General features: G+C 30.4%; 56 protein-coding genes and 1 other annotated feature (1 of these 57 running past the window's edge). Of the genes, 4 read left to right on the forward strand and 52 right to left on the reverse strand.

All coding sequences use genetic code 11. The annotated features are described in order from the left end of the window. Positions 1-73 precede the first annotated feature (73 nt). Genes CCE28_RS12045 through CCE28_RS12055 form a run of 3 tightly spaced genes read right to left on the reverse strand, consistent with a single transcriptional unit; the run spans position 74 to position 2615 of the window. Complete coding sequence (locus CCE28_RS12045) at positions 74-778, reverse strand: zinc ribbon domain-containing protein (RefSeq protein WP_095133974.1); 705 nt, start codon at positions 776-778, stop codon at positions 74-76. Between the two features lie 50 nt (positions 779-828). Then, positions 829-1935, reverse strand: coding sequence for a Nif3-like dinuclear metal center hexameric protein (locus CCE28_RS12050; RefSeq protein ID WP_095133975.1), 1107 nt, complete (start codon positions 1933-1935; stop codon positions 829-831). After that, complete coding sequence (locus CCE28_RS12055; protein WP_095133976.1) at positions 1920-2615, reverse strand: tRNA (adenine(22)-N(1))-methyltransferase; 696 nt, start codon at positions 2613-2615, stop codon at positions 1920-1922. The genes CCE28_RS12050 and CCE28_RS12055 overlap by 16 nt, the downstream gene beginning before the upstream one ends. 92 nt (positions 2616-2707) lie before the next feature. Between CCE28_RS12055 and CCE28_RS12060 the strand changes: the two genes are divergently transcribed. Next, a complete protein-coding gene (locus CCE28_RS12060) occupies positions 2708-2890 on the forward strand; it encodes a hypothetical protein (RefSeq protein WP_095133977.1) in 183 nt (60 codons plus the stop codon). 59 nt (positions 2891-2949) lie between these two features. Here CCE28_RS12060 and rpoD read toward each other — a convergent pair whose 3' ends face one another. From rpoD to gpr, 38 genes are all read right to left on the reverse strand, one after another. After that, positions 2950-4035 (reverse strand): RNA polymerase sigma factor RpoD, encoded by a 1086-nt coding sequence (gene rpoD, locus CCE28_RS12065; RefSeq protein ID WP_095133978.1) that lies wholly within the window; start codon positions 4033-4035, stop codon positions 2950-2952. A gap of 27 nt (positions 4036-4062) precedes the next feature. Then, positions 4063-5886, reverse strand: coding sequence for a DNA primase (gene dnaG, locus CCE28_RS12070; RefSeq protein WP_207652900.1), 1824 nt, complete (start codon positions 5884-5886; stop codon positions 4063-4065). Between the two features lie 548 nt (positions 5887-6434). Further along, positions 6435-7436: a deoxyguanosinetriphosphate triphosphohydrolase gene (locus tag CCE28_RS12075; protein ID WP_095134127.1), complete on the reverse strand. Its 1002-nt coding sequence runs from the start codon at positions 7434-7436 to the stop codon at positions 6435-6437. 145 nt (positions 7437-7581) lie between these two features. Further along, the gene (ppdK, locus tag CCE28_RS12080; RefSeq protein WP_095133980.1) at positions 7582-10167 is read right to left on the reverse strand and encodes a pyruvate, phosphate dikinase; all 2586 of its coding nucleotides are present in this window, start codon (positions 10165-10167) and stop codon (positions 7582-7584) included. A gap of 40 nt (positions 10168-10207) precedes the next feature. Further along, positions 10208-11020, reverse strand: coding sequence for a pyruvate, water dikinase regulatory protein (locus CCE28_RS12085; RefSeq protein WP_095133981.1), 813 nt, complete (start codon positions 11018-11020; stop codon positions 10208-10210). A 2-nt stretch (positions 11021-11022) separates the two neighbouring features. Beyond that, positions 11023-11670, reverse strand: coding sequence for a helix-turn-helix transcriptional regulator (locus tag CCE28_RS12090; protein ID WP_095133982.1), 648 nt, complete (start codon positions 11668-11670; stop codon positions 11023-11025). Between the two features lie 307 nt (positions 11671-11977). Further along, positions 11978-13366: a glycine--tRNA ligase gene (locus CCE28_RS12095; RefSeq protein WP_095133983.1), complete on the reverse strand. Its 1389-nt coding sequence runs from the start codon at positions 13364-13366 to the stop codon at positions 11978-11980. 59 nt (positions 13367-13425) lie between these two features. Beyond that, positions 13426-13602: a binding site (T-box leader), on the reverse strand. Between the two features lie 44 nt (positions 13603-13646). Continuing rightward, positions 13647-14183: a DUF4342 domain-containing protein gene (locus tag CCE28_RS12100; protein WP_095133984.1), complete on the reverse strand. Its 537-nt coding sequence runs from the start codon at positions 14181-14183 to the stop codon at positions 13647-13649. A gap of 16 nt (positions 14184-14199) precedes the next feature. Then, positions 14200-14955, reverse strand: coding sequence for a DNA repair protein RecO (recO, locus tag CCE28_RS12105; RefSeq protein WP_095133985.1), 756 nt, complete (start codon positions 14953-14955; stop codon positions 14200-14202). Positions 14956-14972: 17 nt separating this feature from the next. Next, positions 14973-15101, reverse strand: coding sequence for a YqzL family protein (locus CCE28_RS21855; protein ID WP_141228355.1), 129 nt, complete (start codon positions 15099-15101; stop codon positions 14973-14975). 208 nt (positions 15102-15309) lie between these two features. Then, complete coding sequence (gene era / locus CCE28_RS12110) at positions 15310-16197, reverse strand: GTPase Era (protein WP_095133986.1); 888 nt, start codon at positions 16195-16197, stop codon at positions 15310-15312. An 18-nt stretch (positions 16198-16215) separates the two neighbouring features. Further along, complete coding sequence (locus CCE28_RS12115) at positions 16216-16611, reverse strand: cytidine deaminase (protein ID WP_095133987.1); 396 nt, start codon at positions 16609-16611, stop codon at positions 16216-16218. Positions 16612-16627: 16 nt separating this feature from the next. Next, entirely contained in the window at positions 16628-17683 is a 1056-nt protein-coding gene (locus tag CCE28_RS12120; RefSeq protein WP_095133988.1) for a DUF3048 domain-containing protein, read from the reverse strand. A 17-nt stretch (positions 17684-17700) separates the two neighbouring features. Continuing rightward, positions 17701-18330, reverse strand: coding sequence for a DUF502 domain-containing protein (locus CCE28_RS12125; protein ID WP_095133989.1), 630 nt, complete (start codon positions 18328-18330; stop codon positions 17701-17703). A gap of 151 nt (positions 18331-18481) precedes the next feature. Continuing rightward, positions 18482-19201, reverse strand: a complete 720-nt coding sequence (locus CCE28_RS12130; protein WP_095133990.1) for a diacylglycerol kinase — start codon at positions 19199-19201, stop codon at positions 18482-18484. A 12-nt stretch (positions 19202-19213) separates the two neighbouring features. Continuing rightward, positions 19214-19669 carry an rRNA maturation RNase YbeY gene (gene ybeY, locus CCE28_RS12135; RefSeq protein WP_095133991.1) on the reverse strand — a complete coding sequence of 152 codons (456 nt, stop codon included), beginning with the start codon at positions 19667-19669 and terminating at the stop codon, positions 19214-19216. Positions 19670-19674: 5 nt separating this feature from the next. After that, positions 19675-21759 carry an HD family phosphohydrolase gene (locus tag CCE28_RS12140; protein ID WP_095133992.1) on the reverse strand — a complete coding sequence of 695 codons (2085 nt, stop codon included), beginning with the start codon at positions 21757-21759 and terminating at the stop codon, positions 19675-19677. Positions 21760-21770: 11 nt separating this feature from the next. After that, entirely contained in the window at positions 21771-22736 is a 966-nt protein-coding gene (locus CCE28_RS12145) for a PhoH family protein (RefSeq protein ID WP_095133993.1), read from the reverse strand. 19 nt (positions 22737-22755) lie between these two features. Continuing rightward, positions 22756-23976 (reverse strand): sporulation protein YqfD, encoded by a 1221-nt coding sequence (yqfD, locus tag CCE28_RS12150; protein WP_176461795.1) that lies wholly within the window; start codon positions 23974-23976, stop codon positions 22756-22758. A gap of 14 nt (positions 23977-23990) precedes the next feature. Further along, a complete protein-coding gene (gene yqfC, locus CCE28_RS12155) occupies positions 23991-24269 on the reverse strand; it encodes a sporulation protein YqfC (protein WP_095133995.1) in 279 nt (92 codons plus the stop codon). A gap of 119 nt (positions 24270-24388) precedes the next feature. Beyond that, entirely contained in the window at positions 24389-24790 is a 402-nt protein-coding gene (locus tag CCE28_RS12160; protein ID WP_095133996.1) for a hypothetical protein, read from the reverse strand. Between the two features lie 27 nt (positions 24791-24817). After that, positions 24818-25795 carry a flotillin-like protein FloA gene (floA, locus tag CCE28_RS12165; protein ID WP_095133997.1) on the reverse strand — a complete coding sequence of 326 codons (978 nt, stop codon included), beginning with the start codon at positions 25793-25795 and terminating at the stop codon, positions 24818-24820. Position 25796: 1 nt separating this feature from the next. Beyond that, a complete protein-coding gene (locus CCE28_RS12170; protein WP_095133998.1) occupies positions 25797-27104 on the reverse strand; it encodes an NfeD family protein in 1308 nt (435 codons plus the stop codon). A gap of 104 nt (positions 27105-27208) precedes the next feature. Further along, the gene (locus CCE28_RS12175) at positions 27209-27649 is read right to left on the reverse strand and encodes a GatB/YqeY domain-containing protein (protein WP_095133999.1); all 441 of its coding nucleotides are present in this window, start codon (positions 27647-27649) and stop codon (positions 27209-27211) included. Between the two features lie 19 nt (positions 27650-27668). Next, entirely contained in the window at positions 27669-27851 is a 183-nt protein-coding gene (gene rpsU, locus CCE28_RS12180; RefSeq protein WP_095134000.1) for a 30S ribosomal protein S21, read from the reverse strand. Between the two features lie 121 nt (positions 27852-27972). After that, positions 27973-28317 (reverse strand): histidine triad nucleotide-binding protein, encoded by a 345-nt coding sequence (locus CCE28_RS12185; RefSeq protein WP_095134001.1) that lies wholly within the window; start codon positions 28315-28317, stop codon positions 27973-27975. Between the two features lie 72 nt (positions 28318-28389). Further along, positions 28390-29697, reverse strand: a complete 1308-nt coding sequence (mtaB, locus tag CCE28_RS12190; protein ID WP_095134002.1) for a tRNA (N(6)-L-threonylcarbamoyladenosine(37)-C(2))-methylthiotransferase MtaB — start codon at positions 29695-29697, stop codon at positions 28390-28392. After that, a complete protein-coding gene (locus CCE28_RS12195; RefSeq protein WP_095134003.1) occupies positions 29698-30453 on the reverse strand; it encodes a 16S rRNA (uracil(1498)-N(3))-methyltransferase in 756 nt (251 codons plus the stop codon). A gap of 1 nt (position 30454) precedes the next feature. Then, complete coding sequence (gene prmA, locus CCE28_RS12200; protein ID WP_095134004.1) at positions 30455-31402, reverse strand: 50S ribosomal protein L11 methyltransferase; 948 nt, start codon at positions 31400-31402, stop codon at positions 30455-30457. Positions 31403-31558: 156 nt separating this feature from the next. Continuing rightward, positions 31559-32680, reverse strand: a complete 1122-nt coding sequence (gene dnaJ, locus CCE28_RS12205) for a molecular chaperone DnaJ (protein ID WP_095134005.1) — start codon at positions 32678-32680, stop codon at positions 31559-31561. Positions 32681-32857: 177 nt separating this feature from the next. Continuing rightward, complete coding sequence (dnaK, locus tag CCE28_RS12210) at positions 32858-34690, reverse strand: molecular chaperone DnaK (RefSeq protein ID WP_095134006.1); 1833 nt, start codon at positions 34688-34690, stop codon at positions 32858-32860. 40 nt (positions 34691-34730) lie between these two features. Beyond that, on the reverse strand, positions 34731-35282 hold the full coding sequence (gene grpE / locus CCE28_RS12215; protein WP_095134007.1) for a nucleotide exchange factor GrpE: 552 nt from the start codon (positions 35280-35282) through the stop codon (positions 34731-34733). Between the two features lie 128 nt (positions 35283-35410). Beyond that, positions 35411-36439 (reverse strand): heat-inducible transcriptional repressor HrcA, encoded by a 1029-nt coding sequence (hrcA, locus tag CCE28_RS12220; protein WP_095134008.1) that lies wholly within the window; start codon positions 36437-36439, stop codon positions 35411-35413. 263 nt (positions 36440-36702) lie between these two features. Beyond that, positions 36703-37842 carry a radical SAM family heme chaperone HemW gene (gene hemW / locus CCE28_RS12225; RefSeq protein WP_095134009.1) on the reverse strand — a complete coding sequence of 380 codons (1140 nt, stop codon included), beginning with the start codon at positions 37840-37842 and terminating at the stop codon, positions 36703-36705. Between the two features lie 52 nt (positions 37843-37894). Further along, positions 37895-39709, reverse strand: coding sequence for a translation elongation factor 4 (lepA, locus tag CCE28_RS12230; RefSeq protein WP_095134010.1), 1815 nt, complete (start codon positions 39707-39709; stop codon positions 37895-37897). 263 nt (positions 39710-39972) lie between these two features. Beyond that, the gene (locus tag CCE28_RS12235; protein ID WP_176461796.1) at positions 39973-40233 is read right to left on the reverse strand and encodes a hypothetical protein; all 261 of its coding nucleotides are present in this window, start codon (positions 40231-40233) and stop codon (positions 39973-39975) included. 90 nt (positions 40234-40323) lie between these two features. Further along, a complete protein-coding gene (spoIIP, locus tag CCE28_RS12240; RefSeq protein ID WP_095134012.1) occupies positions 40324-41496 on the reverse strand; it encodes a stage II sporulation protein P in 1173 nt (390 codons plus the stop codon). Between the two features lie 71 nt (positions 41497-41567). Next, positions 41568-42536 (reverse strand): GPR endopeptidase, encoded by a 969-nt coding sequence (gpr, locus tag CCE28_RS12245; protein ID WP_095134013.1) that lies wholly within the window; start codon positions 42534-42536, stop codon positions 41568-41570. A 193-nt stretch (positions 42537-42729) separates the two neighbouring features. Between gpr and rpsT the strand changes: the two genes are divergently transcribed. Next, positions 42730-42993 carry a 30S ribosomal protein S20 gene (gene rpsT / locus CCE28_RS12250; protein ID WP_095134014.1) on the forward strand — a complete coding sequence of 88 codons (264 nt, stop codon included), beginning with the start codon at positions 42730-42732 and terminating at the stop codon, positions 42991-42993. A gap of 148 nt (positions 42994-43141) precedes the next feature. On the opposite strand, the gene holA is transcribed toward rpsT, so the two are convergent. The 9 genes from holA to CCE28_RS12295 all read right to left on the reverse strand — a co-directional run bounded on the left by holA (position 43142) and on the right by CCE28_RS12295 (position 52498). Further along, positions 43142-44176 carry a DNA polymerase III subunit delta gene (gene holA / locus CCE28_RS12255; RefSeq protein WP_095134015.1) on the reverse strand — a complete coding sequence of 345 codons (1035 nt, stop codon included), beginning with the start codon at positions 44174-44176 and terminating at the stop codon, positions 43142-43144. Between the two features lie 5 nt (positions 44177-44181). Further along, positions 44182-46455 carry a DNA internalization-related competence protein ComEC/Rec2 gene (locus CCE28_RS12260; protein ID WP_095134016.1) on the reverse strand — a complete coding sequence of 758 codons (2274 nt, stop codon included), beginning with the start codon at positions 46453-46455 and terminating at the stop codon, positions 44182-44184. A 98-nt stretch (positions 46456-46553) separates the two neighbouring features. Then, entirely contained in the window at positions 46554-47087 is a 534-nt protein-coding gene (locus tag CCE28_RS12265; RefSeq protein WP_176461797.1) for an ECF transporter S component, read from the reverse strand. 119 nt (positions 47088-47206) lie between these two features. Beyond that, positions 47207-49318, reverse strand: a complete 2112-nt coding sequence (locus CCE28_RS12270) for an Eco57I restriction-modification methylase domain-containing protein (RefSeq protein ID WP_095134018.1) — start codon at positions 49316-49318, stop codon at positions 47207-47209. Between the two features lie 100 nt (positions 49319-49418). Beyond that, positions 49419-49952, reverse strand: coding sequence for a hypothetical protein (locus tag CCE28_RS12275; protein ID WP_095134019.1), 534 nt, complete (start codon positions 49950-49952; stop codon positions 49419-49421). 150 nt (positions 49953-50102) lie between these two features. Beyond that, positions 50103-50534: a hypothetical protein gene (locus tag CCE28_RS12280; RefSeq protein ID WP_095134020.1), complete on the reverse strand. Its 432-nt coding sequence runs from the start codon at positions 50532-50534 to the stop codon at positions 50103-50105. 90 nt (positions 50535-50624) lie between these two features. Next, positions 50625-50807: a DUF4177 domain-containing protein gene (locus CCE28_RS12285; RefSeq protein WP_141228357.1), complete on the reverse strand. Its 183-nt coding sequence runs from the start codon at positions 50805-50807 to the stop codon at positions 50625-50627. A 39-nt stretch (positions 50808-50846) separates the two neighbouring features. Then, positions 50847-51767 (reverse strand): hypothetical protein, encoded by a 921-nt coding sequence (locus tag CCE28_RS12290; RefSeq protein ID WP_095134022.1) that lies wholly within the window; start codon positions 51765-51767, stop codon positions 50847-50849. Positions 51768-51901: 134 nt separating this feature from the next. Next, positions 51902-52498: a hypothetical protein gene (locus CCE28_RS12295; protein WP_095134023.1), complete on the reverse strand. Its 597-nt coding sequence runs from the start codon at positions 52496-52498 to the stop codon at positions 51902-51904. A 248-nt stretch (positions 52499-52746) separates the two neighbouring features. On the opposite strand from CCE28_RS12295, the gene CCE28_RS12300 reads away from it, so the two are divergent. Beyond that, positions 52747-53523, forward strand: coding sequence for a hypothetical protein (locus CCE28_RS12300; RefSeq protein WP_141228358.1), 777 nt, complete (start codon positions 52747-52749; stop codon positions 53521-53523). 204 nt (positions 53524-53727) lie between these two features. Beyond that, positions 53728-54921, forward strand: a complete 1194-nt coding sequence (locus CCE28_RS12305) for an alanyl-tRNA editing protein (protein ID WP_095134025.1) — start codon at positions 53728-53730, stop codon at positions 54919-54921. Positions 54922-54967: 46 nt separating this feature from the next. Here the strand turns inward: CCE28_RS12305 and CCE28_RS12310 are convergent, their stop codons facing one another. Continuing rightward, entirely contained in the window at positions 54968-56596 is a 1629-nt protein-coding gene (locus CCE28_RS12310; RefSeq protein WP_095134026.1) for a response regulator transcription factor, read from the reverse strand. After that, positions 56589-57671 carry the 3' portion of a sensor histidine kinase gene (locus CCE28_RS12315; RefSeq protein ID WP_176461798.1) on the reverse strand. Its footprint extends 702 nt past the window's final position, so 1083 of the gene's 1785 nt are visible here — the last part of the coding sequence; the start codon falls outside the window, past its right edge — the gene reads right to left on this strand; its stop codon occupies positions 56589-56591. Before CCE28_RS12315 ends, CCE28_RS12310 begins: the two co-directional genes overlap by 8 nt.

The following is a 57671-nucleotide window of genomic DNA, read 5'->3' on the forward strand; positions in this document are numbered from 1 at the left end:
TTTATTTACTTTTTCTTGCGACAAGTTACATCTTATCACAGTATTTAGGCCTTGTCAAAATCCTTTTTTTTCATTATTCTCCTAATATTACTACTATCCTTCTGCAATTAGGACATAATTCCATATTACCTTTATCAATTCTTTCTATTATTTCTATTGGTAGATCCATGTGACATCCACTACATATGTCATTCTTTGCATAAGCCATTGGCTTAACTTTTTTCTCTTTTATACTATAATATAATTCTAAGTTACCTTTCGGTATAATCCTTTTTATTTCTTCCCTTTCTCTGTTTAAATTGTATAGGTCTTTTTCTAATATTTCCTTTTTATTTTTTCTTTCTTTTAATAATTCATTTATCCTAGCCCCTATATCTTTTGCTTTTTTTACATACTTTCCTAATTCTTCTTCTACCTTTTCCTGGCTCTCAATTCTATCTAACATTCTCCCCGTATAGGCTTCTATACTTTCTTCTAATCTTTTTTCCTTTTCAATTAATAGTTCTAATCCCTTTGTGTCTTTAATTTCTCCGCTGTATAGCTTTTTCTTCATATCCTCTTTTGTGTTTTCCAGTTCTTTTATATGATCTTCTAATAATTTAGACTCAGTTTTATATTTTTTCTGAACAGATTTCATTTTTTCTATATACTTTCTTATCTTTTTATCTTGAATTATATACTTCTTTATATCATCTGCCTTCTCTATTACTTCCAGTTCCTTTTCCTTTTTTAATATATTAATCTCTATCTCTTGAAGCTCAAATAAGTATTTAACCATAAAAATCTCCTCCTTTTATATATACAAAAAGAATAGGCACATGCCTATTCTCATACAGTCTTAAATGGATTAATATTTAATTTGGATACTAAAACTTTCACATCATTATTAAGCTCTTTAGTTAAATATTCAGCCATCAAATCACACATTATATTTTCAGTCTCAAAATGACCAGCATCAATTACACAAATACCTAATTCTTTAGCATTTTGTGCATCATGGTACTTAACATCTCCTGTTATATAAAGATCGCAGCCTAGTGCATGGGCATTGCTAATAAAACTCGCTCCACTACCTGTACATAAAGCAACCTTCTTTATTTTTCTATCCATGTTTCCTACTACTTTTAATGATATAAGTCCAAGTTTATCTTTTATGTTTTTACAAACTTCTTCTAGAGTTGCCTCTTTTATAGTTCCACTTCTACCTAATCCATATTTCAATATGTTGTTTTCTAATTTAAATATATCGTAAGCCACTTCTTCATATGGATGGGATTCAATCATTTTGTTTATAACTTTGTTTAAATCATTTTTAGAAACAATAGTCTCTAATTTAGTTTCTTCTACATATTCTAATCTATCAGCGTCCCCTATAAAAGGCTTAGCTTCCTTTGTAGGCTTAAAAGTTCCCTCTCCTATACTTTGGAAAGTACAGTGACTATATTCCCCTATATGGCCGGCTCCTGCCCTACATATACTATCCATAACTTCATCTTTATGACTTGTAGGCACATATACTATTATTTTGTAATATTCTTCTTTCATAGTAGGTACTAATACTTTTTTATTTTCTAAACCTACTAAGTCTCCCAACAAATCATTAGTTCCGCCATAAGCCACATCTAAGTTTGTATGCATAGCATATACACTAATATTATTTCTTATTAATTTATGAATCATACTTCCTATGGGGTTATCGTTAACTACAGTTTTTAATTTATCAAAAATAAGAGGATGATGAGTTATTATCATATCAACCCTATTTTCTATAGCCTCATTTATAACTTCACTAGTCACTTCTAAAGCCACCAATATAGTATTTATATCACTATTAATATCTCCCACTAAAAGACCCACATTGTCCCATTTCTCCGCTAGCTTTTTAGGAGCTATTCTTTCTATACTTCTTATTAGACTCTTTAACTTTCTAGGCATTTTAGCACCTCTTTAAGCTTTTTTAATTTCTCTTTATGAATTATATACTTCTCATCTTCTTCAAAAGATTTTTGCTTACTTAGATTATATAATAATTTTTCATATTTGGCTATTTTATTTGTAACAAACTCCTTCAACAAAGGATCATTATCTTCTATCAACTTTATTCCCACATCAAAATATATGGAATCTTCAATGTACTCATGTCCTACCTTTGCCACTATGACTTCATACATTTTACCTTCATCCTTCACTAAGGCTTCCTTCTCTATCGTAAATCCATTTTCATTAAGCCAAATCCTTAATTCTTCTTGTGCTACCATAGGTTGTAGTATTAATCTATCTAAACTCTTGGCAATTTCAATACTTTCTTCTAGTATGGTACTTATTAATAGACCTCCCATACCAGCTATTATAGCCGTATCTACTTCTCCCATTTTTAGAGGTTTTAATCCGCTACCAATTCTTGTTTCTATTTTATCTTCTAGTTCATTTTCTTTAATATTTTTTTTAGCTATATTAAGTGGGCCTTCATTCACATCGCAGGCTATAGCCTTATTAACTATATTTTTCTCTGCCAAATATACGGGTATATAAGCATGATCAGTTCCTATATCAGCAATTTTTGCTCCTTCTTTAACAAATTTTGCTATTTTATCTAATCTTTTAGTTAATTTCATGTATATCTCCTTTTTAGTACTTTATAGTATTTTATCTTTTTCAATATATTTTAACTCATTTTAATGAAAAATAATTATAGGGAGGTTTTGATATGAATAAAAATAAAAATAACGCCCCTAAATCTTCTGTCCATTTTAAATGGGGTGGAACTACTTCTGACTGGCAAGCAGAAGCTCAAGAACTTTATGAAGAGACCAAACCCAAGGAAAGTCCTAAGGAAAAGAATGAAGACATAGAATATGGCTCCAGGAAGCAGCGTTGGTCTCCATTATAAATGTTCTACCTCGCAAAAAAAGTGTGACTAAGGTCTAAAACCTTTTGTCACACCCTATTTTATTCTAAATAGTCCTTTAACTTTTTACTTCTGCTTGGATGTCTAAGCTTTCTTAAAGCCTTCGCTTCTATTTGACGTATTCTCTCTCTTGTTACATCAAACTTTTTACCCACTTCCTCTAGGGTTCTAGCTCTTCCATCATCTAATCCAAATCTTAATCTTAGTACCTTTTGCTCTCTTGGAGTTAAGGTATCTAATACTTCTATTAATTGTTCCTTTAGCATAGAAAAGGCTGCAGCTTCTGCTGGTGCTGGAGCATCATCATCAGGAATAAAGTCTCCTAAATGACTGTCTTCCTCTTCTCCTATTGGAGTTTCTAAAGATACAGGCTCTTGAGCTATTTTTAAGATTTCTCTTACCTTTTCTTCTGGAAGATCCATTTCCTTAGCTATCTCATCTGGCTTAGGTTCCCTTCCTAATTCTTGAAGCAATTGTCTAGATACTCTTATTAATTTATTTATAGTTTCAACCATGTGTACAGGTATTCTTATAGTTCTAGCTTGATCCGCAATGGCTCTCGTTATTGCTTGCCTTATCCACCAAGTAGCATATGTACTAAACTTATATCCTTTTCTCCAATCAAACTTCTCAACAGCTTTAATCAGGCCCAAATTACCTTCTTGTATTAAATCCAGGAATAACATACCTCTTCCCACATAACGTTTAGCTATACTTACAACTAGTCTAAGGTTAGCTTCACAGAGTCTTTTTTTAGAATATTCATCTCCCAGTTCCATTTTCTTTGCAAGTTCAATTTCCTCTGTTGCAGAAAGAAGTGGCACCTTTCCGATCTCTTTTAAATACATTCTTACTGGATCATCTATATTAATACCCTTAGGGATAGAGATATCTATATTAACAGTTTCTTCTTCTTCAGTTTTTTCTTTTACAGTTTCCTTTTCTCCTACGATTTCTATGCCCATAGAAGATAGGTTATCATAAACCTCTTCAATTTGTTCCTTATCTATGTCAACTTCTTCTAAAGTATTCATAACTTCCGTATAGGTAAGCATTCCCGTTTTTTTACCCTTATCCACTAGTTTTTTAACTAGTAGCAGTTTTTTGCTATCTATTCTCTTGCTCATTTTAAGATTCCCTCCCTTCAAAGGCCTCTACATCTTTTTTAGTTCCTTCAATATTTTTTCGTAGTTTATGCATAACTCTCTTATCCTCACAATCTCTTCTTTAGATTTCTTTTCTTTTTTTTCTATGATTTTAAGTTCCTTCTCTATGCCATTCTTTTCTAATATGAGTCTGTGTTTTTTTATAGTATTTACACAATCTATTAACATCTTATCAACATTATCTTCCGGCAAAACAATTTTATTTACTTCATGGAATAATCCTATTTCTTCAATTTCCAATTCTTTTAATATTTCATCTTTATCTAAAGAATTAGTTTCGTAAGCTCTATATACAAATTTTGCTATGTTTTTTATATTAGAACTTATAAACTTGTCATAAGTGAAATTGTTTTTTATTTCCTTGTACATGTGTTCATTCTCTATAATTAATTTTAAAAGTATTTTTTCAGCTTCAAAATACCCTTGCTTTTTTATTGGTTTTTCAGGTATAATGTTATATTTATTATTATTCCTATCTTTTTTGCTTCTATACTTTTTAAAACTTTCAGGATTTTTCTCTTTATTATTGCCATAAAATTCTTTATTTATAGCCTTTCTAGAAATTCCTGTTTCAGAAGAAATTTTGCTAATATATGCATCTACTTCCACTGGACTTTTGAGATTTTTAAGTATGGGAGTAATCTCTTGAACAAACTTAATGGACCCCTCCGTAGTTTTAATATTATACTTTTCCTTAGCCAAACTAATCTTATATTCAACTAAAGTTAAAGCACTATTCACATACTTTATAAAAGCCTCTTTGCCATGCTCTTTAACTAATTCATCTGGATCTTTAGCACCCTTAAGGCTTATAACCTTAACCTCACATCCTACTTCAGTTAGTATATCAAGACCTCGTAGGGTAGCCGTTTGCCCCGCCACATCCGAGTCATAGCATATGTATGTTTTGTCTGCATATCTTTTTAATAATTGCCCTTGTCCCTTAGTTAGTGCCGTACCTAAAGATGCAACAGCATTTTTAATTCCTTTTTCATATAGGGATATTACATCCATATATCCTTCGACCACTATTATTCTTTTATTATCGTTTATTTCATTCTTTGCAATATTTAGTCCAAATAAATTATTACTTTTATTAAATACAGGAGTTTGTGGTGAATTTAAATATTTAGGCATTTCATTTCCTATTGCTCTAGCTCCAAATCCTATAACCTTCCCCGTAGTATTAAATATTGGAAATATAGTTCTATTTCTAAATCGATCGTAAAATCCCTTTTTTTCTTTTTTCTGTAAAACCAAACCAGACTTATATATTAATGATTGATTATATCCTTTTTTTAGTAAATATTTATTTAAAGCATCCCACTCATTTAAGGCATATCCTAATCCAAATTTTTTTATTGTCTCTATACTTAGACCTCTTTTATTTGAAAGATATTCTAAAGCTTGGGCGCCTCTTTTGTGTAAATTCTTGTAATAGAAGATGGCTGCTTCCCTATTGAGCTCATATATCTTTGTTTTTTCTTCTACAGCCTTTTTTTCTTCCTTGTTTAAAGTTTTTTCTTCGATGTTTATACCAACTCTATTTCCTAGGAATTTTAATGAATCTATAAAATCCAAGTTCTCTTTCTTAGATATGAACTCAATCACATCTCCAGCTTGGCCACATCCAAAGCAATGATATAATTGCTTGTCTTCTGAAACTATAAAGGATGGTGTCTTTTCATTATGAAATGGACATAACCCCTTATGATTTTTTCCATTTTGCTTTAGTTGCGTATAGCCAGATATTATTTCTATAATATTATTTTTACTTTTAATTTCATCTATTAAATGTTCATTTACATTCATATTCATCACCTACATAGTCCCTTTATGTACATTTTCTCCAAACAGATTAAATTTCCTTCTTCATTTAGCAATTACTTATCCATTACCTCTAGGACTATGTTTAAAAGATATTTTAACCACATGTGCTTAAAATATTTCTTTTACACCTTATTTATTAACATTCCCTCCTTTTAAGAAACTTCTTTCTTAAATTCTTCGAAGAAGTAATTTCCATTTTCTTTCTAAGTTCTTTTATATTTATGGATTGAAAAAAGCTTTCCATTGGAAGATATTAAAAATATCATCCTTCATTAATAATAGTCATATCAAAGGCCTAAGAAACATATTTATACATATTTCTTTTGTGAAGCACTTGGTGACATGACTTGTATTAATGGGATAATTGTATATATTGTTTTTACTAAATCTACATCTATATAGAAACATGTTTGTCTACATTTATTTCCTTTTTTCTACATTATCTTTAATCCACGTCTTTCAATATTCGACACCCAACTTCTTAATCCTTCTTTAATTTATACAAAATATAAAATCCAAAATTTTCAGAACTATTCCCTCCACACTTTAGGAACAAATATATCCATATATTTTTTTAATGCATATTTGTCTGTCATGCCAGCCACATAATCTTTAACAGCCTCTACTAATCTATTTTCTTGTACTTTCTCAACTATTTCTATTGGCAACTTTTCCGGCTTTTCTAAGAAATAATAATATAGTTCTTTTATAATATTTTGAGCCTTTTTTTCTTCCTTCTTAGCTTTGGGGTTTAAATATACTTCTTTAAACATAAATTCTCTTAATTTGTCCATATATATTTTCATTTCTTTGCTTATTTGTATTCTATCTTTATTATCACTATTATTAATTATATCTAGTATCATATTATTTATTCTAAGACTATGGGTATTTCCTATTTTTTCAAGACAATCCTTAGGTAATTGAGATTCTTTTAATATGGATCCTCTTATGGCATCGTCTATATCATGATTTATATAAGCTATTCTATCACTTATTTTCACAATCTGCCCTTCCAAAGTAAATGGTTCCTTATTGCCTGTGTGATTTAATATGCCATCCCTTACCTCATAAGTCAAATTCAAACCAAACGCATCTTTCTTTTCTAAGAAATCTACTATTCTCAAACTTTGTTCATTGTGCTTAAATCCATTTTCATGAATCTCATTTAAAATTTCCTCTCCACAATGACCAAAGGGAGTATGACCCAAATCATGACCAAGTGCTATAGCCTCTGTCAAATCTTCGTTTAAGTTTAAGGCTCTTGCAATGGTTCTTGATATTTGTGCCACTTCTAGGGTATGGGTTAGTCTAGTCCTATAGTGAGCCTTTTCTGGGGCTATAAATACCTGGGTTTTATCCTTTAACCTCCTAAAGGATTTTGAATGTATTATTCTATCCCTATCCCTTTGATATACAGTTCTTATGTCACATCTTTCTTCTAATTTTCGTCTCCCCTTTGACAAGTATGATTTAGCTGCATATTTAGATAGTTTTTCTTCTCTTTCTTCTGTTAAAACTCTCCCATTCATAAGCATACCCCTTTCATACCCTGGTAATATAATATTATACAATTCTTTTTTTTTTATTCCTTTTAACATACCCATAAAATCTAAATTCTAACAAAAGCGAAATGACATGGCTAAAAATATTATTTAGCCATGTCATTTATAATTATTATCTATTTTTTTCTTTTATTACAGCTACAGCTGATGCAAGTCTTGCCTTTGGTATTCTGTATGGTGAACAAGATACATAATCTATATCTAGTTTATTTATAAACTCTATAGATTGTGGATTTCCTCCATGTTCTCCACAAACACCTAGTTTAATATTTTTCTTTGTCTTTCTAGCTAAATCTGAAGATATTTCTATTAATTTACCTACTCCCTTTGTATCTAATACCTCAAATGGATCCTTCTCAAATATATTTTTGTTTCTATATTCGTTTATAAACTTACCTGAATCATCCCTAGAAAAAGCTAGTGTAGTTTGTGTTAAATCATTAGTTCCATAAGAGAAGAAGTCTGCTTCCTCTGCAATTTCATCAGAAGTTAGAGCAGCCCTTGGCACTTCAATCATAGTACCAACTTTATAGTCTATTCTCACGTCCTCTTCTTCAAAAACTTTTTCAATTTCATTTATTATTAAGTCCTTTATGATCTTTAATTCAGTCACATCGCCAACTAAAGGTACCATAATTTCTGGATTCACTGTAAATTCATTAGATTTACTTACCTCTATAGCTGCTTGCATAATAGCTCTTACTTGCATTACATATATTTCAGGATAAGTAATTGCAAGTCTACAACCTCTATGCCCTAACATAGGGTTAAATTCCTTTAAGCTCTCCACTCTCTCTTTTAACATTTCATAATCATATCCTAGTATCTGTGAAAGATTTTTAATATCCTCTTCACCATGTGGTAAGAATTCATGAAGTGGTGGATCTAATAATCTTACAGTTACAGGCAATTCTTTCATCACATTAAATATTTCTACAAAATCTTTTCTTTGGAATGGTAATAATTTATCTAAAGCTTCTTTTCTCTCCTCTATTCCTTCTGCTATAATCATATGTCTTACTGTATTGATTCTTTCTTCATCAAAGAACATATGTTCTGTTCTACAAAGGCCAATTCCCTTAGCTCCCAATTCTATAGCAACTTTCGCATCACGTTCATTATCGGCATTAGCCCTGATTCCTAACCTCTTAATCTCGTCTGCCCAATTCATGATTGTCTCAAAATCATCAGTTAGTTTTGTAGCTTCCGTTTCTACAAGACCCTTATATACAACCCCACTTGCTCCATCTATTGATATATAGTCCCCTTCTTTTATCTCTATATCATTAGCTGTTAAAGTTTTAGCTTTCTCATTAATTGATAATTCTCCACATCCTACTACACAACATTTTCCCATTCCTCTAGCTACAACAGCAGCATGAGATGTCATTCCTCCATGAACCGTTAATACTCCTTCTGCCTTAATCATTCCCTCAATATCCTCTGGAGAAGTTTCTTGTCTAACTAACATGATCCTTTCTCCCTTTTCAGCTTCCCTAACCACATCTTCTGCAGTAAAGTATACTCTTCCACTTGCCGCTCCTGGAGATGCGCCTATTCCTTTAGCCATTTTAGTTGCATCCTTTAAGAAATCTTCTTTAAAAGTAGGGTGAAGAAGTTGATCTAATTTATCTATCTCTATTCTTAAAAGAGCTTCTTCTTTATTTATTACTTTTTCTTCAACTAAATCTGTTGCTATTTTAATAGCAGCCTTTGCAGTTCTTTTTCCCGTTCTAGTTTGTAATAAGTACAATTTCTTATCCTCAAAAGTAAACTCAATATCTTGCATATCTCTATAGTGATCTTCTAATAATTTTGTAATGCCAACAAATTCTTCATACAATTCAGGCATAACATCTCTAAGTTCTGATATGTCCTTAGGAGTTCTTATTCCTGCTACCACATCTTCCCCTTGAGCATTAGTCAGAAACTCTCCAAATAATACCTTTTCCCCTGTAGATGGATTTCTTGTAAATGCCACACCAGTACCTGAAGTTTCTCCCATATTACCAAATACCATAGCTTGAACATTTACTGCAGTTCCTATTTCATCAGGTATATTATTAATCTTTCTATAGATTATAGCTCTTTGATTATTCCATGAATCGAAAACTGCTCTTATTGCCATCATAAGTTGTTCTTTAGGGTCTTGTGGAAATTCCTTTTTAGTTTCCTTTTTTACTATTTTTTTATATTGTTCAATAATAACCTCTATGTCATCTTCATTATTGTTTATAGAATCAAAATTATATTTTTCAATGCCTAACACTACATCGGAAAACATTTGAATAAATCTTTTATAACAATCATAGGCAAATTCCTTATTATTAGTTTTTTCCCATAAAACTTTCACAGTTTCATCATTTAATCCTAAATTTAATATGGTATCCATCATTCCTGGCATGGATATGGCTGCCCCTGATCTTACTGATACTAACAATGGATTTTCATTTGAACCAAGTACTTTGTTAGTTTCTTCTTCTATTTTAGCCACATGCTCTAATATTTCATCTACTATATGAGTCTCTATTTCCTCTCCATCTTCATAATACTTATTGCAAGCTTCTGTAGTTACAGTGAATCCAGCAGGCACAGGTAAACCAATTTTTTTCATTTCAGCCAAATTAGCCCCTTTTCCTCCTAACATGCTTTTCATAGATTTGTTACCTTCTGTGAAAGAATATACAAATTTATTCATTTTATTAATCCCCCTAGTATTTTTTTCTAATCTGCTTTTATTATTTATTAACTGTTCTTATTATATTCAAAATAATATTTGCACTTTCTTCTACTGCCTTATTAGATACATCTATAATTGGACATCCTAATCTTTTCATTAAGGATTCAGCATAATCTAATTCTTTTAATATTCTATCCATACTAGCATAGTTAGCCTCACTACCTAATCCTAGTGCCTTTAAACGTTCTTGTCTTATTTCATTTAATTTTATTGGATTTGTAGTCAATCCTATTATTTTTTTAGGATCAACATTAAAAATTTCTTCTGTAACAGGAACTTCTGGCACTAATGGTACATTTGCCACCTTTATGTTTTTATGGGCCAAATACATACTAAGCGGAGTCTTTGAAGTTCTTGATATTCCTACTAATACAATATCTGCCTTTTTTAGACCACGAGGATCTTTTCCATCATCATATTTAACTGCAAATTCAATTGCCTCTACTTTTTTGAAATATTTTTCATCTAACTTTCTGATAAGACCAGACTCATATTTAGGTTCCTGATGAAGAATTCTTTTTAATGGATCTATAAGAGGTGTCATTATATCAACAGTTTCTATATTATTCTTTTTAGCCTCATTAATTATTAAATTTCTAAGTTCTGGTACTACCATGGTAAATACAATTATACTTTTTTCTTCCTTTGCTTCATTTATAATTTCCATTATATGTTCTTCATCAGAAATATATGGAAATCTCTTAATTTGAAAGTTTTTACACTCAAATTGACTTATGGCTGCCCTTAGTACTTGTTCTCCTGTTTCCCCAATAGAGTCCGATAATATATATACTAATAAATTTTTTTCCATACTTATTCCTCCTTGCTACTTTTTAATTCTGCAAATAGTCTAGTTATATTAGTCTTAGATATTCTTCCTATTACTTTTAAATATTCTTTGTCCTTTTCTTTTATTGCATCTACTACAGGCATACTATCCACCTCATGTTCTATTAATTTCATAGCAACCATTATGGCACTTTCATCTGCTGATACGGTTATTATATTAGGCATTCTAGTCATAATGAGACTTATGGGAACCTTGTGCATATCTATTCCCCCCATTAAGCCCCTTAAAAAATCTTTTCTAGAAGCCACTCCAACTAAGTATTCTTTTGATATTACAAATATGGTTCCCACATCTTCTAGAAATAATTTTGTTACGCCTTCATATACACTCTCTTTTTCATCCACTAATACGGGAATGGACATTATATCTTTAACTGTAATATTTTTCATATAATCTAACTTCAAACTGGCATTATTTTCACCGGAGTAGAAATATCCAACCTTTGGTCTTGCATCTAAAATACCAGTCATAGTCAAAATAGCCAAATCCGGTCTTAATGTTGCCCTTGTTATATTTAAAATCTTACCTATATTTTCACTAGTTATAGGCTGGTTTTCTTTAACTATATTTATTATTTTTTCTTGTCTATTTGTTAGTCCGATTTTTACCACCCCTTTATATGTGTTATACTTTTTATTATTTGTGTTATCCTACATATAGAATTCTAGCAAATTTTTCATGTTATTTCCACCTTTTTTTTAAAAAAAATAAAAAAAACATAAAAACATATGACCTGCGGGACCTCATTGTTCCCACAGGCATATGTTAACCCAATCCGAAAACCTTCTTTTAGAGAGGCAGGAGAATGATTCCCCTACAACCCCTTACTTTTTTACTTATCCACAGATTGGAAAATTTATAATTTCCTTGTAAGTAAAAAAATATGACAGAAATAATTATTTCTGTCATACTAATTAATTAAAATTTAATTTTTTCTTCAATATATTTATCTAATTCATCAATCTTAATTCTTACCTGTTCCATTGTGTCCCTATCTCTAATTGTTACAGATTTATCTTCTAATGAGTCAAAATCAAAAGTTATACAAAGTGGTGTTCCTATTTCATCTTGTCTTCTGTATCTCTTACCAATACTTCCTGTCACATCATAATCTATCATGTACTTAGAAGCTAGCATTTTATATACCTTCTCAGCTTCCTCACCTAATTTCTTAGCAAGTGGTAATACTGCTGCTTTAAATGGTGCTAATGCAGGATGGAATTTAAGAACCGTTCTTGTCTTTCCATCTTCTAATACCTCTTCTTCATAAGCCTCTGTTAAGAATGCTAATGTAACACGATCTGCACCTAATGATGGTTCAATACAATAAGGAACGTATTTTTCATTAGTTGTAGGGTCATGATAAACTAAATCTACACCAGAGTGCTCAATATGTTGCTTTAAGTCAAAATCAGTTCTATCTGCTATTCCCCAAAGTTCACCCCATCCAAATGGGAATTTAAATTCTATGTCAGTAGTAGCGTTACTATAGTGAGATAATTCATCCGCATCATGATCTCTTAATCTAATACTCTCTTCACTTATATTTAAACCTAATAACCAATCTTTACAGTAGTTTTTCCAGTAGTTAAACCATTCTAAATCTTCTCCTGGCTTACAGAAAAATTCAAGCTCCATTTGTTCAAACTCTCTAGTTCTAAAAGTAAAGTTACCTGGTGTAATTTCATTTCTAAATGATTTACCTATTTGTCCTATTCCAAATGGCATCTTCTTTCTACTAGTTCTAGCCACATTCTTAAAGTTTACAAATATACCCTGAGCCGTTTCAGGTCTTAAATATATTTCTGACTTAGAATCATCTGTAACCCCTTGATGAGTTTTAAACATTAGGTTAAATTGTCTAATGGAAGTATAGTCTAACTTTCCACACTCCGGACACTTGATTTCATTTTCATGGATATATTTTTCCATAGCCTCATTAGACCATCCATCAACTACAGCTTCTTCTCCCTTTGTTGCCATGAAATCTTCAATTAATTTATCTGCTCTAAATCTAGAATTACAATCTTTACAATCAAGTAGTGGATCACTAAATCCTCCCACATGACCTGATGCTACCCAAGCTTGTGGATTCATTAAAATTGCTGCATCCAAACCTACGTTATAAGGAGATTCTTGAATGAATTTTTTCCACCATGCTTTTTTAACATTATTCTTTAATTCCACACCTAATGGACCATAATCCCAAGTATTTGCCAATCCTCCATAGATTTCTGATCCTGGGAATACAAAACCTCTATTTTTACTTAAAGCAACTATTTTGTCCATAGTCTTTTCCATAGCCATATAAATGCCTCCTTTAAATTATTCATAATTTTACAATAAAAAAACTCCTTCATCCCTGAAAAAGGGACGAAAGAGTTACTTCCGCGGTTCCACCCTAATTGATACATAATCATATGTATCCTCTTTTTTCTAGTAGCTCAAGAGCTCCCTTCACCAAGGTGTTATGTCGGCTTTCCACCATCACCAACTCTCTCTTATAACAGTACTTGACTACTCTTCTCCATCACAGCTTTACTTATTACTTTAATAGATTTTAACATATACTCCACAAAATGTAAAGTTACTTATCTTGGTCTTCTTTAGAAAATTCATTAGAAAAGTCATTTTCATCTTTTTTTTCAAATTCAGAAGATCCGTTAGGTTCAAACTTATCTTTATATTCATTCACTTTGTCTACTACATTATCAATAGATTCCTTAGTCATCTCATTTACGTCTATTACTTCTCCATCATCCTTAACTATCTCAACCCTACATTTAGAAGCTAGAGCTGTAGCTAAACCTAATACTGCTATAGGTGGAGAGATTATTGCTCCTATGGCACCAGCGGTTATGGGAATATTCATAACTATTTCATTATTTCTTTTTAATTGAATCCTAGTTACATTTCCCTTTTTAAGTATTTCTTTAACCTTATCCATCACTTCATTACTCTTATCAGATAAGTTGTCACCCCATGTACCACCATTCTTTTCTTCGATGTAGATTATAGTATCTATCACATCACCACCGCACTTTTCTAGTGCTTCTTTAGCTTCCTTATAGCTAACCCCTGTTCTGTCTCTTACTGCATCAACCTTCTCTAAATTTATCTCCATCCTAACACCACCTTATTTAAATTTTTAAAGATTTTATAGATTCAAGAAATTCCAGACTATTAAAGGTGCGTTTCCCTAGATGAGTTAATATATAATTCTTAATAATCTTATCTAGTTCTCCTTTAACATCCTCTTGAATTTTTAATTTTATAATCTTGTCTAAAGGACTTTTTATTAGATATCTCATCACATTAATGGATAAACTTGATATATTCATTGCATAAGAGTCCTTGTTTAGACATTGTCTACATAAAATGCCACCCTGTCTAGAACTAAACTTATATGAGGAATCATTGGGATTCCCACAGGATACACACTCAGTTAAAACGGGCATATAGCCTGCATAAAGCATGAGTTTAACTTCATAGGCCTTTACTAGAGTTTCCACATCTACCTTCTTATTTCCTAGTATATCCAAAAAATCAATTAATAAATTAAAAAGCTTAGGATTATTTTCCCCCTCGATTATACTACTCTCTGTTAATTCTAAAATATATGAGCCATAGCTTAATTTAATTACATCCTCATGTATTTTATGAAATGATTTTTTAAAATCTACTTGAGAAATTTGATATAGATTTTTCCCCTTATACAACATGAACTCTCCATATGTAAATGCCTGAATATTTGAAGATCCTTTTCCTTTAGTCTTTTTAAATCCCCGTACAACAGATTGTACCTTTCCAATTTTCTTAGAGAAAATAGTTAGTAAGGCTTCATTTTCTCCAAATACTTTTTTCCTTAAGACAATTGCCTCTGTTTTAAAAAGCATTCCCCCACCTCAAATTTTTAGTACTCTTCTTCTGTTACTCTGCCTTCATCCCTAATCATTATACTTTCTTCTAAGTCCTTGTAGGCTAGATAACTGTTTAAATCTCCTGTGTTTAGGAATACATGCCAAAATACATTATCTAACATTACCTTGTGCCCCTTTCAAATTTGTTTTTTTGGAAATTATATTTTCCCAGACTTATCTAAAAAGCAAAACTATTAGCAAAGAAAAATCTAAAGATTTTTCCTTACTATAGAAAAGTAAATTTTAAATACTTTACTTCATATATTAGTTTTTTAATATTTAGAGATGAATATTCATTGAATTTTTTTCTTCATTTAAAATAATATACTATTACTTGTATCCCAAATAGTTCAGCATGTTTTGCTGGTCTCTCCAGTCTTCTTTTATCTTAACCCACAGCTCTAAAAATACTTTAGATCCTAGAAGCCTTTCTATATCTTCACGGGCACTTTTTCCAACTCCCTTTAACTTTCTTCCATTTTTACCTATTATTATTCCTTTGTGAGATTTTTTCTCACAGTAAATAGTTGCACTAATATCCACTATATCCTTTTCTTTTCTCTTTCTCATTTTAAGGACTTCTACAGCCACACCATGGGGAACTTCCTCATGTAAATAATGTAATAATTTCTCCCTTATAATCTCACTTACTATTATTTTCTCTGGTTGATCTGTTATCATATCTGCAGGGAAATATTGTGGTCCTTCTGGAAGATTTTCAACTATAGTATCCATCAACATCTTAGTGTTTTTATCATTTAATGCAGAAATTCCTATTATTTCTTTGAAAACTCCCAATTTTTTATACATATTATATATTTTTTCAAATTTCTCTGGTGGAATTTTATCAACCTTATTTATGGCTAATACTACAGTAGTTTTAATATTTTTAATAGTATCTATTATATATTGATCTCCCGGGCCCATATCTGTAGTATCATCTACTACTAACAATACCACATCCACTTCGTTTAGTGTAGTTACTGCTGTCTTTTGCATATATTCACCTAATTTATTCTTAGGCTTATGCATACCAGGTGTATCTAAAAATATAATTTGAAAGTCCTTTTCTGTATGTATGGTTTGTATCCTATTTCTAGTAGTCTGAGGCTTATCTGACATTATGGCAATTTTTTCACCAATTATATTATTCATCAATGTGGATTTTCCCACATTAGGCCTTCCTATTATTGTTACAAATCCTGATTTAAACTTCATCTTATCCATCCTTCGTATTTATTTTCTTAAATCTTCCTCCGTAAAACTATGAGGTAATAATTCCCTCATTGAAAAAGTTTTAATTTTTCCATCTTTATTACCTAATATTATCTCAATATCTAACCCAAATTCAACTATTACCTGTCTACAAATTCCGCATGGGAAAGTATAGTCATCTAAATCACTTGTTATAGCTATCTTTGCAATATCCTTGTGCCCTTCTGATACGGCTTTAAATATGGCCGTTCTTTCAGCACAATTTGTACCTCCATAAGACGCACATTCCACATTACAACCAGTATACACCTTACCTCCCTTAGTTAGCAGTGCTGCACCTACTCTAAAGTTTGAATACGGTGAATGAGAAAACTCCTTTGCTTCAATCGCTTTTTCCATTAATTGTTCGTTTGTCATACTATGTCCTCCTAGTTTAGTATTGTGTGTAATTCAAAGATTTTGGTATAACCTCTACCCAAGTTACACCTGGATTTAGGTTAATTTCTTCTCCATTTTTATAGAAAAATCTTGTAATAGATCTTCTTGACTCTTTTTTCCATGTTACTTCTTTCATTTCACCATTTGTTATATATATTCCCTCACCAGTTCCTACTAAACCTACTTTTAATCTTCCAACACTATCTAAAACTTTCTTAGAGGCCCTCTGAACTATTATATTTTCAGCTGTCAGTTGTGTCTTAGAAGCTTCATCCACATGAGGTTTATTGTTTATATATCTATCATATAACTTAGTATCTTCATTATATTTAAATGTAACCTTGTAGTTTTTCGAGTATGGTATATCTATATTCTTTAATTCACTACCATTAATAGAGGTATCTTTATCATAATACTTCCACGTATCTATATTTACAGTCTTTTTATAATTACTTCCATTTGCAGCTTTTCTAATGGCATCTGCACTAGTGTATTCATTATGAGGTCTTTTTTTATGAGATTTTCTCCAGAATGTACTTTTCCCCCTTGATTGAGCACTAATATCTGCCATTTTTAATCTTACTATATCATCTAAGGCTTGAGGGCTCCCTCCATCATGAACATATAGGGCATCATATTCTAAAGCCTTATCTATAAAGTATGGTCTTGCACTTCTTACGGGTCCTATTAATTCAGGTGACTTTGTAGCAAATATGGCCATATATCTAGTAATATTCCCTTCTGCTAGAATTTCATATACTATTTCAGCTTGATCAAGTCCCGCCTGTGGTCTTGCGTGAACTTGGTTGTCTAACATTACAGCAAAGGGTCTATTATTAACTTGATCTTCTTCACATTCCATATGGCTAATTGGCGATAGAAATTTTTCTTCTATCACTTCTACAACTGGTTCTTCCTTCTTTATTTCTTCTTTTTCTACTTCTACTATAGGCTCCTTTTCTTTTACTGTTTCTACAACTTTTTCTTCTTTAGTACACCCACTAAACGCAAGTGATCCCATAATGATAGTTAAAATTATAAATTTCTTCATGTCCCCCTCGTCCTTTCTTATGTATCTCTGTTTTCATCCTGTATAATATCTGGTGTTATTATTCCTCCAGATACGATTAACTTAATTGCTGCATCTACACTTAAACCTAAATACACTATATCCTTTTCTGCAATCATAACAAACATTCCTGAAGTGGGATTGGGTGTAGTAGGAACAAATATACTTTTCATCTTTTCATTTGTTATATCAGTTATGACTCTAGGTGCATCAGCTGTTAAAAAGCCTATAGTATAAATTCCTTTAGATGGATATTCTATGGCAACTGCACTTTTAAAGTTATTATTCTTTTCTGTAAAAACAGTATTTATTATTTGTTTAATAGAAGAATATATCATACTTACTAGTGGCACCTTACAAATGCTTTTTTCTAAGAAATCAATTATTTTCCTTCCCAAATAATTAGTAGCAAATAGACCTGTCCAAAATACTATAACTAGGGTGAGTATTACACCTATGCCTACAATTCTAAATCCTAATATTTTTTGAAGAGGATCCCTAAAGAATGAATCTACCACATTAAATAGCCACACAATAGTAAAAAAAGTAGCTGCTATAGGTATTAATACTATTAATCCTGTAAAGAAAATATTTCTAGCATCTTTTATCTGCATTTTATTGTTCTTCATTATAAAACTTATCCTCCAGTAAAAACTTTTTTTAAATTTGTACTTTAATGTGGTCACAAAAGGGAAGTAATGATTTTATTACTTCCCCCTAATTTATTATATAATATACACATACTATTTACTATTTGTTTTACACTTAAGGAATACTTATCTACAAACTGGGGAAACTATTACTTCCTAGTAAGTGAAAAAATAATAATGTAATTCCAATTCCTAATATTCCCCCTATAAAAACTTGAAACCATGTATGAATTTTCCCCTCTATCCTACTTTGTGCTACTAATATGGCTAATATTAATGCAAGCAATATAACATATATATTGCCTGATATGAATATTATTGAAGTTAGAATTGAGAAAGCCGCTGCCGTATGGCCACTAGGCATTCCACCCTTTAGGGGAGTTCCCTTCCCTTTTTGTAGCTTTATTATTATAACAGATATTATTACTATAAGAAAGCTTAAAAAACTAATATGTAGACTAGTTCTTCTAATTTTATGAAATAACCTCTCTGCTATTGGTATGAATTTGTCATAAAATACAATATATGCCACCAATATACTGTTTAATGCGGCTAATAAAACGCCACCAGCGGCAACATTTTTAGCTATTTTAGCCAGGGGATGATATTCTTTTGTTATTAAATCAATAGTCACTTCTATGGAAGTATTTATCATTTCTGTTATTATTACTAGTGATATGGAAAATAGAACCAATGCCAAATCCCATTTTGTCAAATCGAAAAACATACTTCCTAGTATGACTAATATTGCCATCATTATATGTATTTTCATATTTCGTTGAGTTTTAATACTATAAAATATACCGTCTATGGCATAATTAAAACTATCTATTAGCTTTCTTACTTTCATTGTTAATCTCCATTATTTTCTTAGTATACCCATATGAGATAATACTTTTTCTTCTTTCATTCTCATTTCTTTTGTATTCTCTTCTGTATCATGGTCATATCCCATTAGGTGAAACATACTATGGACCGTTAAAAACAATACTTCCCTATCAAAAGAATGATTATATAGTTGTCTTTGCTCTTCTGCCTTTTCTAAGGATATTACAATATCTCCTAGACACATGCCTATATTTATCTCATCCATACTATCATACTGAGGAAATGATAATACGTCTGTTTCACTATCCTTATTTCTGTAGTCCCTATTTAATTCTTTTATTGCGTCATTGTCTACAAATGTAACACTTACTTCTACTTCCTCGCTTACATTCTCTTCCTTTAAAGATTCTTTTACAGCTTGTACTATTAGATTTTCCATATTTTCATCATACTTTATTTTATCTTGTCTATCATCAATTATTACATTCATTATACTTAGTCCTCCTTCTTATCCTTATCCATATCTGGGTATTCTATTCTCTCATGAAATATGCCCATAAGTATGGTCATAAAAGATTCAGATATCATCTTTAAATCCTTTAAAGTCATATTACATTCATCAAATTGACTATCATTTAATTTATCTTTTACAATCTTATCAATTAAATCTCTTATTTTTTCTTCCGTAGGCTCTTTTATACTTCTTACAGCAGCTTCAACAGAGTCTGCAAGCATTACTACTGCAGCCTCTTTGCTTTGAGGTTTTTCGCCCTTATATCTATAGTCTGATTCATTTATACTTTTTTTAGAATTCTGAGTTGCTTTAAAGTAAAAGAATTTTACTAAAGTAGTTCCATGATGTTGAAATATTATATCCCGTATTTCCTGTGGTAATTCTTCTTCGCGAGCAAAGTCAAGTCCATCCCTTATATGACTAGTTATAACATTAGTACTTCTTATGGGTTTTAATTTATCATGTGGATTTTCAGAAGTCAGTTGATTTTCCTTAAATAAATAGGGTCTTCTTAATTTTCCAATATCATGGTAATAGGCTCCAACTCTAGCAAGTAAACTATTAGCGCCTATGGCCTGTGCCGCACCCTCACTTAAATTTCCCACAATTATACTATGATGATAAGTTCCTGGTGCTTCTACTAACAGCCTTTTTAGTAATTTATTATTAGGATTAGAAAGTTCTAATAATTTAAAAGGCGTTAATATTTTAAAAGCCCATTCCCAAAGAGGTAATGATCCTATAGTAATCACAGCACAAAATATACCGTTTAAAAGGCCATTATACACATTAGAAAAAACTAATGAAAAATCATAATGGTTTATAAGACCAATTGAAGTTAATATTATTATATTACTAAAACTAATCATTAATCCAGTTATGAATATAGTACTTCTTTGACTAGCATTTTTTATTCCACATGCAGCCACTATACAAGCCATTATATTAGTGTATATGAACTCCACATTATAACCCTTAGATATGGACAACATCATAGTCATGCATATGCTTATAACTAAGGCTAGCTTTGGTTCTATCAATATACCTACTAAACATGTAAATGCAGCTACAGCCCCAATATATGGAGATAAATTAAATAAACTTTTGCTAATGTAGAACACAAATACATAAAGTATTATTAATAAATATAATTTTCTTGGAGATTGAAATAAAGGTCTATTAAAAAAATATATGTATAATATTATAGTCGCAAAGGTCATTAGGATAACTCCTAAAGCCCCTAAGTAGAGTAACATATCCCTTTTATTATCTTTTTTTAGTACACCTAAATCTTTCAATACACTTATATGGTCTGGTGTTATTATTTCACCTTCTCCCACAATAATACTTCCTCTTTTAATTATTACCTTTTCTACACTGTTTTTTGCCTCTTCAATTTTCTCCTTTGTAGTCTCCACATCTACAAATCTATTTGCTTTAATAGAATTGTTTACAATCTTAGTTCCAATATTTTTTATATCATTAGAGAAATCTTCTAGGCCCTTAAAATACTCCTCTATCTCATGTTTCTTATTTTCAAGTTCATCTGGCCTAATACCACTTGACATTATCTGAGATACAATTTCATATACATAACTCTCCACATTTCTCAATTCAGTTATGTTAGCATTAATTAGCACTTCTAAATTTTCATCATCTAATAATAATTTATTCTTACTTTTTAATAACTCTAATTTTTCATAATCAAGTATTTCTTCTGCTCTTATTTGATATAGGTTATTAAAAAACTTTTCTATATTCTTTTTAACATCAATTTGAATAGTAGGATAAAACTTCTCAATATTCTCTACTGAAGCTATTTCCCTCTGTATAAGTCTTTCAGTGGCACTTTTATCTTCCACATCCCTAGGAGCTTTTATATCTGCTGGAGCCTTATCCCCTGCTTTTAAATCATATTCATTTGGCGCAAATTCAGATATTATACTAAAGAACATACTCCCTATAAAAATAAATGCTATAACAGAGTAAGCCACATATTTATTCTTTAGCATCCTTATAAAAAAGCTATTTTTCATAGCTTTTTTCATATGTTTTATGAAGGTCATAGTTGTGCCTCCTAAATTTCCTCTTTAGTATTTTCGTATTTTTCATAGGCTCTTATTATTCTTTGAACTAATGCATGTCTAACTACATCTGCTTCTCCTAAGAACTGAAATGATACTCCCTTTACGTCCTTTAAAATTTTTACTACTTGATTTAATCCAGAGGCCTTTCCTCTTGGTAGATCAATTTGAGTTATGTCTCCTGTTACAACAGCCTTAGAGCCAAATCCAAGTCTAGTTAAAAACATCTTCATTTGTTCCTTTGTGGTATTTTGTGCTTCATCTAATATTATGAAAGAATTATCTAGGGTTCTTCCTCTCATATATGCAAGAGGAGCAACCTCAATCATACCTCTTTCCTTATATTTTAAAAAAGTATCCCCCCCTAAAATATCATATAGGGCATCATATAAAGGCCTTAAATAAGGATCTACCTTTTCTTGCAAATCGCCTGGTAAAAAACCTAAACTTTCTCCAGCTTCTACAGCAGGTCTAGTTAATATAATCTTATTTACTTCTTTGTTTTTAAAGGCATTTACAGCCATGGCCATGGCTAAATAAGTTTTACCAGTACCTGCAGGACCTATTCCAAATACCACGTCATTTTCCTTTATAGCCTCTGTATATTTCTTTTGACCTATGGTCTTTGGCTTTATCTTCTTTCCTTTAGATGTAATACAAACCACATCTTCTACTAATTCATCTATTTTATTTTCATTTCCTTTTTCAAACAATTCTATTGTATATTTTATCTTTTGTTCGTCTAAATTTTCCTTTGCCTCTAATAGTTTCATAAATTTTAATATTATCTTTTCTACCTTTTTAACAGATTCATTTTCTCCTATAATAACTACTTCTCCTTGTCTTGAAACTATATTTACATTAAACCTTCCCTCAATAAACTTTATATTTTCATCAAAATTACCGAATAATTCATTTGTATAATGGAATTCGTTAATGTCAATTCTCTTCTCTACCAAGCCTGTATCCTCCTTAAGTTTATTCTTCTAAGTCTATTTTTTCTTTTATAATTTCTTCCTCCATAATAGGTTTTTGTGTGGATATATTTTCTAAAACTTCAACTATCAACTTGCCTTTAATTATACTATTTTCTTCAGTAAATACAATATTTTTATTAATAACTTTTCCATCTTTAGGTATTTTCTTATGTACATTTACCATCATCTTATCAAATAGTATTTTCTTCACATTAGACTTATTAAGTTTATTCTTTCTAATATTAACTTCGTAATACTCTTCTATTATAACTTCTACAGGGAAGTTAGTATTCCTCCACTTGGGTAAAGTTTTATATTTCCTTTCTACTAACACATTCTTATAGGGTATGTTTTCTTCTCCCGATATAATTTGACTATTTCCTAGTTTTATTATTCTCTTAGTTTTCTTATTTCCTGTCTTTATTTTTTCCACATTTATTAAACTAATTTCATCTTTTTCTTCATAATAGGTTTTTGCCATTACTTCTCCAAAGGCATGAACATACCTATTCTCTACACCTTCTCTTACTATGGCTCCTGTAATTAAACATTGGCCTTTTTTTACTATATCCCCTTCTTTAACTAATGAATCCCCTTCTTTAGCAATTACCTTTTTTATTACTCCATCCTTTTTAGCTATTATATCACATGGCATCTCCTTATTTACTTTAGGAGGCGGCTCTACCTTTTCTACAATTTCAATTAGAGCCTTAGTGCCTTTAAATTCAATTCCAACCCATGATATTTTTTTCAAATCAATAATCATGTTTCTCTCTAATTCTTCCGTATCCACATCATATTTCCACTCGCCAATTTTCACACCCTGCTTTTTCACATATTCCTTTATTTCAGTAGGATTTATGGTCTCACAGCCTTTAATATCAACACTCCATATGAAGGAGGTCATTATAAATATGCATATTAGAAAAAAGGCGAATCCACCCATAAAAATTTTTCTTTTTTTAATTTTATACATAAAAAAAGGATATCCTATCTTAACCTTTATTTTAACTCGACAGCCAGCTTTCTTTACCACATGTCTAAGTTCCTTATATGCCCTTAGACCAACTTTAGCCTCCATGGTAGTATAATCTATTCTCTTTATATCCCAAAGAAAAATTCCCCTTGCAATGGCATAGTTTATAAATTTCTCTAGGGATAAACCTTCTATTTTGATTAAAACATAGCCTCTAAAGTAATTCCATAATTTTAAAACAAGCAAAAGCCTCCACCCCCTTATTTTATAAACTCTATACTATGAAGTTCTCCACATACTACTATTTCTTCTTCCATTATATTCTTTATAGTAAGATCTTTTCCTATAACTCTTAAGGCTCCTTCCCTAAGTTTAATTCGAATCCTAACTTTAGTATATTCTATTATGCCCTTATGATTTTCTATATATAGCTGCAAATTACCAAGCATGGTTATCCTAGGAAGATCAAGTATTATATCTTTGGGAAGCTCTAGTAATTCTGCTAAGCTCTCTCTTATCTCCATATTTTTATTTTTCATCAAACTCCCCCTTTTTATATAGTAATTTTATGCGTCTATTCTATTCTCTATGACACAATGTTCTATAGGACAATTTATGAACAAAAAAAATCACGAGCAGTTATACTCGTGATTTTTTATTATTTTCTTAAGGATTTTGGTTTGTTTAATATTTCGTTCCAAATTATACCTTGCGCAATATTTTTCTTTTCCATACTTAGTTTCGATTTATGTTTTTTCTTTTTAATATTATATGGTTTTACTTCTACGTCTCTAGGCTTTTCTACTTTTACTGTATCTATTTTATCTTCTACTATTTCACTTACTTCTTCAACTAGATTATCTTCTTCATCAGGATCTAGATAGGGTTTTATCATTTCATCAATTTTAATATATTTACCTAACCCTTTAGTATTTTTTACTTCCTTATGGGGCTTTTTATTCAAATCTCTTCTATTAACTCTATTTCTCTTTGGCCTATTCAGAGAAGATTGCAAGAAGTTCACAATAGCCACTATAATAATTATTATAATTAATTTCATAAAATCACATCCTCAGAAGATGTATATCTATTCTTCGTCTTTGCTTATAGAAGAAATAGATTTTCTCATTTCAGTATCCGCCATTACATTTTTCATATTGTAATAATCCATAACTCCCATTTTCCCTTCTTTCAAAGCATATGCCATAGCCTTTGGTACCTCAGCTTCTGCTTCCACAACCTTAGCTCTCATCTCTTGTACCCTAGCTACCATTTCCTGTTCATTGGCCACGGCCATGGCACGTCGTTCTTCCGCCTTAGCCTGTGCAATTCTCTTATCTGCTTCAGCTTGATCCGTTTGAAGTTGAGCACCTATATTTCTACCTACATCAATATCTGCTATGTCTATGGATAATATTTCAAAGGCTGATCCTGCATCTAGACCTTTCGCCAATACGGTTTGTGATATACTATCTGGATTTTCAAGTACTGCTTTGTGAGACGAAGAGCTACCTACAGTAGTTACAATCCCTTCTCCAACCCTAGCTATGATAGTTTCTTCTCCAGCTCCACCAACTAATCTTTCTATGTTGGCTCTTACTGTTACCCTAGCCTTTACCATAACTTCAATACCATCCTTAGCTACAGCTGCTACTTTAGGAGTTTCAATTACCTTTGGATTTACACTTACTTGAACGGCACTAAGAACTTCTCTACCTGCAAGATCAATAGCCGCTGCATCGTCAAAGCTAAGCTTTATATCAGCTCTGTTAGCTGCAATAAGTGCATCTACTACACTATTTACATTTCCACCTGCTAAGTAATGAGCTTCTAAACTATCAATACTTAAATTGATCCCAGCTTTAGTAGCTTTAATAAGGGGATTTACGATTCTTGATGGTGCTACCCTTCTAAATCTCATACCTATTAAAGTAAACAATCCTATTCTAACACCTGAGAAAAAGGCTGTTATCCAAAGCCCTACTGGAATAAAGCTAAATAAAAATGTCAATAATAAAAATCCTACAATAGCTATAATCCCAAATGATATTAATGGTCCTGTCATACTAATCCTCCACCTTTTTAACTATTATTTTTTTGCCAATTACTTTTATTACTTTAATTTGTTCACCAGCTTTAATAAAATTGCCCTCTGTTATTACATCATGTCTATTTCCCTTGATGTTGGCAGTCCCTGCTGGTCTTAAAGTAGTAATAGCTATTCCTACTTCATTAATAAGTAGTTCATGTTCCAAATACTCTTCTTGATTTTTTATACTTAATTTTTCATCTAATATTATATGGTTTAAGTATTTACTTTTAGGCCCATATTTAAACAAAAATATACCTACTACTATGCATAGTATTAAAGATACTAAAAGAGCATATACACCTACTACTATGGAGTTGAAAGACAATATTATACTAGTTATTATAAGTATAATACCGCTTATGCCAAAGATTCCAAATCCAGGTATTCCCACCTCAATTGCGAACAGTATAATTCCCAACACAAACACACCAATAATTATCATACTAGAGTCACCGGAAAGATTTTTCCCAAAGAAGAAAGTGAAAAATCCTATAATACCTACAAGACCACCAATTCCAAAACCTGGAGTCATAATCTCTATTATTATACCTAAAAACCCAATTACTATAAGAAATGTAGCCACATAGGGATTACTTACTATTTGGGCAATTTTCAAACTCAAATTTTCACCTATTACTTCCACGTGATTGTAGTTTATGTTAGCTATATTTAAAGCTTCTTTATAAGTAGAACCTATTCCATCTATTAATTTTACATCTTGTGCTTCCTGACTAGTTAAGTTTAACAATTCTCCCTTTTTTACTATATATTCTCCTGAACTTTCATCTATAATCTCATTTCGCTTATCAGCCATTGCTTCTATTAATTTGGGGTCTCTCTTTTTCATTTCAGCTACGGCTCTTAGTTCACCCTTCCAATAACTTAAATTTTTCTCAGTATGTGGAATGGTCTCTGCAGACCCTATTGTGGCACCCTTTGCCATAACTATCTTGTCACAAGATATGGTAAGAAGTACACCTGCTGACTCGGCCTTTTTATTCACAAAGGCTATAGTTTGTAAATTAGATTCCAATATATAGTCTTTAATTTTAACAGCTTCTTGTATAAACCCTCCTAGTGTATCAATTTCAAATATTATGGCAATTGCATCTTCATCCTTCTCAGCTCTTTCAATATTAGCTTTTATGTAAGTAGTTACTGCTTTATTTATTTCTCCTTTTATGGGTATCACATAAACCGTTCCAGCCTCATTCCCATAAGACATACTTGTTAACAAGCTAAATACTAATAGAACTATTAGTAACTTTACAATACGCTTCATAGTATCCCTCACTTTTCCTATTTTTTGGAAGGAAAATAGAACAAAAAAATGACCTAATAATTAGGCCATTTCTTACTATTGTGAAAAGTCTTTTCGTAAAAGATTTATATGAACTCTCTAACGATCTTATTTACCACTTTTCCATCAGCTTTGCCCTTAACCTTTGGCATTAATGCCCCCATTAATTTTCCCATGTCCTTAGGACTAGTAGCACCAACAGCTTCTACAGCTTCCTTTACTAATACCCTAATTTCATCTTCAGTTAATTGCTTTGGTAAGTAGTTCATTATGACTTCTATTTCTGCTTTTGCTTCTTCTACTAAATCTTCTCTATTGCCTTTAGTAAATTCCACAATTGCATCTCTTTTCTGCTTAACTTGCTTAAACATTATCTCTAAAATTTGCTGGTCAGTCATTTCAGCTCTATTATCAACTTCAAATTGTTTTATTGAAGCTCTAATCATAGTAATTACAGATTTTTTTACCTTGTCCTTACTTTTCATAGCATCTTTTAGATCTGCCATTAACTTTTCTTGTAGGGTCACTTTATTCACCCCTTTTTAATTAAAATTTCTTTTTCTTTCTTCTTGCTGCCTCTGCTTTCTTTTTACGCTTTACACTTGGCTTTTCATAATGTTCTCTCTTTCTTACTTCAGAAAGAACTCCAGATTTAGCACATGAACGCTTGAATCTACGAAGAGCATTCTCAAGAGTTTCGTTTTCTCCTATTTTGATTTCTGATGCCATCTACTTCTCCCTCCCTCCGATAGATACTTGTGCTGACTAATCAAAGCTTTTAAACTACTATTACACAACACTATGCTATTATACATTATAATTATAATTTATGCAACAGTTTTTAACTATTTTAACCAGCTGGCCATTCTAATTGTCTTCCTCCCAATAAATGGAAGTGAATATGACCTACTGTTTGGCCACCTTGTTTACCACAATTATTAACAACTCTATATCCACTTTCACTTATGTCTAGCTTTTCTGCGATTTCCTTTATGCAAAGGTGAATATGTCCTAAAAGTTCCTTCTTCTCATGAGTAATATGATTTAAGGACTCTATATGCTCTTTAGGTACTACTAACACATGAACAGGTGCAGTAGGAGAAATATCATGAAAAGCTATTACATGATCATCTTCATATACTAAATTAGCAGGAATCTCCTTAGAAACTATTTTACAAAAAATACAATCAGACATGAGCTTCACCTCCTTTTCTATAATAAAATGAAACCTTAGATAAAGTATTCCACATATAATTAGGATTTCCTTCTATTTATCCAAAATACTTCCAAATACCATTTCATCATATATTTTTTCTAGTTTTGCATTTAAGATTTTACCAGAAATATCTTTATCAGACTTTCCTAATACTTTTATGTAATTTTCTGTTAAACCTTCATAGTAACCTTCCTGTTCAGCAGATTTAGTTTCAAATAATACTCTTTTATTTTGCCCTATAAACTTCTTATTATATTCTTTAGCAAATTTTTCTGCCACAGAAATTAACTCTTCACTTCTCTTATTCTTAACAATTCCATCTACTTGATTTTCAAACTCAGCAGCTGGAGTTCCTTTTCTTGGAGAATATTTAAAAACATGAATTTGACTAAACTTTATGTCTTTTACAAATTCCATAGTTTTTTCAAATTCTTCATCTGTCTCCCCCGGAAATCCTACTATTATATCTGTAGTTATGGATCCTTCAGGCATATAATGCTTTATTCTACCCACTACTTCCATATATTCCTTAGTTGTGTATTTTCTATTCATTCTCTTTAAAGTTTCATCACAACCACTTTGTAAAGATAAATGAAAGTGATCACAAACCTTATCTAGTTCTGATAGGGTCTTTACAAATTTTTCAGTCATTATAGTAGGTTCTATGGAACTTAATCTAATTCTCTTTAATCCTTCAATTTTGTTTACTTCCTTAATTACATCTAATAAAGTTCCCTTATCTAAATCTTTTCCATAAGAGGCCACATGAATACCTGTAAGTACCACTTCTTTAAATCCATTTTCCACAAGTCTTTTTACTTCTTTAATAATATCATCAAGTTTTCTACTTCTTATAGGACCCCTTGCATAGGGAATTATACAATAAGAACAATATTGGTTACAGCCTTCTTGAATTTTTAAAAAGGCTCTAGTTTTTCCCTTTATATTATCAATTGTCATTTCTTCAAAATCTCTAACCTGCATAATATCTGTCACTACATTTATTTTTTCCTTTTGTTTCTTTTTCTTTTTAACATAATCTACGATTTTATTTCTGTCATTAGTCCCTAAAATTACGTCTACTTCTTCTATCTTAGATACTTCATCTGGTGCAGTTTGAGAGTAGCACCCTACCACGGCTACTATGGAATCAGGATTTTTTCTCTTGCATCTTCTTATAAACTGTCTTGATTTCCTGTCTCCTAAATTGGTTACAGTACACGTATTTATTACATAAACATCTGCTACTTCTTCGCTTTCCACCACATTATATCCATTTTTTTCAAACAACTCTGTCATGGCTTCCGTCTCATATTGATTAACTTTGCACCCTAGAGTATAAAAGGCTACTTTTCCCATTTATCTGCCTCCTAAATCACCTATTTCATACATTATTATACTTAAAGCCGTAAAACCAGCCGTTTCAGTCCTTAAAATTCGAGGTCCTAAGGTAATAGATTTTCCATAGTTGTTTTTTATTAATTCTATTTCCTCTTTTTCAAACCCACCTTCAGGTCCTATAATTATAGCAATTTTTTCATAATTAGAGTTTTTTAGTAAATTCTTAAGACCATTAGTTTCTTCATCTTCATAAGCAACTACTGCAAGATCATATTCCTTTAATTTATCTATTACCTCATTAAATCTATGTAATCCAGCTATTGTAGGTATTTTACCTCTTTTACATTGTTTAGCTGCAGATAAGGCTATTTTTTCCCATCTTTCTAATTTTTTTTCTTCTGACTTCTTATCCTTTATTTGGGCTACACATCTTTTAGTCATAATGGGAACTATTTTGTTTATTCCTAATTCTGTACATTTTTGAATTATAGTATCCATCTTAGCTGCTTTAGGAAGGCCTTGATATAGATCTATTACCACATTAGCTTCTCTATTTGATTCCTTTTCCTCAATTATAGATACTCTTATATCCTTTTTAGACATGTGTTCTATTTCACATATGTATTCTTTATTATGACCGTCGCATATTTCTATTTTTTCGCCTGCCTCTAGCCTAAGAACTTTAGAAATATGTTTCACATCTTCCGATTCATTTATAATAACATTTTTATTTTCCCTATCTATATTATGTTTTTCCACAAAGAACCTATGCATTTTATTTCTCTCCAAACTTTTTTGATACTATTGCAGCCCATTCACCTTGTTTATCCACACTGATAATTTCCAAGTTATTTTTACTTAAAGCTTCTTTTACTGCTTCGACTTTATCTAGTATTATTCCAGATGCAATGAATACGCCATCATCCTTAATAAATTTTCCTATATAATCTGAAAGTCCGATTATTATATCTGCAATAATATTAGCCACAACCACGTCTGCTTCTCCGTCTATAAGCTCCATCAAATTTCCTTCTAGGACGTTTACTTTATCCTCCACATTATTAAGTGCCACATTTCTTCTAGATGACTCAACCGCCACCGGATCTAAATCTACAGCAATAACTTCCTTAGCTCCTAATTTAGCTGCTCCTATAGACAAAATACCACTACCACAACCAATATCATATACTAATGAATTCCCATCCACGTATCTTTCCAAATTTTGTATACACATCATTGTAGTTTCATGGGTTCCTGTTCCAAATGCCATTCCAGGATCCAATTCTATAATAACTTCTTCATCCTTCGGTTCGTATTCTTCCCAAGTAGGTTTTACAACTACCTTTTCTCCAATTTTTTTAGGTTTATAATATTTTTTCCATCCATTAGCCCAATCTTCCTCATATATTTCACTTGTAGTTACTTCTCCTAATCCCTTATCTAAATTGTATGTAGGAATCTTTTCAACATTTTGCTTTATGAGTTCGATAATGTCTATTAAGTCTTCTCCCTCTGGTAAATATCCTTTTACTATGGCTCCTTCATAATCTGTAATTAATATGGACTCATCAAAATAATCCCATTCATTTTCACACTTGGATTTTAAATAAGCATCATTAGGGTCTTCTATTACAACTCCAGTAACACCCGCTTCATATAATATGTTTGATACTGCCTCAACTGCCTCAGTAGTAGTTTTTATTTTTACTTCGATCCATTTCATCTATTAAACCTCCGTACCTTTTACTTCACCTGTTATTATACCCTATATAGGGTTATTTACAACATTAAAAGATTATATAGATTAAAAAAGGAGGAAGATAATAGGTTTTAAACCTTAACTGCCTCCTTTTAAAATCACAATTATTCATTTTTATAATTATTTAAATATTTCTTTTACCTTATCAAAAAAAGTCTTTCTTTGTTCGTGAATATCTTCATCCATTACTTCTGAAAACTTCACTAATATTTCCTTTTGTTTAGAGTTAAGTTTCTTAGGAACTTCAACTATGATCTTAACATAGTGATCTCCTCTACCATAACCTCTCATGTTAGGAATTCCCTTGCCTCTTAACCTAAATACAGTTCCACTCTGAGTTCCTTCAGGAATTTTGTACTTAACCTTTCCATCTAAAGTTGGAATAATCAATTCATCGCCTAAAGCTGCTTGAGTAAAAGTAATAGGTACTTCACAAATTATATCATTACCTTCTCTTTTGAACAGTTCATGGGGTTTAACCCTAAGTATAATATATAAATCTCCAGATGGTCCTCCCTTTTCGCCAGGTTCACCTTCTCCTCTAAGAGATATTACAGAACCATTATCTACACCTTCTGGTATCTTTATTTGTATAGTTTTGTTCTTAAGCTCTTTTCCAGTTCCATTACAGCTTTCACAAGGAGATTCTATTATATGGCCTTCTCCACCACATGCATCACATGGTTTTACATTTACAAATTGTCCAAGAGGTGTTCTTTGAGCATATCTAACTTCTCCAGTTCCATTACAATTAGAACATGTCTTTTTTGATGTTCCTTCTTTTGCTCCTGTCCCACCACATTTTTTACAATTTTCGTGTCGCTTTATATTTACTTCTTTTTTAGCTCCAAAGGCTGCTTCTTCAAAAGTAATATTAAGCTCATATCTTAAGTCAGCGCCCTTCTTAGGTCCATTTCTTCTTCTAGATGAAGAAAATCCGCCTCCAAACATGTCAAAAATGTCACTAAATATATCATCAAATCCACCAAATCCACCTGCTCCAAATCCAGCTTGACCATCAACACCAGCATGACCAAATTGATCGTATCTAGCCTTTTTTTCACTATCACTAAGGACTTCATAAGCTTCATTGATTTCTTTAAATTTTTCTTCTGCTTCCTTATCCCCTGGGTTCTTATCCGGGTGATATTTCATAGCAAGTTTTCTGTATGCTCTTTTTAATTCTTTTTCATCTACATTTCTATCTATTCCTAAAACTTCATAATAGTCTCTTTTTGCCACTAATTCTCACCGCCTTTCCAATTAGCACTTGCGAGAAACCACAAGCTATATCAATTATATGCAAAATACATTATCATTGCAACCTATTTTATATATCTATACAGTCTATCATCTTGTAAACTTTATCTACAATCTTAAGGCACCCATATAAGGGTGCCTTAGGTTTAATAATCTAAATTACTTATCTTCATCTACTACTTCATAGTCTGCATCTACCACATTATCATCTTCTGGCTTAGCTCCTGGTTGGCCTTCTGCTCCACCTTGGGCTTGAGCTGCCTGCTCATACATTTTTTGTGATAAAGCATGGAATTGGCTAGTTAATTCCTCAGTAGCTTTATTAATAGCCTCTATGTCATCTCCCTCTAAAGATTTCTTTAGAGTTTCTAGAGCTGCTTCTACCTTAGCTTTTTCATCAGCACTAATCTTATCTCCAACTTCTTTTAATGTCTTTTCAGTTTCATATACTAATGAGTCCGCCTTATTTCTTGACTCTATAGCTTCTTTAATTTTCTTGTCTTCCTCTGCAAACTTCTCTGCATCTCTTACCTTTTGTTCTATTTCTTCATCACTTAAGTTAGTTGATGCTGAAATAGTGATTTTTTGCTCTTTTCCAGTTCCCTTATCCTTTGCACTAACATTAACTATACCATTAGCATCAATATCAAATGTTACTTCAATTTGAGGAATTCCCCTTTGTGCTGGCATAATTCCGCCTAATTGGAATCTTCCTAATGTAGAGTTATCTCCTGCCATTTGTCTTTCACCTTGTAATACGTGAATGTCAACAGATGTTTGATTATCTGCTGCTGTTGAGAATACTTGGCTCTTCTTTGTAGGAATAGTAGTATTTCTTTCAATAAGCTTAGTAAATACTCCACCTAAAGTCTCAATACCTAAAGATAAAGGGGTTACGTCTAATAGTAATACATCCTTAACTTCACCTGTTAATACTCCTGCTTGAATAGCTGCTCCTAATGCAACACACTCGTCTGGATTAACTCCCTTGTGTGGATCCTTTCCAGTAAGCTTTTTAACTTCATCTTGAACTGCTGGTATTCTAGTAGAACCTCCCACTAAAATTACCTTTTCAATATCTGAAGAGCTTAAGCTTCCATCAGCTAAAGCTTTCTTAGTAGGAGCCATAGTATTTTCTACTAATCCAGATGTTAATTGGTTGAATTTAGCTCTAGTTAAATCTATATTTAAGTGAAGTGGACCTTCTGCCGTTGCAGTAATAAAAGGTAAATTAATGTTTGTGCTTTGAGCACTAGATAATTCCTTTTTAGCTTTCTCTGCAGATTCTTTTAATCTTTGTAAAGACATTTTATCTTTTCTTAAGTCTACTCCATGCTCTTTCATAAATGACTCTGCCAAGAAGTTCATTACAGCTTCATCAAAGTCATCTCCACCTAAGTGGTTATTTCCATTAGTAGCAAGTACTTCAAATACTCCATCGCCAAGTTCTAATGCAGATACGTCAAATGTTCCTCCACCTAAGTCAAATACCATAATCTTATGATGATCCGTTTCTTTGTCTAATCCATAAGCTAGAGATGCTGCTGTTGGCTCATTTATAATTCTTTTTACTTCAAGGCCTGCTATTTTACCAGCATCCTTAGTTGCCTGTCTTTGACTATCTGTAAAGTAAGCTGGAACTGTGATAACAGCTTCAGTTACCTTTTCACCTAAGTAACTTTCTGCATCAGCTTTTAATTTCGAAAGAATCATAGCTGATATTTCTTGAGGACTATATTCTTTTCCATCTATCTCAACTTTATAATCTGTTCCCATATGTCTTTTTATTGACATTATTGTTCTTTCTGGATTTGTTATTGCTTGTCTTTTTGCAGTTTCTCCTACTAATCTTTCTCCATTCTTTGAGAATGCTACTATAGAAGGAGTAGTTCTATTTCCTTCTGCATTAGGAATAACTACTGGTTCTCCACCTTCTAAAACTGCTACACATGAGTTAGTTGTACCTAAATCGATACCGATTACTTTACCCATTTTAAATCTCCTCCTTGAATATATATAAAAATTTTAAATTTTATTTAATAACTTTAACCATGCTAGGACGTATTACTTTATCATTTAACACGTATCCCTTTTGAAATTCTTCCATGATAGTATCAGGCTCCACATCATCTGAACTATCTTGCATAACTGCGTGGTGATAATTTGGATCAAACTCTTTGCCTATTGCCTCTATTGCTTCTAGTCCATTTTTGCCAAGAACATCAACAAATTGTTTTAAAATCATATCAACTCCATTGAAGAATGACTCGTCTTTTATATCACTTTTATGAGAGTTAATGGCCCTTTCTAAATTATCTAAGATGGGTAATAAGTCCACAATTAACTTTTCATTGGCTAACTTATATATGTCTCCCTTTTCCTTTTCAACCCTTCTCTTAAAGTTTTGAAAATCAGCTGTCATTCTTAAGTATTTGCCATTTAACTCTTCATTTTCTTGTTGAATCTTTTCTAATCCATCATTAATATTTTTTGCTTCCTCTATGTCTTCTTCTATAGAATCTTTTTCAGATTCTTCAATTATTTGTTCTACTTCTTCTTGTTCTTGAACATTTTTATTCTCCATGCCATTCACCTACCTGGTTTCTTAATTTAATAAAAACTTTTATCTATATTAAAATTTATTATGAACAACACTCAATCCTCATATTAGACTAAGCTTAGTTCATTTTTAATCTTAAATAATATTAATACCTATTTATTATTATCTTTTAATATTTTACTTAAACTATTAGTTATACAAGATACTACTGAAGTTATATGATTATAGTCCATTCTAGTTGGCCCTATAACCCCAATTTTTCCTATTATCAACCCCTTATACTTGTAAGTGGCTGTAATTAAACTACACTCTTTCATTTCTTCAAACTCATTTTCTTTACCTATTTTTATATTTAGAGCATCCTGTGAATTTAGAAGCAAGCTTATTAAATTATCTTTTCTTCCTAATAATTTCATGAATTTTTTTGCCTTTTCTATGTCATGATACTCTGGCAAATCCAATATATTGGCAATACCTTCTAAATATAATTCCACATTAATCATATCTTCAATAGTACTTATTAAAGCTGGAAATATGGATTCTACAATCCTAGTGTATCTAAGAGCTTCTTCATACACTACTTTGATCAACTCAGGACTTATCTCCCCTATTCTTAAATTCTTTAGCTTTGATTCTAAAATATTAGATAATAATTCTAACTCCCCTATATTATAAGGTTTTATACTCCTTATAATAGTATTTTTTACTTCTCCTGTCTCAGATACTATGATCAATAGTATACTTTTAGGATCAATAGGTACTAATTTTACACCCTTTAGTATACCTTCTCTTAATTGAGGAGATAAAGCTACAGAAGTCAGTTTAGTAGTTTTAGAAATAAACTTAGCCGTTTGGCTAATTGCCTGTTCTATTTCACTTATACTGTTTATGTACTTCTTCTCTAATTCTTTATTAAGCTTCTTATCCACTTTTAAATCTTTAATAATATTATCTACATACAACCTATAAGCCTTATCTGATGGAACCCTTCCAGCAGATGTATAGGGTTGACTTAAGTATCCTAAATCTTCTAAATCAGACATTTCATTTCTTATAGTAGCAGAACTCACTCCTAGGTTATACTTTTTAGCTAGTGTGCGTGAGCCTACAGGCTCTGCCGTTTCTATGAAATCTCTTATTATGGCCTGTAGAATTTTTAGTTTTCTTTCTTCCAGTTCCATAATATCACTCCTAATTGTTAGCACTCTCTTTAATTGAGTGCTAAACTATTATGTTTTAAAATTATCATTAATGAAATAATTTGTCAATATATTTTTTAACTTTATATGAAATTATAATTTTTCAAAACTATAGATAAGTAAAAAAATGAAGTGGGTGTAGGGGAATATCCCCTGCCTCTTTAAAGGAGGATGCTCAGATTACGCTAGTAATCGTCGAAAGGAACCACAGGTTTCATTATTCTCCCATAGGTCGTATGCCTTTTTTACTCTATTAAAAATCCCATAAATACTTGATTGGATAAATCTATTCCCTTTGGCGTTAAAAACAAATATTGCCCTTCTTGTTTCATCAAGCCTTCATCTATAAATTTTTTAATTTGTTTTTCATATATTTGTTCAATATTCACCTTGTATGTTTCATTTAATTCATAAATATTTATACCCTTTATTAACCTTAATCCTAAAAACATACATTCACTTATATGGTCCTTTATATGATTTTCTTCTTCTACTATTTCTATCCTATTTCCCATTTTTAAATTTTTAATATATTCATTCACATCTATAAGATTTGAAGTTCTAGTTTTATTTATGTATGAATGGGCACCTAAACCCACACCAATATATTCTTCATTTTTCCAATAAATTACATTATGTACGCTTTCATATCCTTTTTTGCAAAAATTGGATATTTCATAATGGATATAGTTATTTTTAGTCAATATGTCTTTAGCTAAATAATACATCTTTCTATCTTCTTCTTCCGATGGCAACTTTAATAGACCCTCATCATATTTCCTCGCAAATATGGTGTTATCCTCTATCTTTAAACTATAAGATGATATATGCTCCGGATTTAACTTAACTATATTTTCTAATGTTTCTCTCCACTCTTCTATAGTCTGATTTGGAAGGCCAAACATTAAGTCCACGTTTATATTTTCAAATCCCACTTCTCTAGCCAACTTAAAATTTTGTATAAACTCATCCTTCGTATGTATTCTTCCAATTTCTTTTAGCATATAATCTTGCCAGGCCTGAAATCCCATGCTAATTCTATTTATTCCACTTCTTAGATAAAGTTCTAGTTTTTCCCTATCTAAAGTTCCTGGATTTGATTCAATTGTAAATTCTAAATTTTTTTTCAGTTTCAAATTATCATTTATATAATCTAATATTTTCTTCATTTCGTCTATCGGGAGTAAGGATGGAGTTCCTCCTCCTATGAAAATAGATTTTATTATATATTTAGATAACAACTCTTTTTTTATCTCAAATTCCTTAAGTAGTCCTTCCACATAAGGGTTAAATTTATCTTTCATGTTTGAATAAGAATTAAAGTCACAATAAAAACATTTACTATGGCAAAAGGGGATATGTATATACAATCCTATTTCTTTCATAAAAAACACCTTTCTTAAGCTTTTTTTAATAAAAATAGCCACCTAAAGGTGACTATTTTGATTCATCATATTTTAATACGGCCATGAATGCATCTTGAGGAACTTCAACATTTCCTAATTGACGCATCCTCTTCTTACCTTCTTTTTGCTTTTCAAGTAACTTTTTCTTTCTACTTATATCTCCACCATAACATTTTGCTAATACGTCTTTTCTCATGGCTTTAATAGTCTCCCTAGCTATTACCTTATTTCCTATTGAAGCTTGAACAGGTATAGCAAACATATGCCTAGGAATTACATCCTTTAATCTTTCACATACGATTCTTCCTCTAGCAGCAGCCTTAGATTCATGAACAATCATAGAGAAAGCATCTACTACTTCTTTGTTAAGTAATATATCCATCTTAACTAACTTAGATCTTTCATATCCTCTTAATTCATAGTCAAGGGAACCATATCCCCTAGTCTTAGATTTTAATGCATCAAAGAAATCATATATTACTTCATTTAAAGGTAGTTCATAGTTAAGAGCTACTCTTCTTTCATCTATATATTCCATATTTTTCATGTTTCCACGTCTATCTTGGCAAAGTTCCATTACATTACCCACATAATCATTAGGAATCATAATTTTTGCATCCACTATAGGTTCTTCCATAAAAGCTATTTCTTCCGTTGGAGGTAGATTTGTAGGATTTTGTATCATTAACACTTCTCCATCAGTCTTTGTAACTCTGTATATAACACTTGGAGATGTGGTTATTAATCCTAAATTAAATTCTCTTTCCAATCTCTCTTGAATTATTTCCATGTGAAGTAATCCTAAGAATCCACATCTAAATCCAAATCCTAATGCATTTGAAGTTTCTGCTTCAAACTCTAAAGATGCATCATTAACTTGAAGTTTTTCAAGGGCATCACGGACATTTTCATACTTTTCACCTTCTGCTGGATAAATACCACAATAAACCATCGGAACTACCTTCTTATAGCCTGGTAGTGGTTCATCAGTAGGATTATCAGCACTAGTTATAGTATCTCCAACTTCCACCTCGCCTACATTTTTAACACTAGCAGTTATGTATCCTACATCTCCTGCTTTTAATTCATCTGTAGCCATGGCACTTGGTGTAAATACTCCAACTTCTGTTACTTCAAACTTTTTACCTGTAGCCATCATTAGAATTTTATCTCCACGTTTTACACTACCTTCTCTTACTCTTGTATAGGCTACTACACCCTTATAACTGTCATAGTAAGAGTCAAATACTAAAGCCTTAAGAGGTGCATCTTCATCTCCAGTTGGACTTGGTACATACTTAACTACTGCTTCTAATACATCTTCTATGTTTAAGCCTTCCTTTGCGGAAATAAGTGGTGCATAACTTGCATCTATACCTATAATATCTTCTACTTCTTCTTTTATTTCATCTGGCCTTGCACTTGGTAAATCTATTTTATTTATAACAGGAACTATTTCTAGATCTTGTTCTAATGCCAAATAAACATTAGCTAAAGTTTGTGCCTCCACACCTTGTGCTGCGTCTACTACTAATATGGCTCCCTCACAAGCTGCTAAACTTCGTGAAACTTCATATGTAAAATCCACATGACCTGGTGTATCTATTAAATTTAATATATATTCTTCACCATCTTTGGCTTTGTAAACCAATCTAGTACTTTGTAACTTTATAGTAATCCCACGTTCTCTCTCTAGTTCCATACTGTCAAGTATTTGATCTTTCATTTCTCTTTGCGTTAAAAGACCTGTCTTTTCTATTAATCTATCTGCCAAAGTAGATTTCCCGTGGTCAATATGCGCTATAATACTAAAATTTCGTATCTGCTTTTGGCGGTTGCTACCCATTAATAGTCCTCCTCTTATTCTTTATCCTCTTATTCTTTAAAATCTGTATCATTATACCATAATTTATTGAAATGGTGTAGTTTTACTGATTATTTTAGGATTTATTTTTATACTTCCCTAATATTTTATAATATAATAGATTATTAAATAATTAAACTTACATTCTAAAAGAGGACTTTTTTACTAAAAGAAGACGTTTTTTTATAGTTTCAGTGCGATTTAAATATGAAATTAAATAAAAATGAATTTATGAAAATTCATTTTTATTTATCAAAGAATTCATTTTTATTTTGTACATCCTTTATAAAAATATCAATATTATTTTTTATAGACATGTACTTATCTTTCACCTTTTCTTTATCTACATATAATTTTTCACCACATATGTATACTTCATAAAGGGATTTGGTTATTTTATAATATCCTAATGCCATCTTATCTTCTATCTTATTTAATTGACGAAATGAATTATCTACAGAAACTATACCACCAATCATTATTATCATAAGTAACACTATACTCATACTTTTGAAAAAGTAATAGTTTTTTTTATTTTTTTCTTCTTTTCTGCCCATTATTATCACCACTAGTATTATAGACCTTAATTTTAAGTTCTATTCTTTTATATCCTTTATGACTTCATCTAGTATTTTTCCAACATATTTTGCTGCTTCAGTAGCCTCTTCTATATTATTTTGTGTATTACCTATTTCTATTAAAATATAATGGTCTGAATTATATTCATTAAACTTATAAGGCTTTTTAATAGTCTTTTTACAAAGTCCTGGATAAAGTTCATCACTCTTTCCCTTAATGTAATTTGCAAAGGCTATTAAATCTTCATAATTTTCATTCTTAGTTCCAACTACCATACTAAATTTTGCTACCTTTTTTCCCTTTATAGTTACATAGCTATTTCTCCTACTTTCTTCTGTACTTCCTCCTGCATCCCTATGTATATCAATTATAAAGTTAGCTGTAGGATATTTTTTCATGTTAATTTTAAGGGTTGATAATGCCCTTGTATAAGATTCCCTATATGATGGATAATCATGGAGTGTTTCATCATGAACCACATTATATCCCTTGTCCTCCAAAGAGTCCGTAAGAACGTCTCCAACTTTTCTAACGGTATAATCCCTTTTAAGAGAATGAAAGTTTCCTTCATCCATAGGAAGATATGATTCAGTAGCATGGGTATGATAGATAAATATATTTGGTTTTCCACTTACAATTTTCAATTTCTTACTTGGTTTTTTTGCTGGTGAAGTTACTATCTTTACTTCCTCTTTTTTGTCTGGTTCTTTTACTTCTTGGGCTTCTTCCTTAATATCAGTTTCCTCTTCTGATAAATTTTCATCCTCATTTTTCTTAGTAGACACCGGTTCTATTTCAGGTTCTACTACTTTTTCATTATGATCATTATAATTTACTATATCCTCATCCATATTTTCTAAAATGGCCATTTCATTCTTTAAGAATGTTTTAGGATCCTTATAGTTCATATCTACCAGCTTATAAAAAACTGATTTAAAAGAATAGTTATTTTCTACGTTTTCCTCTTTATAAGTTATCTCCATAGCAGGTATTCCTTTTAGAAATATGGCCCTTAATATGTCCTTTTTAACATTTTCATCTTCAACTTGTACTTCATAGTTTTTATCCATGCTCAATGCTTCCACAGTTATATCATATATATAGAATTTTATAGATACTACAAACAAGGTTATAGTCAAAATCATTCCTAACCACTTATATATTTTTTTAAGTTCTATAATTTTTATCAATAGCTTCCCCCCTTGCTTGTCTTATGTTTACAAAGAATTATATGATTCAAAACCGCAAAATATTCCTTAAGTTAATGTAAATATCTATTTACATCTTTAATTTCAATTCCAGGATGTAGGCAAATATTCAATGCATTAGCTATTACTTGAGAAATATTAGTGATTATCATATCTATATCCTTAGTAGTTACTATTACATTAGCATTAAATGGTTCCATAACTTCCCTTATTAATTGATATTTATCCTCATCTTTCATTCCCTTTAACAAATTATAAAAGGATGAACCCTTTTCTGTTTGACTAGCAAGATGGTTCACTACTAAGCTTATGGTATCATTGGCTAATGTGGCTGCATCTACCACAGTAGGTACTCCTATTGCCAAAACAGGAACTCCTAGGGTAGCCTTGCTAAATTCTTTTCTTTTATTTCCTACACCACCACCAGGACTTATGCCTGTATCTGTTATTTGTATAGTTGTATTAACTCTTTCCATTTTTCTAGATGCTAATGCATCTATGGCCACTACGAAATCCGGTTTAGTTTTTTCTACTATACCCTTTATAATTTCCACCGTTTCAATTCCAGTTGTCCCCATAACTCCAGGAGATATGGCACTTACAGCTCTCATAGTCTCGTCTTCTTCTTTTTTATACGCTTCAAAAAAATGTCTAGTTACATATATTTTAGATACTACTTGTGGTCCCAATGCATCTGGAGTTATGTCCCAATTACCTAATCCCACAATTAAGGTTTTAAAATGTTCCTTTTTAGGGACAAAAGCCTTTAACTCTTCTGCTAAAAGTTTACTCATACTATCTTTTAAGTCCGCATCTGCCACTTTTAACTGGGGGGCTTCTATGGTAATATACATGCCCTTTGGCTTCCCCATTATTTTACTACCTTCCTCATTTAAAACTTCCACATAGGTAGTTGTAGCTACATCCGCTTTACGTTGCTCTACAGACACTCCTGGAATTTCCCCACGATTCTCCTCTTGACACATTTCTTGTGCTTCTAAAGCTAAATCTGTTCTTATCATCTACACATACCTCCTATCTTTATATAGTTTTCACCTTTTTATGAAATTTATGTAATTAAAATAGGTAAATATAAATGTGTATAAATTTTTTGTATATTGGAAATAAAATAAATAATAGTTTTACCTTGCAATTTCAAAACAATCATGATAAAATAACTTTTGTTGAACTGAATGATACAAGGGGGTGAACCGGTTGGCAAACATAAAATCAGCAAAGAAAAGAATTAAAGTTATCGAAGTTAAGACAGCTAGAAACAGAATGGCTAAATCTGCTGTTAAAACTGCTATAAGAAGATTTAATGAAGCTTTAACTGCTGGAAACATGGAAGAAGCTAAAGCAAAGTTCTCTTTTGCAGAAAAGAAGATCATGCAAGCAGCTTCTAAGGGAATATTCCACAAGAATATGGCTTCAAGAAAAGTTGCTCAATTAGCTAAGCAGTTAAACGCAGCTAAGTAATTTATGCATTATCGTTTCAACCCGTCATAAATTCCCCATGAAAAACAAGCGTACTATGTACGCTTTTTTACTTTGTACATAAAAAAACACAGGATCTCATATCCTGTGTTTTTTATGTTTAAAACATCCATTCTTTTTTTAATTTCATTTATGATTTACTACCCACTATAAAAATTTCTACAGCCAGCTTAGGTTCCATTTTCCCACTCTTTATATCTTTATCTGTATTAGCCAGTTCTTCTAAAATCTCTTTTAATCTTTCTAAAGTAAATTCTTTTGATTGCTTAACATACTTGCTTACTACAAACTGTTGTATTCCAAGCTTAGGTCCTATACCCATATTAGTATATCCCTTAGCTAACATTAGTTTAACTTGATATATATATCTAAATTGTCTAATTATCATATGAGTTATTCGTACTATAGGCTCTCCTTGCAGTACCATATCATTTAATATACTCAAGGCTTCTTTGATTTTGCCAGAACCTAAACATTCTACCAATATAAATATATTATTCTCCAAAGTCTTTGGAGATAAAGCTTCTATGTCCTCTTTTTTAACAACTTCATTTTCACCTACATAACCCACAATTTTACTAATTTCATTTTCTAGATCCATTAAAGTCTTAGGAGAGTTTTTTTCCTCATATCCAACTCCATCTAAAAGCATACGAATATTTTTCAATTCTATTCTCTTTCCCTTTTCTTTAAAACGTTTTTCTACCCATTTATAAAGATCTGATCCTATTAACTTATTAAATTCACCTATGTCACCATATTTTTTTATTTCTTTAAATACTTTTTTTCTTTTGTCTACCGCTTCCATTGAAGTAAATATTAGATATGTAGTATTTGGAATATTACTAAAATATTTTATAATTCTTTTTTCTTCCTCTTCACTAATATTTTTTCTTTTTCCAGAAAAGGATTCTAAATTTTTCACTATTACAAGTCTACATTCTCCCATAAATGGTAAAGTCTCACATGCATTAATAATATTATCTACACTAGCTTGTTCTCCTTCTAAAGATTGATAATTTAATGCCTCAAAATCTACAGATATAAGGTCCTTTTTTATTCTCTTCATAATGCTATCTACTATATAACTTTCCGTTCCATAAAATAAATTTATATTTTTAAGTTCTTTGTTTTTTATCTTTTTTACAATTTCTTTGTAATCCATTATTCCTACCTCACCATTGTTCTTATATTTAATTCATCGTCATTTACCTTTATTATTATTGCTCCAAATTTATCTGTTCTAAAAACTTTATATCCATAGTCATCATATCTTTTTAGTATCTCCTTACTTGGATGTCCATAAAAGTTTTTTCCCACTTGAATTATGGCTATTTTTCCATTCACTTCATTTAAAAAATTTCTTGTGCTAGATGTATTGCTGCCATGATGTGGTACCTTAATTAAATCAGCTTTTATAATTTGATTATTTTTCAATATATTTTCTTCGCCACTAGACTCTATATCTCCTGTAAATAGACATTTAAAATCATTATAATCTAGTATAAGGCTAAGAGAGTTGTTATTTTCGTCATCTTCTTTGTATACAGTATCTACACTGGGATTAATACATTTGAAAGATAAATTTTCTTCCACTGTAATACTTTGTCCCCTTGACATATTAAAAATATTAGCCTCATCCACATTACAATAATAGAGCAACTGATTAAATTCTTTTATTTCATTTGCATATACTCCAAATATTAGATTATCCACTGTCATTTTATCAGCCACCCTTAACAATCCACCAATATGATCCTTATGGCTATGAGACAAAATTATAATATCTATCTTTCTTATGCCGTTTTTAAGTAAAAGATATAATAATCTTTCATCATCACCTTCAGACACAGGTCCACCGTCTATTAATATATTTTTTTTATGAGGAGTAGTTATTAGTGTACAATCCCCTTGGCCCACATGAAAGAATGTCATTGTAAAAGGTTTTTTCACTAGACTCCCCATTAGATTTGTTATAAAAAATAGTCCTATTATTATTATACACATACTTCTTTTTCCTATTTTTACTGGCCAAATTTCATAAACTATAATTAATAATATTACATAATAAGTTATTATAAAAATTTTACTTGGAGATGCTAAAAGAAAACTACTAAAGGGCATTTTTAAAAACACCTTTGCCAAATTTATTATTATCCTACTTCCCCACAATATAAAAAAAGCTAATATGGTACTAGCCTTTGGCATTACCAAGTATAAACATAAATTGAGTAATATAACAGGCATTAAAATAGATAATATCCATATTCCTAATAAATTCATCACTAATGAGTATATGGAGATTTCATTATAATTATATAATATAATTGGCAGTATACCCAGTTGGGCACTTAAAGTTACGCTTATGATTTTCCTAATGGTTTCATTAAAAAAGTATAATAGTTTTTCTACCTTACTATGTAAAAGTATAATCCACATAACAGTAAAAAAAGATAATAAAAATCCACTATTATACAACACATAAGGATTTACTAGGATAAATATAAATCCTATAAAAGATAAGGCACATAATGAATCATAAGGTCTTTCTATTTCACTGGCAGCATCTAATATAATTAACATACACACAGCTCTTATAATAGATATGGAATATGCTGTTACAATTATATACATAAGAAATACAATGCCTGCTAACAATCTTTGTATAAACTTTTTTTTAAAAGTGATTCTATAAACAAAAATATATATTATTCCCACATGCAATCCTGAAATTGCTAATATGTGACTTATTCCTAGACTTCTAAAGTTATCATATATTTCCTCATTTAGCAAACTTTTATCTCCTGTTATTAGGCCATAACACAGATTCCCTTCTAATGGTGGTAAAGTATTTTCCAAGACCTCATATACATAATTTTTAGTTTGACTAGCCCAATCTAATAATACATTTGCTTTATTAATAACTTCTATAGACCTAGCATACAATATGGAATTTATCTTTTTACTTTTTAAATACGCTCTATAATCAAATTCTTTAGGGTTTCTTTTTGCAGGACTCTTTACTATAATACCTTCTACTATAATCTCTTTCCCTAATATACTTTCCCTTCTTTTCTCTTTTAATTTTACTAATATGTTCTCTTTAATAAAATACTTTTTCTTCTTATCTATAATGTACTCACTCTTTAATATAAACTTATCATCATATATATATTGCTGTACTACTAATCCCTTTAATGTTATTTTATCATTCTCAAAATTTCCTAGTTCACCATCATAATATTTATGTCCTATATAATTTAAATTCCCCAATACAAAAACAATCAATGTTAATACTATGTATTTCTTCTTTTTTATAAAAAAAGCAAGCATACATAGTATTAACATGAACAATATGATCTTTTCATTAATCAGTTCTATATATTCTCCAGAATATATTCCCAAAGCATAGGTTAGGAAAATAAACAACATAGGTCTTCTCATACTAAAACTCCTCAGTAATTTTAGTATATTATTCCCTTTTTTTCCAATAAAAATAAAGCCAATTAAAAATCGGCTTTATCCTTAGAGAAAATGATCTATTAAAATTCCTTTACGTATCTTTGTATTACTTTACTTTTTTCAAGCCCCATAAGAAGTGGTAAGGCTACAATGGCTCCACCTATAACTTGAGTAATATTTCCTACAACTCCTAATAGGGCTGTTTCAAATTTGTATAAAAAGCTTTCATATACTAAATATCCACCTACCATTAAGGCTCCACCTAATAAAGCTGCTACTAAAAATCCTAAGATTCTCTTAGGAACAGAATCTCCCTCTTGTACAATTTTATAATATATAATTCCTACCACAAAGGCATCTAATCCCTTTATGACAAAAGTAGCCGGTGCATATACCATGTATCCTGACAAGGCATCTGCTAAAAAAGACCCTATGGCCGCTGCTAATGCTCCATATACTGGACCTAAAAATATACCGCATAAATAAACCATACTATCTCCAATGTGAATATATCCCTTAGTAGGAGTTGGAATTTGTATAATCATAGTTCCCACTAAAACTAATGCTGCCATAACTCCTCCTAGAGTAAGCTTTTTTGAAGTAACGCCCTTCATAATTGTATCGCTCCTTTGATGAATTGTATCGTATTTTATTCTCATTTTAATTATATCACTCAATTGTATCTATGTAAAGGAAAAATATTCATATATTTTAGATAATTGAAGCGATACAATTATCTATTGTATACTCTTTCAACCATTCTTATTTCATCATCATTTAATCCATGCATCTCATATATTTTTTCATCTATAAGCCTTTGATATTCTTCCTCAGACCCACCTTCCAGGACATTTTTAACTAGGTCACTTATTTCTTCGTCCTTTTCCCAACTTATTTTAATAGGTATATTTTTAAGGGGTGTTGAATATAGTTCTAGATACTCCCCCTTCCTCTTTCCTAAATAGTATAACCAATAGTATATTAACTTAGAGTTTAATTGACCTAATATGAATTTCCAATTAACAGAAGAACATTTTCTAGTTATGTAATATACATCTGCACTAGCATACCAGGGTAACTCTTCAAAGGCAAAGGTATTTCTCTTTGCCCTTTGAGGCACTAATATTTTATTATTTAAAAATATTTCTTCCTTCCTAGGCCATTGTATAGAGTACCAGGGCTTTGTGCCATTTATAACCTCACGTCTTTTCTCAAGGGCCATCTTGAATCTATATAAGTGTTTTTTCACTGCTTTGTCATCTTTTCTATCTTCGCCTAGATTGCCCCTAACATAAAAAATATATTTTCTACTTTCTCCTTGTGTAACATATCTACTTATATGACTGTTTTTATAAAATTCTTTTTTATATATATTATTTTCTAATCCGCACTTTTTTATTTCTTCTTCTTCTAGAACAAATACCCCTTGTCCTAATTTAATGCCTTTATTAATAATTTCTTCTTGTGTGAATTTATTTTTTAATGCTCCATTTGTTACTTTATCAAGGCCTGTTACAATACCTTGGTTTATGTTAAATTTTTCTCCTAAATTACAATCCTTATTTTTTTCTAATTTATTTAATATGGTATCCTTAGCCACATGACCTTGGATCAATATATGATTATTTTCACCATACAGTTTTTCTTGGTCCTTTAATAGAAATTCTTCTATGTGTTTATTTTTTTCTTTCCCATTAAAAAATTTCACTATATCTATATTTTTATCCCTAACACAGGTCAATTTTATATTTTCCTTACTACTACCCCTTTTCACGAAATATATTAAATTATGCTGACCCCTTGCATTTTTGAAAATTTCACAATCATTTAAGTTTAATATATGAAAAAAAGATACATTTTCTTTTAAAAAACTTCTCAACTTCATGGCTCCATCTGCTGTTGAAAAATAGTTTGTAGTTATAAAGCTCAATATTCCATCTTTATTAAGGATATGGATTCCCTTATATATGAAGTAATAAAAGTAGTCCATCTTGGACTCATAAAACTCATTCCCAAAGGAAGTTTCCCTTATCTTTCTAAATATATCTTTATTCCCCTTTTCCCCTAAATAAGGAGGATTTCCTATAACTACATGAAACCCTCCTTCTTCTAATACTTTTTTTATTTTAGGGCTGTTATAGGTATCTTCCATTAAACTATCGCCCATTATTATATTTTCTTTTATATTTAGATCATGGCCAGTCCATCCTAAAGAGTTCAAACACATTTTACATACCAAAACAGGCTCCCTCTGAATATCTATCCCATATATATTTTCTTCTAATATAGATTTCTTCATCTCTGAGCTTATATTAATATTCAAAGCTTTATATAAAATGATCTTATACTTATATATGCTTTTATATGCCTCTATTAAAAACAGACCCGTTCCACAGGCCACATCTATTATTCTTATTTTATTTAAACTATATAGTATATTTTTCAGCATATGTTTGTCTACTATATTCGTTTCTCCCTTTTCCAATATGGTTTCTATAGTACTTATGTCTAAATTACTATTTAAACTTATATATTTGATTAAAGACTCTCTTACCATATACTTTAAAACATAGTCTGGTGTATAAAAACTACCAGTCTTATATTTAGTAAATATTGAAATATAGTTTTCATATAACTTACTAAATAATGTTGTATCCATATTTAATATTTCTTCAGTTAAAAAAAAATTTTTCAGTTTTATATTTTCATCTATATTGGTAAGTGCCCTTTTCCCATATTTATTTATAAATACTTGAAAAAATATATCCATTACAGATATATTTTCATAAAAATTACTCCGGTCTCCAATAAGTTCTTCTATTAATTTTTCTTCTCTATTTTCCATCTTGTCCCCCTGTTTTAAACTATAAACTATTTTCCCATCTGTTAAAGGCCTACCTAAATATTATCTATCATACTATTTCCTGGGAAAATAGATTATAAAATCATTTTGTTTCATATATTATTTTCCCTTCCATGTCTATATATGATATATCATATTTTTCAAAAATTTCTATTAGATTCTCATTACGACTTTTCCCAACTAAATTATAATTTTCCATATAAACTTTAATTTTATCCTTTTCCCCTTCTCCATGAACATAATCTATTAATTCTTTGGCCTTTTCCATTTCCTTTATAAATAAATCATAATTCTTCCTAGTATACTTATTAGGATTCTTTCCATATGCCCTTTGTAAAATTTTTTTAATTTCAATTAAATATATTTCGTTTTCTTTTCCCTTTTCAATTCCATTTTCCATAACCTTGTCCATAAGATTATAAAATTCCTTTTCAATAGGCTGCATTTCCTTTAAGTATAAAAAGATCTCTCTTCTCACAAAGTAATTAGGACCTACATCCTTTAATATACCCATAAGCAAAATTGTGCTCAAAGCAATAATACTCAACAGTATAGCCCTTTTATTTACTTTTGTTGTATTTTGTATTATTTCCTTTTTTCCCTCGCATTTCCCCATCATTATCACCCTATTGTATAATTTCAAACCTTTTAATTTCCTAATATGTAAAAAATTCAGATTAATTTGTATATTAATATTTTCTACATAAAACAGATTTCCCCTTTTTATATATACAATAAAAAAAGTACAGTTTAACTAAACTGTACTCTAATTATTGCTTAAATACATTCCATCTCCAACTTTTTGTACACCATCCATTTTTAATATAATCTTTTCCACTATTAAATCCATGTCCCTATAGTTAGTAGGAATTCCTTTTTTCTTTAGATATTTCATAATTGTAATTAACCTAATAGGGTAATCACATGGATTTTTGAAGTATGGGTGTTTTTTAATATACTCAAGAATTTTATCCTCGTCTATATCAAACATGCTTATAACATTTTCGTGTGTAGCTTTACCTTCTAATTCACTTATTATATAATCTACTTCTTTTGTAGATTTACCATATTTTATAAGCAGAGCCTTTAGTTCCTTTAAAAACTTTAGGTTTTGAGATTTCTCTTCATTGGGACTCTTCATCTCTAAATAAATATGATCGCTACACGAGTCTACCAAGTCTGATAATGAAATTTCCATACTTTTTTTTTTGCCCCCCTTAAAGTCAACAACGAATTATTATTAATAATTTTATCCTTATTATTCTCATCTGTCAATTTCATTTTTTCTTCATTCCTTTTCTTTCATTAGCATACAACAAATAGTCCTTCCATTAACTGTGGGAACAGCACTAACTAATTGCCAGCCATCTTCGCCTAATACATTTAATTTATCTTCATCATCTTTACTTAATACTAAGTTAGTTACACCCTTTGTTTTTAAGTTTATTATTTTATACTCCCACTTTTTCAAAATTTAATCCCCCTTATGTAATAGTATATATATCTAGTTTTATATTAAATCTTCAAATTTTACAATTTCATCCTTATAATGATGTACTAATTTGCCTAAAGTAGATTCAATTATTTTTTTCACTTCATCTCTCATCACTTGAGAATTACACTCTACTTCTAATTTATTTTTTTCAATAAGTATTTTAGCTAATACTTCATTTTCTTCCATTAAATTATAAGAAACTTCCTCTTCATCACAAAAATCAATGACAAACTTTTCACTTTTATCAATTTCATCCATTAGTTTCTTTCCATCTTGAAATAAATATACACTTTGCCAAACATCGTAGTCTTCATTTTTTTCCATTTCCTTTTCTAATACATCTTCCACAATGGACACATGCTTATACAATACCATAGGATGATTTCTTAAAAAATCTACCATATCTGAAAATTCTCTTTTACTTTTGTATTCATCATAATAGGTTTTAATGTTTTTTTCAATAACTGTTTTAAACATACTTGGTATATAAATTGTATCTGAACAAATGATCTTCTCGCCCTCTAGGTTCATTATTCTAACGAATATTAAATCTCTTACCTTAAATTCTTCATCATCTATCCTAATTGATATTTCCTCATTGGTAAATATATCTTTAAAAGTTCCCACATTATCCTTTAAACTAATTAACTCATATATACTCAAATATGAATTTAATTTGCTTTTTAAATAATCTATTTCTTTGTCATTTAAACTCTTATCATTTTCTAAAAATTCTTCAATAAAATTCTTTTTGTTTTCTAATTTATAATTATGCAAAATCCAATCTGTAAAGTTCATGATAAAGCTGTCACTTACATTATTTTTACTAATTTCTTCATAAAATAACTTCTTTGACTTTTCCATATGTTCCTTATATTTTTCTCCAGATATAAATTTAAATAATTTTTCTTCAACTTTATCTTTTATATTGTTCATAATTGTTTCTCTCCTTTTATTAGCCTGTTCCTTCTAAATATATAACAGATTATAATATTTTACAATGAAGTTATTTAATAATTATGGGACCATTATCTAACGTCCCATAATTATTAATCTAAATTTTTTAGATTTTATAATATTCTTTTATTTTCTTCCAATCTAAGTAAATAAAAAAATGCTGGAGCTCTTTTATAAAACTTCTCTAAATTTAGGTCTTCCCTTTTTTCCAGTGAGTATATTTTTCTAAAAACACTTATTAATTCTTTTACTTCTAGATTAGAAAAATCAATCCCCGAAAAATTTTTATACAATAAACCGGCCAATTCATCATCTATTCTAAATAAATCATAGTCACTACTCTTAAATATATTTCTTATTGTATTATTTTTATCTTCCTGTAAATCCATTATTGCCACATCATATAATAAACTAAACCTCTCGGATATATTTTTAACAAATTCCTTCCATTTGTTAAAACCACTTTTATTCATTTTTACGTATGTTAGTTTATTGTCTTCTAAATATCTTAACATGATTATCTTGGCACAATAGTTATAACAGGATTTATATAAAAACAACTTACTCCACATTTCTTCATCTATGTTTAGATTCAATCTACTATCTATTCTAATTTTTTTTATTATCCCTCTATTTTCATATTCATATTTAGTTATGAATACATCTATGAATTCTTTTATTCCTTCATATATTTTTTCCACTAAGTTCATGAATAAACTCCTCCTCATGGGAATAACTCTTAATATATTTTATTCAGCATGTCTAAATTTGTGTTTTTCTTAGGGATTAGTACATATAATTTATGAGAGGTGATTTTATGTTGTATAGGATATTTATTTTTCTAATTCTAATATCTTTTTCATTTTTTTTCATAGGCCTGTATATGGTCCCTACTTCCAATCCTTATATTTCTACTTTCAAATCTTATATTGTAGATGATTTAAAAATCTCTATGGATATGATAGATAATTATAATTCAGATGATATTAGTATAAAAAATGAAAGTAGGAAAAAAATCATAAACACAACCCTAAAGAACTTAAATTACACAAAATGGTTTCCTTACGAAGAATACATAGAATTAAAATTGTACGAGGACAAGGTTGTTCCAAATAATTCAAATCTAATAGTAGTTCTAAATTTATCTAAAGATGTAAGCGTTATGGCTATCTATAATAAAGTGAATGGCCAATACGTTTATATGTATAGTATTGAGGATATACTTCCTATAAAAAGTCTAGAATTTAGACCATATCCTGACAAGGATTATAATCTAATTATAAGTCATCAAAAACTAGATGAACGCCTAGGAGCCTTTTATTATGACGAATTTTTAGAAATTTGGGGATTTAATTCTAATAGTTTTAAGGAGTTATTTAGGAAAACCACTTATTCAGAGGAAATATATAATTTAAACTGGGTAAACCCAGATGAACCTAAAAACAAATGGCAAAAAAATATTAAAACTGGTTCTGTAGATTTTCCTTCTGACAAAGAAATCATCACTAAGACTACTACAGAATCCTTTTTAGCCCTTAGTGACAAATTTCCTAAGCCGGATGAATTTAAGTTTTTACAAAAAAGTTCTTCAACGGAAAATTATTTATGGGATGAAAAATCAAACAAATATATTTTAGATACAAAAAACACTTCTAATTTAAGTGATCCTTTAGACTTTTTAAGTGAACTTTTATCTATAAATGGCGAAAATTACAAAATAGTTAAGACTAATTAACAGGATATTCTAAATTATTGTAGAATTCATAATTATTTAAGGGAAAAATGTACTAAATTGAATCTTAATTCATATGCTTTTTACTATATTTGAATTTTAATTAAAGAAATCCAGGTATTTTTACAATTTTTTTGCTCCCCCTTGCAAAAGAGGGAGCATTAAAATACTAAACCAGGGAACAAACTTTTAATAGGAGTGATACACTTGTATAAAAAACTATTTTACGAAAACGTATATTTAAAAAACTTTTCTGCCAATATTATGGAAGTGAAAAATGAAGGTAATTCTTTTCACCTAGTCCTAGACAAAACTTGCTTTTACCCAGAGGGCGGTGGACAACCTTCTGACATGGGTTTTATTGAAAACATCCCAGTAAAATATGTTTACATAGAAGATAATAAAGTATATCATGTTGTAAACAGTTTACCCTCAAAGGAAGATAAATTAAACTGCGCTATAGATTGGCCCAGGAGATTCGACTTCATGCAACAGCATACAGGTCAGCACATTCTTTCTGCATGTATAGATAAGTTATACAGCGGTAAAACTGTAGGTTTCCATTTAAGTAAAGACTACACCACTATAGACATTACTACCCAAAACTTGAAAGATGAACATATAAAAAGAATAGAACAATTGGCCAACGAAATAGTTTTTGCCAATTTAATCATAAAGCAATTTTATCCAGATTCTCATACCTTAAAAGAACTGCCCCTTAGAAAAGTTCCTTCTGTTGATGAAAATATTCGTGTAGTTAGTATTGATTCTTTTGATCACTCTCCTTGTGGTGGTACTCACGTGAGTAGAACTGGTGAAGTGGGCTTAATCAAAATAAAGACCTATGAAAAAACACGTGGGAAAACTAGATTAGAATTTGTTTGTGGCAATAGGGCATATAATGACTATTTAATAAAAAATGATCAAATAAACAATCTATCTACCCTTTTATCTGTAAAAGACTCTCAAGTGTATGAAGCTGTGGAGCGAATACATAATGTAAATAATTCTAATAAAAAAGAAATAAATAAACTTCAATGTGAATTAATATTTTACGAAGGAGAAAAACTATATAATGAATGTACTCCTAATGGAAATTATAAAATAATAAGAAAAATATTTGAAGACAAAGACTTTCAAAACCTTCGTACCCTTGGACTTAATTTATGTTCTAAAAACAACGTGATAGCTCTACTTGGGACTAAAAAAGATAAGGCACAATTTATCCTTGCTTTGTCTAAAAACATTTCCCACATTAATATGAAGGACATAGTGAATGGTTTAAGAAGTAGAGTAACTATAAATGGTGGCGGAAATAATCATGTTTGCCAAGGTGGGGTAAACTCCATAGATGATTTAGGGTTACTTTTATCCCTTGTATACGATGAAGTTCAAAAATAAATATGACAGGTCTAAGATAAAATTGTCCTAGGCCTGTCATTTAGCTTTATCCTATTGTCTTTTTATATTGAGCAGGACTTTTGCCAACCTTCTCTTTAAATAGTTTTGAAAAATATCTACGATCTCTTATACCTACCAATTCGGCAATTTCACTTATTTTCTTATTATGGGTTTCCATCAATTCTTTGGCCTTCTCGATTCTCACATCCTTTAAGTAGTCCACAAAGTTATTTTTTGTCTGTTGCTTAAATAAATGGCTTAAATAGGACATATTCATGTGTACATGTTCTGCTACCTTTACTAAGGTTATATCCTTCATATAATTGCAATTAATATATCGTATGACTTCACAAATAACCTCATGTTCAAATTTATTCTGATCATTAGGCCTAAGTTTACCTGTGACAATTTCTATATTCCTTTTGATCCATATGATTAAATCAAAAATAGTTTCCATATTTTCAATTACCCTAAAGGGATTGGTATCTTCCCCATAAATATCTTTAGGATTTATGTCATACTCATCTGCAACTTTGTTTATTATTAATATAATCCTTCTAAAGAAATTATGGACATATTCTATTTTTACATTCCTCTCCTTAAATCCTGTTACATATAGATCTATATAATAATTTATCTTTTCGTATTGGCAATTTCTCAAATAAAATATTAACTCCTTTTCTTCCCTATTGCTGATTTTTATAGGATCTGTTGAAATCTCTTTTACTATATCCTTATAAAGTATTATTTTATGGTCTCCCATATAAAATTTAGATTTTAAACTCATTTTACATTGATTAAAGTATTCATCTATACGATCAAGACTGTAGATAGGCTCACTAATTCCAATGGACATATTAATATTCAAATAGATTTGTATGTTTTTTTGCACCCTTACAGCAAATTCCTTCATACCTTTATACATGTTCAATTGACTTTTTTCTCCATGAACTGAATATAATATTAAAAACTGTTTGTCTGTTACCCTATATACATATCCATCATTAAAATCATTTAATATTTCCTTTGATATATTCATAATGGAATTATATAGGATTTGCCTATTTCTCATATGAGGTCCAAATTTTAACTTATGAAAACCGTCGATTTCTAAAATCATTATTATTTTATTTTTTAAGTCATCTCCCAATTTCAACTCTTTAATTTTTTCTCTAATATCCTTTTTTTCTTTCCAACTTCCATTTATAATTTCCCTAAAAAACTGTTGCCTTAGTGTCTTTAAACACTTATTTGCCAGATCTTTCATACTTTCATATTGTCCATTTTCCACTCTTTCTTTCTCTATTAAATTCTTGGTTTCTTTTAAAGTTTTTAATAAAATTTTGTCATTCAATTGATTCTTTAGGCAATATTCATTAGCTCCATGCTTTAATGCCTCTTTCACATATGCAAAATCGTCATAACAGCTCAAAACAATTGTTTTACATCCGTATTTTTTTTCTCTTATGTTTTTTATCAATTCTATACCATTCATACTAGGCATACTTATATCTGTTATGACTATATGGGGCTTGAATTTTTCTATTTTCTCTAATGCTTCCCTTCCATCTATTGCTTCTCCCACCAGTTCATATCCATGCTTATTCCAATCTATTATCTTATTTAAAAACATTCTAACTGGAAAGTCATCATCTACTATTAATACTTTAATCATCTTCTCCCTCTCCTTCAAAGGTCATGGGAATTCGCATTCTAACTATTAATCCGCCCTCTTCTCTATTTCTCATAGTTAATTCATAACAATCTCCAAAATATAGTTTTATTCTCTTGTTTATATTGTTTATTCCTGTTCCTCCTACCTTTTGCTCCTTTTTTCCTCTAATGATTTCTTTTATTTCATCAACAGTCATTCCCACGCCGTTATCCTCTACTTCTAACAAAATATCCTTTTCATCCTTTATGACTCTTATTTTGATAATTCCATCTCCCCGCCTTAGATTAATACCATATCTTATGCTATTATCTACAAGGGGCTGTAATATTAATTTAGGAACCTTACACATTAAAATAGACTTATCTATTTCATAACGAACTTGAAATAAATCTCTATATCTAAACTTTTGAAGTAATATATAATTTTTAACTTGTTTAATCTCTTCATCTAAAGTTATAAAATCCATCTTATTTCCCGCACTAAGTTGAAGTAATTCTATTAATGCTCCTAACATTTCTGCCACCGTCTTTGATTCTTGAAGTATAGCTACACACCTAATAGAATTTAGGGTATTGTACATAAAATGGGGAGCCACTTGTGATTGCAGTGCCTGTAATTCTGCTTCTTTTTTCAACAATTTTTGTACATATACTTCATTAAAAAGATTATTTACTTTCATAACCATTTGATTAAAACCTTTATTTAAAATTCCAAATTCATCTTCTCTTTTTTCAATAATCTTAATATTAAAGTCTCCTTTTCCCACTTCTTCCATAGAGTACTTTAACTTTTTAATAGGTTCGTATATATTTAGCGAAAATATAAAGCCTATAATTACACTTACAATCATACATATGCCCATAACACTAATGGCATGGGATTTAATATCCTTAATCTCAGATATAATCTCATTTTGATCTATTAAGGATACAATTTTATAATTAGTAAGCTTGCTAGTCACAAAGGTGATTAAATGTTTCTTTCCCCCTACAGTGTCCACAAAGTAGCCCTCTTCCCTATTTAAAATAAATTTAATATAGGGCTTTTTACTAAAATTTAATCCTATAAGATCTAC

The sequence above is a fragment of the Anaeromicrobium sediminis genome (genome assembly GCF_002270055.1).
Lineage (GTDB): Bacteria > Bacillota > Clostridia > Peptostreptococcales > Thermotaleaceae > Anaeromicrobium > Anaeromicrobium sediminis.

Bases quoted from the DNA above. Each gene is read 5' to 3' on its own strand.
- rpoD (WP_095133978.1), bottom strand. From the start codon at position 4,035: ATGAGCAAGAGAATAGATAGCAAAAAACTGCTACTAGTTAAAAAACTA.
- grpE (WP_095134007.1), bottom strand. From the start codon at position 35,282: ATGGAGAATAAAAATGTTCAAGAACAAGAAGAAGTAGAACAAATAATT.
- prmA (WP_095134004.1), bottom strand. From the start codon at position 31,402: ATGAAATGGATCGAAGTAAAAATAAAAACTACTACTGAGGCAGTTGAG.
- dnaK (WP_095134006.1), bottom strand. From the start codon at position 34,690: ATGGGTAAAGTAATCGGTATCGATTTAGGTACAACTAACTCATGTGTA.
- CCE28_RS12170 (WP_095133998.1), bottom strand. From the start codon at position 27,104: ATGAAGCGTATTGTAAAGTTACTAATAGTTCTATTAGTATTTAGCTTG.
- CCE28_RS12140 (WP_095133992.1), bottom strand. From the start codon at position 21,759: ATGACCTTCATAAAACATATGAAAAAAGCTATGAAAAATAGCTTTTTT.
- CCE28_RS12300 (WP_141228358.1), top strand. From the start codon at position 52,747: ATGATAGATAATTATAATTCAGATGATATTAGTATAAAAAATGAAAGT.
- CCE28_RS12260 (WP_095134016.1), bottom strand. From the start codon at position 46,455: ATGAGAAGACCTATGTTGTTTATTTTCCTAACCTATGCTTTGGGAATA.
- dnaG (WP_207652900.1), bottom strand. From the start codon at position 5,886: ATGAATGTAAATGAACATTTAATAGATGAAATTAAAAGTAAAAATAAT.
- CCE28_RS12045 (WP_095133974.1), bottom strand. From the start codon at position 778: ATGGTTAAATACTTATTTGAGCTTCAAGAGATAGAGATTAATATATTA.
- CCE28_RS12160 (WP_095133996.1), bottom strand. From the start codon at position 24,790: ATGAAATTAATTATAATAATTATTATAGTGGCTATTGTGAACTTCTTG.
- CCE28_RS12290 (WP_095134022.1), bottom strand. From the start codon at position 51,767: ATGAACAATATAAAAGATAAAGTTGAAGAAAAATTATTTAAATTTATA.
- CCE28_RS12265 (WP_176461797.1), bottom strand. From the start codon at position 47,087: ATGAAGGGCGTTACTTCAAAAAAGCTTACTCTAGGAGGAGTTATGGCA.
- ybeY (WP_095133991.1), bottom strand. From the start codon at position 19,669: ATGAATGTAATAATTGATGATAGACAAGATAAAATAAAGTATGATGAA.
- CCE28_RS12125 (WP_095133989.1), bottom strand. From the start codon at position 18,330: ATGAAGAACAATAAAATGCAGATAAAAGATGCTAGAAATATTTTCTTT.
- CCE28_RS12085 (WP_095133981.1), bottom strand. From the start codon at position 11,020: ATGGAAAAAAATTTATTAGTATATATATTATCGGACTCTATTGGGGAA.
- CCE28_RS12310 (WP_095134026.1), bottom strand. From the start codon at position 56,596: ATGATTAAAGTATTAATAGTAGATGATGACTTTCCAGTTAGAATGTTT.
- CCE28_RS12060 (WP_095133977.1), top strand. From the start codon at position 2,708: ATGAATAAAAATAAAAATAACGCCCCTAAATCTTCTGTCCATTTTAAA.
- CCE28_RS12270 (WP_095134018.1), bottom strand. From the start codon at position 49,318: ATGGAAAATAGAGAAGAAAAATTAATAGAAGAACTTATTGGAGACCGG.
- mtaB (WP_095134002.1), bottom strand. From the start codon at position 29,697: ATGGGAAAAGTAGCCTTTTATACTCTAGGGTGCAAAGTTAATCAATAT.
- CCE28_RS12235 (WP_176461796.1), bottom strand. From the start codon at position 40,233: ATGAGTATAGTGTTACTTATGATAATAATGATTGGTGGTATAGTTTCT.
- rpsU (WP_095134000.1), bottom strand. From the start codon at position 27,851: ATGGCATCAGAAATCAAAATAGGAGAAAACGAAACTCTTGAGAATGCT.
- CCE28_RS12055 (WP_095133976.1), bottom strand. From the start codon at position 2,615: ATGAAATTAACTAAAAGATTAGATAAAATAGCAAAATTTGTTAAAGAA.
- ppdK (WP_095133980.1), bottom strand. From the start codon at position 10,167: ATGAATAAATTTGTATATTCTTTCACAGAAGGTAACAAATCTATGAAA.
- CCE28_RS12095 (WP_095133983.1), bottom strand. From the start codon at position 13,366: ATGGCTATGGAAAAGACTATGGACAAAATAGTTGCTTTAAGTAAAAAT.
- lepA (WP_095134010.1), bottom strand. From the start codon at position 39,709: ATGGGTAGCAACCGCCAAAAGCAGATACGAAATTTTAGTATTATAGCG.
- CCE28_RS12130 (WP_095133990.1), bottom strand. From the start codon at position 19,201: ATGAAAGTAAGAAAGCTAATAGATAGTTTTAATTATGCCATAGACGGT.
- gpr (WP_095134013.1), bottom strand. From the start codon at position 42,536: ATGATAAGAACAGATTTAGCTTTAGAAGCACAAGAAATGTGTCAAGAG.
- CCE28_RS12295 (WP_095134023.1), bottom strand. From the start codon at position 52,498: ATGAACTTAGTGGAAAAAATATATGAAGGAATAAAAGAATTCATAGAT.
- yqfC (WP_095133995.1), bottom strand. From the start codon at position 24,269: ATGAAAAATAAAAATATGGAGATAAGAGAGAGCTTAGCAGAATTACTA.
- hrcA (WP_095134008.1), bottom strand. From the start codon at position 36,439: ATGGAACTGGAAGAAAGAAAACTAAAAATTCTACAGGCCATAATAAGA.
- CCE28_RS12050 (WP_095133975.1), bottom strand. From the start codon at position 1,935: ATGCCTAGAAAGTTAAAGAGTCTAATAAGAAGTATAGAAAGAATAGCT.
- recO (WP_095133985.1), bottom strand. From the start codon at position 14,955: ATGCTTTTTAAAACAGAGGCAATTGTCTTAAGGAAAAAAGTATTTGGA.
- CCE28_RS21855 (WP_141228355.1), bottom strand. From the start codon at position 15,101: ATGTTAGATAATGTATTTTGGCATGTATTCCTAAACACAGGAGATTTA.
- CCE28_RS12115 (WP_095133987.1), bottom strand. From the start codon at position 16,611: ATGACAAACGAACAATTAATGGAAAAAGCGATTGAAGCAAAGGAGTTT.
- holA (WP_095134015.1), bottom strand. From the start codon at position 44,176: ATGGATTACAAAGAAATTGTAAAAAAGATAAAAAACAAAGAACTTAAA.
- CCE28_RS12280 (WP_095134020.1), bottom strand. From the start codon at position 50,534: ATGGAAATTTCATTATCAGACTTGGTAGACTCGTGTAGCGATCATATT.
- CCE28_RS12100 (WP_095133984.1), bottom strand. From the start codon at position 14,183: ATGGAGATAAATTTAGAGAAGGTTGATGCAGTAAGAGACAGAACAGGG.
- CCE28_RS12075 (WP_095134127.1), bottom strand. From the start codon at position 7,436: ATGAATGGGAGAGTTTTAACAGAAGAAAGAGAAGAAAAACTATCTAAA.
- CCE28_RS12195 (WP_095134003.1), bottom strand. From the start codon at position 30,453: ATGCATAGGTTCTTTGTGGAAAAACATAATATAGATAGGGAAAATAAA.
- hemW (WP_095134009.1), bottom strand. From the start codon at position 37,842: ATGAAAGAAATAGGATTGTATATACATATCCCCTTTTGCCATAGTAAA.
- CCE28_RS12120 (WP_095133988.1), bottom strand. From the start codon at position 17,683: ATGAAGAAATTTATAATTTTAACTATCATTATGGGATCACTTGCGTTT.
- CCE28_RS12275 (WP_095134019.1), bottom strand. From the start codon at position 49,952: ATGGGGAAATGCGAGGGAAAAAAGGAAATAATACAAAATACAACAAAA.
- floA (WP_095133997.1), bottom strand. From the start codon at position 25,795: ATGACAGGACCATTAATATCATTTGGGATTATAGCTATTGTAGGATTT.
- era (WP_095133986.1), bottom strand. From the start codon at position 16,197: ATGAAGTTTAAATCAGGATTTGTAACAATAATAGGAAGGCCTAATGTG.
- CCE28_RS12185 (WP_095134001.1), bottom strand. From the start codon at position 28,317: ATGTCTGATTGTATTTTTTGTAAAATAGTTTCTAAGGAGATTCCTGCT.